The sequence below is a fragment of the Asticcacaulis sp. AC402 genome, assembly GCF_000495835.1.
In the GTDB taxonomy this organism is placed as follows: Bacteria; Pseudomonadota; Alphaproteobacteria; order Caulobacterales; family Caulobacteraceae; genus Asticcacaulis.
Genome location: NZ_AWGC01000015.1, coordinates 1 through 57671 on the forward strand (window position 1 = coordinate 1; position 57671 = coordinate 57671).

Annotated in this window: 49 protein-coding genes and 1 pseudogene (1 of these 50 running past the window's edge); 26 read left to right on the forward strand and 24 right to left on the reverse strand. The window is 60.3% G+C overall.

Annotated elements, in window-relative coordinates:
* From ABAC402_RS29655 to ABAC402_RS29665, 3 genes and pseudogenes are all read right to left on the reverse strand, one after another.
* Positions 1–790: pseudogene (locus ABAC402_RS29655) on the reverse strand (Ppx/GppA family phosphatase); the annotation flags it as partial.
* A gap of 84 nt (positions 791–874) precedes the next feature.
* Positions 875–3121: an RNA degradosome polyphosphate kinase gene (locus tag ABAC402_RS29660; protein ID WP_023449384.1), complete on the reverse strand. Its 2247-nt coding sequence runs from the start codon at positions 3119–3121 to the stop codon at positions 875–877.
* 58 nt (positions 3122–3179) lie between these two features.
* The gene (locus tag ABAC402_RS29665) at positions 3180–3851 is read right to left on the reverse strand and encodes a hypothetical protein (RefSeq protein ID WP_023449385.1); all 672 of its coding nucleotides are present in this window, start codon (positions 3849–3851) and stop codon (positions 3180–3182) included.
* 151 nt (positions 3852–4002) lie between these two features.
* On the opposite strand from ABAC402_RS29665, the gene aspS reads away from it, so the two are divergent.
* Both aspS and ABAC402_RS29675 read left to right on the forward strand, forming a co-directional pair.
* Positions 4003–5799 carry an aspartate--tRNA ligase gene (aspS, locus tag ABAC402_RS29670; RefSeq protein WP_031235532.1) on the forward strand — a complete coding sequence of 599 codons (1797 nt, stop codon included), beginning with the start codon at positions 4003–4005 and terminating at the stop codon, positions 5797–5799.
* A gap of 152 nt (positions 5800–5951) precedes the next feature.
* Positions 5952–6776, forward strand: coding sequence for a flagellin (locus ABAC402_RS29675; protein WP_023449387.1), 825 nt, complete (start codon positions 5952–5954; stop codon positions 6774–6776).
* Positions 6777–7045: 269 nt separating this feature from the next.
* Here ABAC402_RS29675 and ABAC402_RS29680 read toward each other — a convergent pair whose 3' ends face one another.
* Both ABAC402_RS29680 and ABAC402_RS29685 read right to left on the reverse strand, forming a co-directional pair.
* Positions 7046–7537: a pentapeptide repeat-containing protein gene (locus tag ABAC402_RS29680; protein ID WP_023449388.1), complete on the reverse strand. Its 492-nt coding sequence runs from the start codon at positions 7535–7537 to the stop codon at positions 7046–7048.
* A gap of 93 nt (positions 7538–7630) precedes the next feature.
* The gene (locus tag ABAC402_RS29685; protein WP_023449389.1) at positions 7631–10375 is read right to left on the reverse strand and encodes a hypothetical protein; all 2745 of its coding nucleotides are present in this window, start codon (positions 10373–10375) and stop codon (positions 7631–7633) included.
* A 312-nt stretch (positions 10376–10687) separates the two neighbouring features.
* On the opposite strand from ABAC402_RS29685, the gene ABAC402_RS29690 reads away from it, so the two are divergent.
* Both ABAC402_RS29690 and ABAC402_RS29695 read left to right on the forward strand, forming a co-directional pair.
* Positions 10688–11086 (forward strand): NADH:ubiquinone oxidoreductase subunit NDUFA12, encoded by a 399-nt coding sequence (locus ABAC402_RS29690; RefSeq protein WP_023449390.1) that lies wholly within the window; start codon positions 10688–10690, stop codon positions 11084–11086.
* 10 nt (positions 11087–11096) lie between these two features.
* Positions 11097–11867 carry a DUF2155 domain-containing protein gene (locus ABAC402_RS29695; protein ID WP_023449391.1) on the forward strand — a complete coding sequence of 257 codons (771 nt, stop codon included), beginning with the start codon at positions 11097–11099 and terminating at the stop codon, positions 11865–11867.
* Between the two features lie 98 nt (positions 11868–11965).
* Here ABAC402_RS29695 and aat read toward each other — a convergent pair whose 3' ends face one another.
* From aat to aroQ, 6 genes are all read right to left on the reverse strand, one after another.
* Positions 11966–12628 (reverse strand): leucyl/phenylalanyl-tRNA--protein transferase, encoded by a 663-nt coding sequence (gene aat, locus ABAC402_RS29700; RefSeq protein WP_023449392.1) that lies wholly within the window; start codon positions 12626–12628, stop codon positions 11966–11968.
* Between the two features lie 51 nt (positions 12629–12679).
* Entirely contained in the window at positions 12680–13039 is a 360-nt protein-coding gene (locus tag ABAC402_RS29705) for a hypothetical protein (RefSeq protein WP_023449393.1), read from the reverse strand.
* A 481-nt stretch (positions 13040–13520) separates the two neighbouring features.
* Positions 13521–13949, reverse strand: a complete 429-nt coding sequence (locus tag ABAC402_RS29710; protein ID WP_031235534.1) for a pyridoxamine 5'-phosphate oxidase family protein — start codon at positions 13947–13949, stop codon at positions 13521–13523.
* A 197-nt stretch (positions 13950–14146) separates the two neighbouring features.
* Positions 14147–15502 (reverse strand): acetyl-CoA carboxylase biotin carboxylase subunit, encoded by a 1356-nt coding sequence (accC, locus tag ABAC402_RS29715; RefSeq protein ID WP_023449395.1) that lies wholly within the window; start codon positions 15500–15502, stop codon positions 14147–14149.
* 7 nt (positions 15503–15509) lie between these two features.
* The gene (gene accB, locus ABAC402_RS29720; protein ID WP_023449396.1) at positions 15510–15995 is read right to left on the reverse strand and encodes an acetyl-CoA carboxylase biotin carboxyl carrier protein; all 486 of its coding nucleotides are present in this window, start codon (positions 15993–15995) and stop codon (positions 15510–15512) included.
* 35 nt (positions 15996–16030) lie between these two features.
* Positions 16031–16471, reverse strand: a complete 441-nt coding sequence (gene aroQ / locus ABAC402_RS29725; RefSeq protein WP_023449397.1) for a type II 3-dehydroquinate dehydratase — start codon at positions 16469–16471, stop codon at positions 16031–16033.
* A gap of 113 nt (positions 16472–16584) precedes the next feature.
* On the opposite strand from aroQ, the gene thiS reads away from it, so the two are divergent.
* The 4 genes from thiS to ABAC402_RS29745 all read left to right on the forward strand — a co-directional run bounded on the left by thiS (position 16585) and on the right by ABAC402_RS29745 (position 20729).
* Complete coding sequence (gene thiS / locus ABAC402_RS29730; protein ID WP_200862129.1) at positions 16585–16785, forward strand: sulfur carrier protein ThiS; 201 nt, start codon at positions 16585–16587, stop codon at positions 16783–16785.
* A complete protein-coding gene (locus ABAC402_RS29735; RefSeq protein WP_023449399.1) occupies positions 16785–17588 on the forward strand; it encodes a thiazole synthase in 804 nt (267 codons plus the stop codon). Before thiS ends, ABAC402_RS29735 begins: the two co-directional genes overlap by 1 nt.
* Positions 17589–17985: 397 nt before the next feature.
* On the forward strand, positions 17986–19179 hold the full coding sequence (locus ABAC402_RS29740) for an FAD-binding domain-containing protein (RefSeq protein ID WP_023449400.1): 1194 nt from the start codon (positions 17986–17988) through the stop codon (positions 19177–19179).
* Positions 19176–20729: an FAD-binding domain-containing protein gene (locus ABAC402_RS29745; RefSeq protein WP_023449401.1), complete on the forward strand. Its 1554-nt coding sequence runs from the start codon at positions 19176–19178 to the stop codon at positions 20727–20729. Before ABAC402_RS29740 ends, ABAC402_RS29745 begins: the two co-directional genes overlap by 4 nt.
* Before the next feature lie 51 nt (positions 20730–20780).
* Here the strand turns inward: ABAC402_RS29745 and ABAC402_RS29750 are convergent, their stop codons facing one another.
* Positions 20781–20993: a DUF2805 domain-containing protein gene (locus ABAC402_RS29750; protein WP_023449402.1), complete on the reverse strand. Its 213-nt coding sequence runs from the start codon at positions 20991–20993 to the stop codon at positions 20781–20783.
* A gap of 222 nt (positions 20994–21215) precedes the next feature.
* Positions 21216–22274 (reverse strand): pyridoxine 5'-phosphate synthase, encoded by a 1059-nt coding sequence (locus ABAC402_RS29755; RefSeq protein ID WP_023449403.1) that lies wholly within the window; start codon positions 22272–22274, stop codon positions 21216–21218.
* Between the two features lie 296 nt (positions 22275–22570).
* Between ABAC402_RS29755 and ABAC402_RS29765 the strand changes: the two genes are divergently transcribed.
* On the forward strand, positions 22571–23887 hold the full coding sequence (locus tag ABAC402_RS29765) for an AarF/ABC1/UbiB kinase family protein (RefSeq protein ID WP_023449405.1): 1317 nt from the start codon (positions 22571–22573) through the stop codon (positions 23885–23887).
* A gap of 141 nt (positions 23888–24028) precedes the next feature.
* Here ABAC402_RS29765 and ABAC402_RS39220 read toward each other — a convergent pair whose 3' ends face one another.
* From ABAC402_RS39220 to ABAC402_RS29800, 7 genes are all read right to left on the reverse strand, one after another.
* Positions 24029–24508: a DUF3429 domain-containing protein gene (locus tag ABAC402_RS39220; RefSeq protein ID WP_023449406.1), complete on the reverse strand. Its 480-nt coding sequence runs from the start codon at positions 24506–24508 to the stop codon at positions 24029–24031.
* A gap of 327 nt (positions 24509–24835) precedes the next feature.
* Entirely contained in the window at positions 24836–25675 is an 840-nt protein-coding gene (locus tag ABAC402_RS29775) for a hypothetical protein (RefSeq protein WP_155847363.1), read from the reverse strand.
* 72 nt (positions 25676–25747) lie between these two features.
* Positions 25748–26908 carry a hypothetical protein gene (locus tag ABAC402_RS29780; RefSeq protein WP_023449408.1) on the reverse strand — a complete coding sequence of 387 codons (1161 nt, stop codon included), beginning with the start codon at positions 26906–26908 and terminating at the stop codon, positions 25748–25750.
* 231 nt (positions 26909–27139) lie between these two features.
* Positions 27140–28744, reverse strand: coding sequence for a hypothetical protein (locus ABAC402_RS29785; RefSeq protein ID WP_155847364.1), 1605 nt, complete (start codon positions 28742–28744; stop codon positions 27140–27142).
* A 137-nt stretch (positions 28745–28881) separates the two neighbouring features.
* Positions 28882–30396, reverse strand: a complete 1515-nt coding sequence (locus ABAC402_RS29790) for a tetratricopeptide repeat protein (RefSeq protein ID WP_023449410.1) — start codon at positions 30394–30396, stop codon at positions 28882–28884.
* 123 nt (positions 30397–30519) lie between these two features.
* The gene (locus ABAC402_RS29795) at positions 30520–31077 is read right to left on the reverse strand and encodes a hypothetical protein (protein ID WP_031235540.1); all 558 of its coding nucleotides are present in this window, start codon (positions 31075–31077) and stop codon (positions 30520–30522) included.
* A 157-nt stretch (positions 31078–31234) separates the two neighbouring features.
* Positions 31235–32587, reverse strand: a complete 1353-nt coding sequence (locus ABAC402_RS29800; RefSeq protein WP_023449412.1) for a tetratricopeptide repeat protein — start codon at positions 32585–32587, stop codon at positions 31235–31237.
* Positions 32588–33136: 549 nt separating this feature from the next.
* Here ABAC402_RS29800 and ABAC402_RS29805 point away from each other — a divergent pair.
* Together ABAC402_RS29805 and ABAC402_RS29810 are read left to right on the forward strand one after the other, a co-directional pair.
* A complete protein-coding gene (locus ABAC402_RS29805) occupies positions 33137–34924 on the forward strand; it encodes a tetratricopeptide repeat protein (RefSeq protein ID WP_031235541.1) in 1788 nt (595 codons plus the stop codon).
* Positions 34921–35778 carry a 4-(cytidine 5'-diphospho)-2-C-methyl-D-erythritol kinase gene (locus tag ABAC402_RS29810; protein ID WP_023449414.1) on the forward strand — a complete coding sequence of 286 codons (858 nt, stop codon included), beginning with the start codon at positions 34921–34923 and terminating at the stop codon, positions 35776–35778. The genes ABAC402_RS29805 and ABAC402_RS29810 overlap by 4 nt, the downstream gene beginning before the upstream one ends.
* Here ABAC402_RS29810 and ABAC402_RS29815 read toward each other — a convergent pair.
* Positions 35716–36183: a DUF6157 family protein gene (locus tag ABAC402_RS29815; RefSeq protein ID WP_023449415.1), complete on the reverse strand. Its 468-nt coding sequence runs from the start codon at positions 36181–36183 to the stop codon at positions 35716–35718. The two genes, ABAC402_RS29810 and ABAC402_RS29815, sit on opposite strands and share 63 nt — an antisense overlap.
* Before the next feature lie 149 nt (positions 36184–36332).
* Positions 36333–37652, reverse strand: coding sequence for an MFS transporter (locus tag ABAC402_RS29820; protein ID WP_023449416.1), 1320 nt, complete (start codon positions 37650–37652; stop codon positions 36333–36335).
* Positions 37653–37760: 108 nt separating this feature from the next.
* Here ABAC402_RS29820 and ABAC402_RS29825 point away from each other — a divergent pair, with 108 nt between their 5' ends.
* The 5 genes from ABAC402_RS29825 (at position 37761) to ABAC402_RS29840 (ending at position 45224) form a co-directional block, all read left to right on the forward strand.
* Positions 37761–38678 (forward strand): glycine--tRNA ligase subunit alpha, encoded by a 918-nt coding sequence (locus tag ABAC402_RS29825; RefSeq protein WP_023449417.1) that lies wholly within the window; start codon positions 37761–37763, stop codon positions 38676–38678.
* Positions 38678–40726, forward strand: coding sequence for a glycine--tRNA ligase subunit beta (gene glyS / locus ABAC402_RS29830; RefSeq protein ID WP_023449418.1), 2049 nt, complete (start codon positions 38678–38680; stop codon positions 40724–40726). The genes ABAC402_RS29825 and glyS overlap by 1 nt, the downstream gene beginning before the upstream one ends.
* A 79-nt stretch (positions 40727–40805) precedes the next feature.
* A complete protein-coding gene (gene ppdK, locus ABAC402_RS29835; RefSeq protein ID WP_023449419.1) occupies positions 40806–43493 on the forward strand; it encodes a pyruvate, phosphate dikinase in 2688 nt (895 codons plus the stop codon).
* A 139-nt stretch (positions 43494–43632) separates the two neighbouring features.
* Complete coding sequence (locus tag ABAC402_RS39225) at positions 43633–44448, forward strand: OmpA family protein (protein ID WP_023449420.1); 816 nt, start codon at positions 43633–43635, stop codon at positions 44446–44448.
* 104 nt (positions 44449–44552) lie between these two features.
* Complete coding sequence (locus ABAC402_RS29840; protein ID WP_023449422.1) at positions 44553–45224, forward strand: hypothetical protein; 672 nt, start codon at positions 44553–44555, stop codon at positions 45222–45224.
* A 378-nt stretch (positions 45225–45602) separates the two neighbouring features.
* Here the strand turns inward: ABAC402_RS29840 and tyrS are convergent, their stop codons facing one another.
* A complete protein-coding gene (gene tyrS, locus ABAC402_RS29845) occupies positions 45603–46907 on the reverse strand; it encodes a tyrosine--tRNA ligase (protein ID WP_023449423.1) in 1305 nt (434 codons plus the stop codon).
* Positions 46908–46991: 84 nt separating this feature from the next.
* On the opposite strand from tyrS, the gene ABAC402_RS29850 reads away from it, so the two are divergent.
* Both ABAC402_RS29850 and ABAC402_RS29855 read left to right on the forward strand, forming a co-directional pair.
* A complete protein-coding gene (locus ABAC402_RS29850) occupies positions 46992–48125 on the forward strand; it encodes an anhydro-N-acetylmuramic acid kinase (protein ID WP_031235545.1) in 1134 nt (377 codons plus the stop codon).
* Positions 48126–48250: 125 nt separating this feature from the next.
* Positions 48251–49636: a serine hydrolase gene (locus ABAC402_RS29855; protein ID WP_023449425.1), complete on the forward strand. Its 1386-nt coding sequence runs from the start codon at positions 48251–48253 to the stop codon at positions 49634–49636.
* A 348-nt stretch (positions 49637–49984) separates the two neighbouring features.
* On the opposite strand, the gene ABAC402_RS29860 is transcribed toward ABAC402_RS29855, so the two are convergent.
* Entirely contained in the window at positions 49985–50635 is a 651-nt protein-coding gene (locus tag ABAC402_RS29860) for an alpha/beta hydrolase (RefSeq protein WP_023449426.1), read from the reverse strand.
* A gap of 171 nt (positions 50636–50806) precedes the next feature.
* Here ABAC402_RS29860 and ABAC402_RS29865 point away from each other — a divergent pair, with 171 nt between their 5' ends.
* The 8 genes from ABAC402_RS29865 to ABAC402_RS29900 all read left to right on the forward strand — a co-directional run.
* Positions 50807–51331, forward strand: coding sequence for an Rrf2 family transcriptional regulator (locus tag ABAC402_RS29865; protein WP_023449427.1), 525 nt, complete (start codon positions 50807–50809; stop codon positions 51329–51331).
* Entirely contained in the window at positions 51331–52431 is a 1101-nt protein-coding gene (locus ABAC402_RS29870) for a cysteine desulfurase family protein (RefSeq protein WP_023449428.1), read from the forward strand. The genes ABAC402_RS29865 and ABAC402_RS29870 overlap by 1 nt, the downstream gene beginning before the upstream one ends.
* The gene (gene sufB, locus ABAC402_RS29875) at positions 52431–53897 is read left to right on the forward strand and encodes a Fe-S cluster assembly protein SufB (protein ID WP_023449429.1); all 1467 of its coding nucleotides are present in this window, start codon (positions 52431–52433) and stop codon (positions 53895–53897) included. Before ABAC402_RS29870 ends, sufB begins: the two co-directional genes overlap by 1 nt.
* On the forward strand, positions 53894–54265 hold the full coding sequence (locus ABAC402_RS29880) for a hypothetical protein (RefSeq protein WP_023449430.1): 372 nt from the start codon (positions 53894–53896) through the stop codon (positions 54263–54265). The genes sufB and ABAC402_RS29880 overlap by 4 nt, the downstream gene beginning before the upstream one ends.
* Positions 54266–54330: 65 nt before the next feature.
* Positions 54331–55080, forward strand: coding sequence for a Fe-S cluster assembly ATPase SufC (sufC, locus tag ABAC402_RS29885; RefSeq protein ID WP_023449431.1), 750 nt, complete (start codon positions 54331–54333; stop codon positions 55078–55080).
* The gene (gene sufD, locus ABAC402_RS29890) at positions 55077–56147 is read left to right on the forward strand and encodes a Fe-S cluster assembly protein SufD (protein ID WP_023449432.1); all 1071 of its coding nucleotides are present in this window, start codon (positions 55077–55079) and stop codon (positions 56145–56147) included. The genes sufC and sufD overlap by 4 nt, the downstream gene beginning before the upstream one ends.
* Positions 56137–57351 carry an aminotransferase class V-fold PLP-dependent enzyme gene (locus tag ABAC402_RS29895; RefSeq protein ID WP_023449433.1) on the forward strand — a complete coding sequence of 405 codons (1215 nt, stop codon included), beginning with the start codon at positions 56137–56139 and terminating at the stop codon, positions 57349–57351. The genes sufD and ABAC402_RS29895 overlap by 11 nt, the downstream gene beginning before the upstream one ends.
* Positions 57352–57364: 13 nt before the next feature.
* Positions 57365–57671, forward strand: the 5' portion of a protein-coding gene (locus ABAC402_RS29900; protein WP_023449434.1) for an SUF system Fe-S cluster assembly protein. It continues 86 nt past the right edge of the window; only the first 307 of its 393 coding nucleotides appear in the window; its start codon is at positions 57365–57367; the stop codon falls past the right edge of the window.

Genomic DNA, 57671 nt, shown 5'->3' on the forward strand with positions numbered 1-57671 from the left:
GGGCGGCATAGGACAGGTTTTCCATCCGGCGCTTGGTGACCCCTTTGATCCTTTCCAGCGAACCCGTCGATTGCGACGCGATCAAACGGGCGATATTGAGCGCTTCACGCGCCGGCAGTTCAAACTGTTGAACAATCTGCAGCGGGTAGTTCGCCTTTTGCATCCAGATCACGGCGAGGTTTCGCCAGGCGCCGCCAACGGCGTGAAAGGTCTTTTGGTGGAAGCGTTCGCGATGTGGCTCCAGAACCTCGACGATCCTTTTGCGAGTATGTTCGATCAGGATCGGCGACGGCGCACCAAGAGCAAAGGGCCCCAGCGGCAAGGTGATGCCCCGGAAGGCGTCCCCTCCCTCAAGCTCGATCAGTTCCAGCGACGACCCGCCGAGGTCGCCTACCACACCCTTGGCATCGGCGTGGCCGCACAGGACGCCAAGGGCAGAATAGTGGGCTTCTTCAGCGCCGCTGAGAACACGAACATCGAAGCCGGTTTGTGTGCGGATGGTTTCGACGAAGGCAGCGCCGTCGCTGGCGTCGCGAATAGCGGCTGTGGCGACGGTATGGACGTCCTTGAGCTGGTAGGAGTCAATAATGGCACGGAAACGGCGTAGGGCAATCAGCGTGTCGCGACTGCCATCGGGATGGAGCGTTCCTGTGGCCCCAAGGCTTCGGCCAAGGCCGGCGAGGACTTTTTCGTTATACACCGGCCAGATGGAGCGGCCTTCGATCCGGTAGGTAACGAGGCGGACGGAATTGGACCCGATGTCGATGACGGCCGTATTGTAGTTCGCCAAGACGCGGTCTCCCGTGCAGCACTCGCGCAGGCGCTATGGCGGTTTATCCAACACGGCGCAATAGGGAAGTGTTGTGAATCTGCCCTACTTGCGAACACCAACGTGATCAAAGGCTTGGGGCAGGTCCTTGACCCTGCGGCCGCGGCCAGACAGGGACGGATGTGTCATGAAGTAGTCATGCATGGAAAAGGGCCGGTCAAGGTGGCTCGTAACGATTCGGTTATAGACCCCGTCCGCCCCCAACTGCCAGCTTTGGGCTTCGTCGTTCAAATTGGCGACCATGATCTGATCCAGCACCTGGCGGTGAACCGTCGGATTCTCGATCGGAATCAAGGTCTCGACCCGACGGTCGAGATTGCGACTCATCCAGTCGGCGGATGAGATGAATACGCGCGCCTGATCTGACGGCATCGGCTTGCCATTGGCGAAGCAGACAATGCGTGAATGTTCCAGGAACCGGCCGACGATCGATTTGACGCGGATATTGTCCGACACCCCGGGGACGCCCGGCCGCAGGCAGCAGATGCCGCGGATAATCAGGTCAATCTGCACGCCGGCCTGGCTGGCGATGTACAGCTTCTTGATGATGGTGGAGTCGACCAGCGCGTTTAACTTGGCCCAGATCTGTGCCGGCTTGCCGGCGCAGGCGTTGGCGATTTCCTGATCTATCAGGTGGAGCAGGCCGGGCTTTAAAGTAATGGGTGAGAAGTAGAGCTTCTCCATCATTTCGGGCCGGGCGTAGCCGGTGATAAAGTTAAACACCCGCATGGCGTCGCGGCCCAGGTCGGCATTATCGGTGAACAGCGACAGGTCGGTATATACCTTGGCGGTGATCGGGTGGTAGTTTCCGGTGCCGAAATGGCAGTAGGTACGCAGCATTTCACCTTCGCGCCGGACCACGACCGACAGCTTGGCGTGGGTCTTGTACTCGACGAAGCCGTAGACGACGTGAACGCCGGCGCGTTCCATGGCCCGGGCCCACTTCAGATTGGCTTCTTCGTCGAAGCGCGCCTTGATCTCAACCAGGGCGGTAACGTTTTTGCCTTGCTCGGCGCCCTCGATCAGCGCGGCGACGATGGGGCTGTCCTTCGAAGTCCGGTACAGGGTCTGCTTTATGGCGATGACGTTGGGGTCGTGCGCCGCCTGGCGCAGGAATTGGACCACGGCGTCGAAGCTTTCGAACGGGTGGTGTACCAGGAAGTCCTTTTCGCGGATCGTGGTGAACATGTCGCCGCCATTGTCGCGAATGCGCTCGGGAAAGCGCGGTTCGAACGGGGCGAATTTCAAATCGTTGCGATCGCGAGGGATCAACTGCGACAGTTCCGATTGGCCCAGAATGCCTTCGATCAGAACGACATGCTCCGGCCGGGCCCGAAGTTGCCCAATGATGAAGGTGCGCAGATCCTCGGGCATGGTAGCATCGATTTCGACACGGACCACGGAGCCGAGGCGGCGCTGTTTGATCAGGGCCTCAAACTCGCGGACCAGGTCTTCGGCTTCTTCTTCCAGTTCGATGTCGGAATCGCGCAGGATGCGGAACAGCCCGCGCGAGACAATATCGAATCCGGGAAAGATCTGGGGCAGGCAGAAAGAGACAAAATTCTCGAGACTTATAAACTTGCGTTTGCCGCCGCGTGTGGCGGTCTCGATCTCCCAGAAGCGCTTTACCCCGGTTGGGATCGGCACCAGGGCATACATGGTGCGGTTGTCTTTGCGCCGGAGCAGCTTCAGGACGATCGAAAAGCCCAGGTTGGGAATAAAGGGAAAGGGATGGGCCGGGTCAATGGCCAGGGGCGTCAGAACCGGGAAGAGCTGGCTTTCGAACTGCTTTTCCAGCCAGGCACTATCTGTCTTCGACAGGTCTTTGGGGGACAGCAGACACAGGCCGGTGGCGGTCAACTCGGCGCGCAGCTTCAGCCATACGGCCTGCTGCTTGATCATCAACTGGCCGGCGGCGCGGTTAACAGCTTCGAGTTGTTCGGCTGGCGTGTGGCCGTCGGGACTGACGACCCGGACGCCTTCGCGCACCTGACCCTGCAGGCCGGCGACACGCACCATGTAGAATTCGTCGAGATTGTTGGCCGAAATCGACAGGAAGCGCAGTCGTTCCAACAGGGGATGGCGGATGTTTTCGGCCTCTTCGATGACCCTCTGGTTGAAGGCCAGCCAGGAAAGCTCACGGTTGATGTAGTAGGCGCTGCCCAAGGGGGCATCCGTGTCCAGATTGATGACCGGTACTGTCTTGTTCGACGCAGGCATTGCGGCGGGCAAGGCCGCGGCAAGGGCAGCCGGTGCGTCGGTGGCGGAGTGGGCAGTCGAATCGTCGGACATGTCTGAGCTTTGCGATTTTTTGGAGATCCTAGCGCAATGCTGCGCAATGGCCAGTGATTTAGATGTCCCCATCGTCAAACAAGGTTTCGCTCTGTTCCAGGAAGTCCCGGATCAGCGCCTTGTTGAACGCGCGGCCATTGGCATAGTGTTCGAGGTCTGTGACAATTTTTTGTGCCGCCGGGACCGAACGCTCGGCGCGCGCCGACAGATATGCCAGTGTATCGTCGCTGGGGTGGATGAAACGCTCGGCGAACAGCTTCTTCAGCACGACCACTAAAAGGGCTTCATCGGGCTCCGGCAGCACGATCAGACGCATGGCACGCAGGCGCGAGCCCAGGTCGGGCAGGGTCGTCTGCCAGGTAATCGGTTGGACTTTTGTCGTCATGACGAGGTGATGGCCGGATTTTTCGACGTAGTTGCTGAGGTGGAAGAGGGCTTCCTCGCAAGCCTGGTCGGCATCGTCGACGACATAGTTGCCGCTCAGGCCGGCCAGATCCAGGTGCTGCGTGTCCTTCGGGTTCAGCAGGTGCGCGCCCGCTTGGGCGGCGTAGATGTGGCAGAGATGCGTCTTGCCACTGCCGGAGGCACCCTGCAGGATGAGGTGCGGGCTAATCCAGGCGTGCGGCGTCGTAAGGATATCGAGCACGCCCTGCAGGGCCGCATTGACGGCGAAGCTGTCGCGGCTGAAACGGTCGTAGCGTTCGAGGTCGAGTGGAAGTTGACGGGCCATGCCCGGAATCTAGGCCTTACTGTCGGCCATGACAATCGCTGCTGTGACGCGGCTTGTGGATGACTTCGTTTATAGCTTTCGACTTGACAATCGGAGCGCATCATGTGCCCTACGCGGCCTGATTTACAGGCTGATTTTGGGCTTTGCGACCATGCACATCTATCGATCCCACACCTGCGGCGCCCTGCGCCTGACCGACGCCGATTCCCAGGCGCGCCTGTCCGGGTGGATCCACCGCAAGCGCGACTTCGGTGGCCTGCTGTTCATCGACCTGCGCGACCATTACGGCATTACCCAACTGGTGTTCAATCCGTCGTCGCCGGGCTTTGCCAAGGTCGAACGTTTGCGCGCCGAGAGCGTGATCCGGGTCGACGGCAATGTCGTGGCGCGCGATCCCGAGACCTTCAACCCGAACCTGGATACGGGAGAGGTCGAGGTCCGTGTCACCGAAGTCGAGGTGCTGTCGGAAGCGGCTGAACTGCCCTTGCCGGTGTTCGGCGAGCCGGACTATCCGGAAGAGGTGCGTTTGAAGAACCGCTTCCTGGACCTGCGTCGTGAGACCCTGCACAAGAATATCGTCCTGCGCTCGAAGGTGATCCAGTCGATCCGCAACCGCATGGTTGGGCAGGGCTTTCTGGAATACCAGACCCCGATCCTGACAGCGTCTTCGCCGGAAGGCGCGCGCGACTTCCTTGTGCCGTCGCGGATGCACCCGGGCAAGTTCTATGCCCTGCCCCAGGCGCCGCAGCAGTTCAAGCAGTTGCTGATGGTGTCGGGCTTCGACCGCTACTTCCAGATCGCCCCCTGTTTCCGCGACGAAGACCTGCGGGCCGATCGTTCACTGGAATTCTACCAGCTCGACGTCGAGATGAGCTTTGTCACGCAAGAGGATGTTTTTGCTGCGATTGAGCCGGTAATGCATGGTCTGTTCACCGAGTTCGGCGACGGCAAGCGCGTCTCGTCCTATCCATTCCAGCGTATTCCGTACAGGGAGTCGATTGCCAAATACGGGTCCGACAAGCCGGACCTGCGCAACCCGATCGAGATGCAGGACGTGTCAGTGCATTTCGCCGGCTCTGGCTTCAAAGTGTTTGCCTCGATCCTGGAGCAGGACGGTACGGCCGTGTGGGCCATTCCGGCCAGGACCGGTGGTTCGCGTGCCTTCTGCGACAAGATGAATTCTTGGGCTCAGGGCGAGGGCCAAAAGGGCCTGGGCTACATCTTCTGGCGGACGCCAGAAGGCGTGGCTGAAGGTCTGGAAGCCGCCGGTCCGATCGCCAAGAACATCGGCGAAGAGCGTACCGAGGCCCTGCGTCAGCAGTTGGGCCTTGGTAATGGCGATGCCGCCTTCTTTGTTGCCGGCAAGGTCGACGAGTTCGTCAAATTCGCTGGCCTGGCGCGGACGAAGGTCGGGACCGATCTGGGTCTGGTGGATGAGGATCAGTTCCGTTTCTGCTGGATCGTCGACTTCCCGATGTTCGAGTGGAACGAGGAAGAGAAGAAGATCGACTTCTCGCACAATCCGTTCTCGATGCCGCAGGGCGAGATGGAGGCCTTGCTGACCAAGGACCCGCGCGAGATCCTGGCCTATCAGTACGACATCGTCTGCAATGGCTATGAGCTGTGTTCAGGTGCAATCCGGAACCACAAGCAGGAGATCATGCTGAAGGCCTTCGAGATCGCGGGCTACGGTCACGATGTGGTCGAGTCGCAGTTCGGCGGCATGCTGAATGCGTTCAAGTACGGCGCGCCGCCGCACGGCGGTCTGGCGCCGGGGATCGACCGGATCGTCATGCTCCTGGCTGGTCAGACGGCCATTCGTGAAGTCATTGCCTTTCCGTTGAACCAGCAGGGCCAGGACGTAATGATGAGCGCGCCGGCGGATGCGCTGGATAAGCAGTTGAAGGAATTGCACATCCGTACGGCACTGCCGATCAAGCTTGGTTAGATTATGGGGGCGCGGACCCCAAACCCCATTTGTTCACCGAGCTTAGTCAGCTGAAACGCTAATTCTTTAAAAAGTGTTAGCGTTTCCCTGTCATACTGCCCGTCACCTCCGACAGAATGTCCGGGAGGCCTCTGGTTTGACGGTTTCGGAAGATGAATTCCATCAACACCAATTTGGGCGCCATGGTGGCCCTCCAGAACCTGAATAAGATCACAGCGGACCTGCGCGTGACGCAGAACCGCATCTCGACAGGGCTCAAGGTTGCCAGCGCCAAGGATGACGGCGCCCTCTACGCCATAGCCCAGTCGCAACGCGCTCAGGTCAAGTCGCTCGACTCCGTCAAGATGTCTCTTTCGCGAACCTCATCGACCGTCGACGTTGCTATGATCGCCGGCGAGTCGATCCAGGACATGCTGAGCGATCTCAAGGAAAAGGCCCTGGCGGCATCGGACACCTCGCTGGACACGACCGCACGCGATGCGCTTAAGGCTGATTTCGTTTCGATCCGCAACCAGATCACCAAGAGCCTGGCCAATGCCACCTTCAACGGCATCAACCTGCTCAATGGCTCCAGGACCTCAATTGGCGCTCTGGCCAATGCCCAGGGTAACAGTCAGCTGACGGTGATGGCCCAGAACCTGTCGCTGGGCGGCGGTATCATTACCCTGGGGGCGACGGCGGATTTCGCGACCGCGACCTCGGCGCAAAACCTGCTGTCGACCCTGGACGACTCGATCAGCAATGTCTCGGGTGCCCTGGCCAGGTTAGGTACCTCGTCCAAGGCGCTGGACCGGCACGCTACCTTTATTGGCAAGCTCCAGGATTCGATGGAGGCCGGCGTCGGCAAGCTTGTTGATGCCGACATGCCCAGGGAAAGCACGCGCTTGCAGGCATTGCAGATCAAACAGCAGCTGGCCATTCAGGCGTTGTCGATCGCCAACCAGTCGCAGTCCTATATGCTAAGTCTCTTCCGCTAGAGCGAGATGAGTTTTGAAGGAATCAAAACCCCGCTCCAGGCTTTTTTTCTTTGGCGCGCAATATTTCCGAAAAGTGCTGAACACATTGTCGGATTGCGCTTTGGGTTTTTGTTTTGTCGCGCAACTTTTCCGAAAAGTGCTGAACACTTTATCGGATTGCGTTCTTTTTCGACGTCTCACGCCAAACCCGGTGACTCAGGTGCGAAGAAGCCCCGGTCTCACACCGGGGCTTTATTACTGTCTTAGCTGTGTTCGGTCTTCGACAGAAATTATTGATTGCACACCGGGACGCGGATTCCCGCCGGTGCCTGGGTGCTTTCGTCGCCGCAGGCGCTGTCAAACTGCGTCTGGGTCAAACCGGTGGCCGACGACATTTCGGCGCCTGAGAAGTTCACACCGCTCAGGTTGGCGCCGCGGAAATTGGCGTGCTCGAGATAAGCCCCGACGAAATTGGCATTGGTCATGTCCGCACCGGCAAAGCTGGCCCGGCCAAACAAGGCCGCCGAACCGTTGACGTCGCGCAGGTCGGCGCCGGAGAAGTTGCTGCCGTTGAAGATGCCGAGGCCGAGATCTGCCTGACGCAAACGCGCCCCGGCGAAATTCTTGTTCTTCAACGTGCGACCGACGAGATCGGCCTGGAACAGGTTGCACTTGGGGCAATTGGCGCCATTCTGGGCTGCGCCGATCTGGGACGCATTCTGAGCCAGAGCCGGGGAGGCCAGCAGACCGAGGGCCAGGACTGCCAGGGTAATGCGTTTCATTAGAGAACACCTTCGCTGATTGTGGCAATCACTCAGCAAACCCGGTGCCAGTTAACTAATCCTCCCCCGAAAGCGATGGAGGATAAACAGGATTCACTCGTCTTCGTTAACCGCTTCGCGTTTGCGGGCAAACGGTACCACCACCAGATTGTCTGTTGCTGTGCCTCTGGCAAAACCCTTGGAGATCAGTTGCGACGCCGGCATCGCGCCTTCGGGTTCACGCGGTGCATCGCCATGCCCCAGACCATCGGCATTCAAGGCTTCCGGGTCTGCATTGCTCAGGTCGTCGCGGTCGAGATAGGAAATCGCCAACTCCCGAAAGATATAGTCCAGGATCGAAGTCGCCGACCGCACCCGGTCATTTCCCGTCACTGGCCCAGCCGGCTCGAAGCGGGTAAACACAAAGGCATCGACAAACTCATCCAGCGGCACGCCATACTGTAAACCGATCGATATCGCGATGGCGAAATTGTTCATCAATGACCGGAAGGCAGCGCCTTCCTTGTGCATGTCGATAAAAATCTCACCGAGCGAGCCGTCCTCATACTCGCCGGTATGGATGTAGACCTTATGCCCGCCAACCCCCGCCTTTTGGATATAGCCCTTGCGCCGGTCGGGCAGCTTGGTCCGCGACCGCTCGCGCTCAATGATCTTCTCTATGATCCGGGACGACGCCGACGCCGATGTCGAAGCGGGCGCAGCCACCGCTTCATGCGCCCGTCTCGGTGCCTCGTCGTACAACGGGATGTCCAGTCTCAGATCGGCCGGCGGCTCGGCTCGGCTGATCGTGACCGCGCGCAGTTCCAGACCGGCCGCCAGGGCATAGAGCTTCATGACTTCGGTGGGTGTCTGATCCCACGCGACGACCAGGCCGGCGGTCGACGGCGAATCGACAAAGGCCTCGCAGGCCTGTCGCAGGGCCAACTGAGCCTTCAGCCCGGGAGGGGCGATCAACCGCCATGCCGTCTCGTTCAAAACCTTAAGCGAATCCAGTTCGCGGTGCCCAAAAATATAGCCTTCAGCAACGCTTTGTTCGGCGGTAGAAAAACCCATGATATCCAGCAGGTTCAGATCCGAATTTGCCAGATCGCTTTCGCTCAGGCCCCAGATGTCGCGAATAAAGTTGACGTCGAGATGGCGCGTCGAAAACACTTCGCCGAGGCTCGATGCCGTCATTAGCGATTCCTGAAGCTGACTGATCTCAAACTCGCTCAGCCCCTTTGACTTCAGGGCGGTGGCATTGATGTGGGGCGCGTCGTAAAGGCTGCGATGGCCGAGCAGATGGCCGCGGACCTCGTCCCAGTCGGCCGCCAGGGTCTGCAAGCCCTTGATCACAGGCGCTTTCAAAACCGTGACGAAGGTGCCGTCATCGCCTTCCATGGCCCCGCGGACGTCACGGATCGCCTGATCACCCAGGGTGACGCCCAGGCGCAAAGCCAGGTCTTCATCGCAGAACAGGGCTGTCGACTGGGCATTACGCAGACCGGTCAGCTTGGCCAGCTTCAGTGCCGACTGGATCAACTCCAGGCTGCGGCCTTTCAGGTCGCCATGGCCTTTCAGCGCGGTAATCTGGTAGAGCTTGCCGCTCAGCCGGTCAATGAAGGCAGCCTTGTCGGCCTTGAAACCGTCGTGCGGCGAGAGTTTTTGCGCCAGGACGGCCGACGTATGGACTGCCGCGGATTCCAGCAGGGCGAACAGGTGCGATGCGTAGTCGCCGGCGGCGGCATCGCTCAGGGAAATACCCAGTCCCATCAGGGCATCGGTCAAGCCCGCCAGGGTCAGGCCGACCGGACGTTCCGCATGAAGTTTAAGACAGTCGGCATAAGTTTCTGAAAATGCTACAGAAGCTTCGATATCCAATGCCCATGTCCACGCGGTGACCGCGTCCGCGAAGGCTTCCGTCTGGAAGACGCCGGCGTCATCGAAGAACCGGGCGACGTTGAGGGCGGCCTTTGGCGCCAGGTTCTGGCCTTCCAGAGCTTCGGCATCGCGCGGATCGAAAACCAGATGCAGGCCCGGTGTTTCCAGGGCGGTCTCTGCCAGCAGAACGGCCAAAGGATCGCCGGCGCTGATGGTATCGCGGGCAGCGACGACGGCGAGGTGGCGCGTTTTCGTGACGTCCGGCGAGGCCGGCAACCAGCCCGTGTTCCCGGTCTGGCTGAGCTGGATCTGGCGAGCGATCAGAGCGTCACCGGCACCCAGGCTGCGCGCACGCGCGGCGGCGCGGGCGAGAGCCGGATTGTGTTTCAAGGCGGCGGCGTGCTCACCCTCGCTGCGGGCGATGGCGCTGGAAATGTCATCCAGCGCCGCGGCCAACCGGTTCTGGGTGGCGTCGCGCAGCTTGTCGGCGCGGGCATCCACCAGTCGTCGCGTCAGGACTTGACGCCCGGCAGGGTCGTCGAGATAGAGCGGTGCCGCTTCTGTCGCCTGAGGCACGATATCGCCCGCTGTCGGGTGGATGCGGTGCCCGGAAGCAAGACCCATCGCCGGCGCGGCCAGACCGGCGAGAAGCGTGGCTTCCAGTGCTTCGGCGAACTCACTGGCTTCGGCGGGCGAGCCGAAGTGGCCCAAACGCAGGCCCCACTGCGACAGACGATGGGCGTAGTCGGCCATGGCGCCGCCGAAGGCGTCGCTGTCGGCATCTCCCGATCGTGTCCAGGTGCCCGATGGCAGGTCAGCCGCCAGCGAATCGGCCCAGTCCAGCCAGGCTTCTGCCTGGGCGGACGGCATGTTGCGCGGGCAGATGACCTCGGTAAAGGTGCCGGCGCGCTCGATAACGCGCGATTCCAGGTCACCAGGAGCAATCAGACGGCGTAGGGCAGGAGACAAAAAGGCCATGGCAGGGTCCGGAAAAACGCAGGGCTGTGGTTAACTGTATCGCGCAACAGGCGAGACATCAATAAATGTGGTAGGACTTTCAACAATCGTCCACAATATGTTGATGTTGTCGTATTGCCGCTTCGGGGAGAAATTTTGCCGATGTCGCTTTACCAGACCGCACCGGGTCACTATAGTTCGTTGTGATGTGTGACTAAGGACCCGTTGGAAATTAACTGAGTCGGTGCGCGACACGAAGGCACAATTGATTTGTGACCTTAACGCACGTGATGACCTGGTTCATTTCCAGCAGACGCTAAGGAAGTAAGTACCTTGCTGGATAAGATTTTTTTGTGGTGGAGCGGCGCGACCCTGGGCACGCTGTTTACCGTCGGCCGGCGCGGGCGCCAGGTTGGCACAGATGAGTTCGGCAACCGCTATTTCGAAGACCGGTCTGCGTCCAATTCGTATGATGTCGGGCGCAAGCGTCGTTACGTCCTCTACAAGGGCTATGCCGACGCGTCGAAGATCCCGCCCGACTGGCATGGCTGGATGCACTATCTTTACGATACCCCGCCTTCCGAGGAAGCTTTGCCGCGCAAGGCGTGGGAAAAGCCGCACCTGCCCAATATGAGCGGCACGCCCCTGGCGCAGTTCCCGAAGGGGTCCATGAACAACGAAACGCCCGAGCGCCAGAAGACCAGCGGCGACTACGAAGCCTGGAAACCGTAGGAGTTCGACCATGGTCCAGCGCGCGCAAATGAAGGTCTCCGGGAAAGTGCCCTGGGCTGTGGTCGGTGTGGTGGCCCTGTGCGCTGTCGTCTCGGCTTCTGCCCAGACCGCGCCGCCGACCCGCGGTGACGGTGGCCGCCAGGTGCCGCGTTATGTCGACGACGCTGACTACGATCCGCAGCCCTATTATGTCGATGGCGTCGAATATAAGCCCTACACGCCGGAAAAGAAAAAGGCCGCCAAGCCCGCTGCGACGACAGCGGCGCCCGCACCTCAACCGGCGACGCCCGCCGCCCCCGTACAGGAACTAAAACCCTATGTGCCGCCGGCCGGAGTCCAGGCACAGGCCGAACCGGAGGCCAAACCGAAGGCGGCTTCGTCGGCATCGTCGTCGTCGTCGTCCTCCAGCGGCGTGGCCTATGTGAATAAGAAGCGTCCGCGATATGGCACGGCGATCATTGAAGCACTGGACAAGATCAACGCCGAAAGCGTGCGCTTCGAAGCGCCAATCGGCCAGCCGGTGCGCTACAAGGGCCTGATCTATCTGGTCAAGGCGTGCGAAACGACGGCTGACGACGAAGCCCATTCCGACGTTATGGCCTATATGACGGTGCGCACCAATCCACTGCCGGCGACCAATACCTCAGCAGGCACCAAATCCAGGCAGGTCTTCCAGGGCTGGAGCTTTGCTTCGACCCCTAGCCTGAACCCGATGCAGCATCCGATCTATGACGCCTGGATCATCGGTTGCCGCAAGCCCTTGGGCGGCACGGCGAGCTAGAGTGCATTCCGATAAAGTGTGACGCACTTTTCGGACAGATTGCGCGACACAACAAAAATCTAGAGCGGGGTTTTGATTCCGTCAAAACTCATCCCGCTCTAAAGCAGATTCTGCTCCTGCTTCAGGAGGAAATCCATCACGTCTTTTCCGGTCGAGGTTGACGGCAGGTCGTAAAAATCCGCTTTCAGATCAACGGAGGCGGCCAAAATTTCCAGATAGTCCGTCTTTTCGACTTCAACGACGCCGAACTGGGTGAGGTGTTCGGTCTGGAATTGGCAGTCGAGCAGCTTAAACCCGCCGGCCTTCAAGCGTGCCACCAGATGGACCAGCGCGATCTTGGAGGCATCGGTTGCCCGCGACACCATGCTTTCGCCGAAAAAGGCGCCGCCAATCGCCACGCCGTACAGCCCGCCAATAAGATGACCGTCGCGCCAGACCTCGACGCTATGGGCCAGGCCGCGGGCGAACAGCGCCTGATAAAGGGCTTGGATCGAATGTGAAATCCACGTCGAGGTGCGATTGACGGCTTCCTCGGCGCAAAGCTCGATCACTTGTGGGAAGGCGGTGTCGATGCGGACGGCGTAGTCGTCCTTGCGCACGGTCCGCGCCAGCCGCGAGGGGATATGAAACTCGTCCAGCGGCAGTATGCCACGCATCGGCGGGTCGACCAGAAACAGGTAGTCGTCGTCGCGCGCATCCGACATCGGAAAGACGCCGCAGCGGTAACAGTCAATCAGGTCGTCAAGCGAGAAGTCGGCCATAGGCCTGGTTACTTAGGTGATTTGCCGCAAATTTTCCAAGAGGAAATGCGATCAAATCGGCTGGCAGACGAACTTGTCCAGGATTTTGTGATTCATGCTGAAAAACGGCCGCGGCTCTACCGTCGTGGCGAGCGCGCCAAGACGATATTCCAGATCACAGCCTTGTCCCACAGGTGGTAGCGCTTGGCCGGTGCCCAACCAGGTAACCCAAAGATCAAGACGCTTTCCGGGAAGATCCGTGACTGTAATGCGGCGCATAAAATGTATGTAGCCTGAACCCGGTGGCTCGGGTCCCCATTCCAAAATCACGATGTTAGTCAGGGCGTGAGTTGGCTGCTGATCAATGGCATGTTGCGCCGTCGCCGGAAGGGCGGCGAAAAATAATCCGGCACCCAGAACACAGGTCTTCATGCAGATCCCCTTTGCAACCTCCAGAATATGAGGGTAATACCGTCAAAACTATGACCGTGACTGACTTGTCACTAGCAAGTCTATCGACTTGCGAAATGCAAGAGGTTGGCGTGCTTGTTTTTCGAAAGCTTGACGATTGCGAGATGCAAGTTATGTTGCCCCTCGATGGCCTTGACCCTCTTACGGCTCCCAGTTGCATCCGGCCATTTCTGCGTTGCCGCGCACTATACCTCCCCGCGCTCTTCGCGTGGGGAGGGGGACCATAAGCAGAGCGAAACGCAGTGAAGCGGCGCGCAATGGTGGTGGGGCGACTTGCCGAGTTTCAGATAGAAGCGGACGGTAGAAAGTAAGTCGCCCCACCACCCTTCTTCGGCCTTCGCTACGCTATGGCCTCGAACGGTTCCCCGCCCCACACGAAGAGCGTGGGGAGGTATAAAGATGCTTGACGCTAGGTGTGTGTCACTCTTTATGTTGCCTGGTATTATAGCCTCAGTTCACCTTGATCCATGCCGTCCCAGTAATTGACCCGGTCGGCCTTAACGTGGATCATCACCAGGCCGGGCGTGTCGAGCCCGTCCTTGAACCAGGCCTCGCTATCCTTCACCCAGTGCTTTTCCATTTCGGCGCGGTCATTGACCAGTTCGGCATGGCCGGTGACCGACACGAAAAAGGGCTTGGACAGCAGTCCCGCTTCGCGCGAATAGGCGAGGTTAACTTTGGGATTGGCGGCGATTTCCTGTGCGGCCGATGATATGCCATCGGCGAAGAACCAGTTATCGCCGTTCCAGTCGACCTTGCGGTTATTGCTCATCGGGCGGGATGAGAGCTCGCCGGTGACGGTTTTGGACGTCAGCATGCACAGATCAATATCACGCATAGTCTTGGAAATGTCTTGCAGGGACAGGGTCATGATTACCTCCATAGGGCTGGAGGCATTGTTGCGTCGTCGTGATAAAGTTTCGAGACGGTTGGCCCTGCGCTCTGATGAGTAACGGGTGCAGGGTGCGTTGTCCAAGGTCAACGCTTGTGTTTCCTGGTTGCGCAGTTTAACCGAAAAGTAGGGGCCACTTTTCGGATTGCGCTTGGGCACCCTGCCCGCCGGGGCGCTTAGTGAGCTTCTTGCGCCTTGATCCACTTTTCCAGCCAGTGGATATTGTAATCCCCCGTTTGGATGTCCTTTTCGTTCAGCAGGTCGAGGAACAGCGGAATGGTCGTGTCGATGCCGCTGACGACGGTTTCCTGCAACGCGCGCTTGAGTCGCGCCAGGGCTTCGGGACGATCGCGGCCGTGGACGATCAGCTTACCGACGAGGCTGTCGTAATAGGGCGGGATGGCATAGCCGTTATAGATCGCCGAATCCATGCGCACGCCCAGACCACCGGGGGCGTGGAAATCCGTCACCGTACCGGGCGACGGCACGAAGGTGCGGGCGTTCTCGGCGTTGATACGGACTTCGATGGCGTGGGTGGTCAGGTCGATATCGCTTTGCTGGAACGACAAAGGATAGCCTTCGGCGATGCGGATCTGCTCACGCACCAGGTCGAGGTCGGTGACGTATTCGGTAACCGGGTGCTCGACCTGAAGGCGGGTGTTCATCTCGATGAAGAAGAACTCGCCATCCTCGTACAGGAACTCGATCGTCCCGACGCCGAGATAGCCGATCTTCCGAATCGCCTCGACGCAGACCATGCCGATCTTGTCGCGGGCGGCCTTGTCGATGACGGGTGAGGGCGCTTCTTCCAGCACCTTCTGGTGGCGGCGCTGCAGGGAACAGTCACGCTCGCCCAGGTGGCAGACATTGCCCTGGCTGTCGGCTATGATCTGGATCTCGATGTGGCGCGGTTTCTGAAGGTAGCGCTCCATATAGACCGTGCCGTCGCCAAACGCGGCTGCGGCTTCCGACTGGGCCGACATAACGGCCTCGGCCAGCGAATCGCGGTCCTTGGCGACCTTCATGCCGCGGCCACCGCCGCCGGAGGCGGCCTTGATCAGGACGGGGAAGCCGATGGTTTCGGCGGCTGCCATGGCTTCCTCGACGGTGGCAACGCCGCCGTCCGAGCCCGGGACGACGGGGATACCCGAATCCCTGGCAGCCTGTTTCGCTGTGATCTTGTCGCCCATCATGCGGATATGATCGGCCTTGGGGCCAATAAAGGTCATGCCGTGAGCGCTGACGATATCGGCGAACTTGGCGTTTTCCGACAGGAAGCCGTAGCCAGGGTGGATCGCCTGGGCGCCGGTGATTTCGGCAGCAGCGATGATCGACGGGATGTTGAGATACGACTTGAACGCCGCTGCTGGCCCGATACAGACCGATTCATCGGCCAGGTGGACGTGCATGGCGTTGCGGTCGGCCTCGGAATGGACGGCCACTGTGGCGATGCCCATCTCCTTGGCGGCGCGGATGACGCGCAACGCGATCTCGCCGCGGTTGGCGATCAGGATCTTGTCGAAGGTTTTCATGATCGGCTTACTCGAACACGACCAGCGGCGCGCCGTATTCAACCGGCTGCGCATCGTTGACCAGGATCTGGGCGACCACGCCTTCGCGCGGCGACGGGATTGGGTTCATCGTCTTCATGGCTTCGATGATCAGCAGGGTCTGGCCTTGCTTGACCTTGTCGCCGACCTTGATGAAGGCGGCGGCGCCGGGCTGAGCCGACAGATAGACCGTGCCGACCATGGGCGAGGTGATTGCGTCCTTGGGGGCCGCAGCTGTGGGCGCGGCGGGCGCGGCTTCGACGGCGGGTGCCGCGATCGGTGCAGGCGATGCGTAGGCCTGGGGCGCCATGGCATAATTAACCACCGGGGCGGCGGTTAGCTGCCGCGCCACGCGAATCTTGAGATCGCCCTGTTCGACCTCGATCTCCGTCAACTCGGTCTCCTTCAGGATGTCGGCGAGCTTGCGGACCAGCTTGGGATCGATCGGGTCAACGGAGGGTTTTGCGGTCGTCATGTAGGAACCTTGATTGGGGCCTGAGCGTTACGGAATCAGGCTTTGAGCATGGCGAGAACGGCCTGGACGGCCAGTTCATAACCAATGGGACCAAATCCTGCAATAATCCCTTTTGCAGCCAATGACACATAAGAGTGATGGCGGAAGGGTTCGCGGGTCTGGGGGTTTGAGAGATGGCACTCGATCACCGGGATCGCCAGCGCCTTGAGCGCGTCAAGCAGGGCAACGGAGGTGTGTCCGTAGCCGGCCGGATTGATAATGAGGGCGCAGCCGGACTCACGGGCTTCGTGGATCCAGTCGATCAGTTCGCCTTCGTGGTTGGACTGGCGAAAAACAAGATCGGTGCCCGTGCCCGAGAGACGGGCGCGGCAGCGCGATTCGATATCGGCCAGGGTATCGTAGCCATAAATTTCCGGCTCGCGGACCCCAAGGAGGTTGAGATTGGGGCCATTGAGGACATATATGGGTTTAGACATGAACCTGCTTGAGGGCAGTTGGCGAAAGCGCGTCTTGTAGCGCGGAGATTTCCGGCTCACAAGCGCAAGACACGCGGATGGTTACGCATTTGCACAAAAATGGCGCAAAAATGGTGAAAATTCTGTTGAATGGCGAAACGCGTGAGGTTACGGCGGGCAATCTGGCGGCGCTGATTGACGAGATCGGGCTGGACGGACGCAAGGTCGCTGTCGAGCGCAATCTCGAAATCGTTCCGCGTTCGACCTATCTGGCGACCGAGCTCGTAGACGGCGATCGGCTGGAAATCGTGCATTTTGTAGGTGGTGGTAACTGATGGCGGACAGGGCAGTGAGTCAAAGCGAAGCGGGGGCTGAGACCTGGACCGTTGCGGGGCGCACCTTCAACTCGCGCCTGATCGTCGGCACAGGCAAGTACAAGGACTATGCCCAGAATGCCGCGGCGGCCGAGGCCTCCGGCGCCGAGATCGTCACGGTGGCCGTTCGCCGGGTCAATATCTCCGACCCCAGCCAGCCGATGCTGATGGACTTTGTCCGGCCTGACCGCTTCACCTACCTGCCCAATACGGCCGGCTGCTATACCGGCGAGGATGCCGTGCGGACCCTGCGCCTGGCGCGCGAGGCCGGTGGCTGGGATCTGGTCAAGCTGGAGGTGCTGTCGGACCCGAAGACACTGTATCCGGACATGGAAGAGACCCTGCGGTCGCTGAAACTGCTGGTCAAGGAGGGGTTCCAGGTCATGGTCTATTGCTCAGACGACCCGGTATATGCCCGTAAGCTGGAAGAAGCGGGGGCGGTGGCCATCATGCCGCTGGCCGCGCCGATAGGCTCGGGGCTGGGGGTGCAGAACCCGGTGACGCTGCGAATCATCATCGAGAACGCCAAGGTGCCGGTCCTGGTCGATGCCGGCGTCGGTACAGCTTCGGATGCGGCCGTGGCCATGGAACTGGGCTGCGACGCGGTGCTGATGAATACGGCGATTGCCGAGGCCAAGGACCCTATTCGTATGGCGCGGGCCATGAAGCACGCCGTCATTGCCGGACGCGAGGCCTACCTGGCCGGCCGGATGCAGCGTAAGCTGTACGCCGATCCCTCGTCGCCGCTGGGCGGGTTGATATAGGGCAGGCGTGGAGAAGGTGCCGGGCTTGCAGAACGTCTGCACGTGGTAATTTTCTGACGTTTCACCGACAAGTCGCTGTCGTGAAGGGGCAGAAATGTCTCTGACCACTTTTTCTCAGGTTGCGCACTGCTCCCCCGGTTTTGCCGGAGGCCAGGTCAGTTTGTCCTAATCGGTTGGGGCAAACTCAATCCGTTTAAGCGAGTCCATCGTAGTCCTTACCTCGTTGATAATCGAAGAGATCACGGTCTTTGCGCTCAGGCGCTGTCATGGCACCATGTGAGGCCTGCCGGCGTTAGCCATCATCGATGAGGCAATTACTTTGGTGGAACGCGGTCAGCCTGGGTATCGTCTCCATCTGAACGCGTATGAGTTTTTTTCGAAGGGATGGGCGCTGAGGATGGACGTTGACTTTCCGGCATCGCGCGACGCCGGCATACGAAGGTTGGCCGATTTTGTCGCCAAGGCTGGGGAGCCCTATGCCCGGGATCGGAACATCGATGCCGGTCCCAGGCAGCCGACAGCGGTTTCTCGCCTGTCGGCCTATGTGCGGTATCGCCTGATCAGCGAGGATGAAATTGTTGCCGCAGTCCTGGCGCAGCACAGCCTGCGCGAGGCTGACAAGTTTGTGCAGGAGATTCTCTGGCGAACCTATTGGAAGGGGTGGCTGGAACTGCACCCGGACGCGTGGACGCGCTTTTTAGCAGAACGGGCGCACAGCCGGGAGAGCTTTCACGACATCAAGGCGATAGGGGACGCCGAGCAAGGTCGTACCGGCATCGCGGGGTTTGATGACTGGGCCTTGGAACTTCAGGAGACGGGGTATCTGCACAATCATGCGCGGATGTGGTTCGCCTCGATCTGGATTTTTACGCTGGGGCTGCCGTGGAGCCTCGGGGCAGACTTCTTCCTGCGCCACCTGATCGACGCGGATGCGGCCAGCAATACGTTGTCGTGGCGATGGGTCGCCGGGCTGCAAACGGCAGGGAAGACGTATCTGGCCACTCGGGACAATATCGCGCGGTACACCCGGGGTCGGTTCGCGCCGGTTGGGCTTGCGCGTGAGGCCAGGGCGCTGAATGAGACAACAACCGTGCCGGTGCGCCCCTTACCCGAAATGGGTGTATTTGATGCAAAGCAGGCGTCGACGCTGCTGATTACCCCTGAGGATTTTCTGGCCGAAACCTGCGTCCCGAAGGGCGCCGCGATCACATCTGTGGTTGTCGCCTCAAGCGCGGCGTTGCTTTGGGGTGACAAGGCCCGACAATTTGTGAAGGCGGCGGCGGCTGACGCGGCGCAAAGGGCCAGCGCGCATTTTCAGTGTCCCGTCGAGACAATCGATGCCATGGGGGTCAGCGAGGTTATCGCGGCGGCACAAAGGGACGGCACGCAACAGGTGATTACGCCCTATGCTCCCGTCGGACCCGTGGCGGACGCCCTAGCGCTTCTTGGGTCGGAGTTGGCTCACGAGGGTATCCGCTTAATCCCGCTCCGCCGTCAATGGGATACGCTGTTCTGGCCCCGGGCGACTAAGGGCTTTTTTGCTTTCAAGGCGGCGATCCCGGCGCTGCTTGAGGAGCTTGACCTCACGTGAGCGGCCTTCTGCACGTCGTCTGGTTCAAGCGGGATCTGCGCATCCATGATCATCGTGCGCTGGCGGCGGCGGCGGCGGCGGGCCCGGTTCTGCCGCTGTATATCGTAGAGCCGGCCTTTTGGGCGCAGGCGGATGCGTCGGCGCGACAATGGGCATTCGCGGCGGAAAGCCTGCGCGAACTTCAGGCAGCTTTGGGGGCGTTGGGTCAGTCCCTTTGCGTGTTGAGGGGCGATGCCGTCGAGATATTCCGGAAAATTCATGCACGGCAAGGTATTGCCGGGCTGTGGAGCCACGAAGAAACGGGCAATGGCTGGACCTATGCGCGAGATATCGCCGTTTCGTCCTGGGCGAAGAGTGAAGCGGTGCCGTGGCGTGAGTTCAGGCAGTTTGGTGTCCAGCGGCGCCTGAAATCGAGAGACGGCTGGGCGAAAGCGTGGGACCGCGACATGGCCGAGACAGTCACGTTGGCGCCGAAGTCTCTGCCTGGGTTGGCGCGCGCGTGGCCCGGTTATATTCCCACTGCGGCAGAACTTGGTCTGGAGCCTGATCCGTGTCCAGGTCGTCAGCCGGGTGGTCGACAGGCAGGGCGTGCGTCTCTCGAAAGTTTTCTAAACGAACGCGGACGCGATTATCGCTACCAGATGTCGAGTCCAGTGACGGCGTTCGAAGCCAGTTCGCGCGTTTCCCCGCACCTCACCTGGGGAACGCTTTCCCTTCGTGAGGTGACCCAGGCGACCCGGGGGCGGATGCGGGATTTAAATGCCGCGGATCGGGCTCAGGCGAAGGCATGGCGCGCGTCGATGATTTCCTTTGCCGGGCGTTTGCACTGGCATTGCCACTTTATGCAAAAGCTGGAAGACGAGCCGAGGCTCGAGTTTGAAAATCTGCATCCGGCCTATGATGGCCTGCGTCCTGAACTTGCCGACGATCGGGTTCTGGCGGCGTGGAAGCATGGGCAGACGGGGTATCCGTTCGTTGATGCCTGCATGCGCGCGCTTGACCATCACGGGTGGATTAATTTCCGGATGCGAGCGATGTTGATATCGTTCGCCAGTTATCATTTGTGGTTACCGTGGCGGGCCAGCGGTCTGCACCTGGCGCGTTTGTTCGTCGACTACGAGCCCGGGATCCACTGGCCACAGGTGCAGATGCAGTCGGGTACGACTGGGATTAACACTGTGCGCGTCTACAATCCGGTCAAACAGGGGTATGATCAGGATCCAACAGGCGACTTCGTGCGGCGCTATGTGCCGGAACTTGGTCCGGTGCCGGGCAGTTTCATCCATGAACCATGGCAGTGGGACGGGGCCAAAGGGCTCGCTTATCCCCGTCCGATTGTCGATCATGCGCTGGCAGCCAAGGCTGCGCGTGACACGCTGTACGGCCTGCGAGACAACAGCGCTCATAAGACGGTGTCGAACCAGATTGCGGCAAAGCACGGAAGTCGTAGGGCTGGCCTGCCGATGACCGCGCCGGCGCGCGGCGGGAGGTCGCAAGGAGCCAGGCTGAATGAGGTTACGGGCGCACAGCTGATGCTGGATCTGGATTGACGACCAAGGACCTTGACGACGTTACGAACATTTTAGCTGGCCATGAGACCGCTATTTGTAGCTTGCGCGATTGGCGGTCATTCTGCGTACGCGTTTGCGCAAAGCCCTGTAGCGACTTGTGCGAAGGTTTTCCCGCATCAATGCCTTAACCTGATCGGCTGACAGGCCGTGGTTATGTTTGATAGTTTCGAAGCCAATATGGTCGCTGAGCGCCATGTCGATAATTTCGTCGATGGTAGCTGCGTCAAGGTTTTTGTAGGTCATGTTTTGTGTCTCACACGGGGATGCCAGCCAGGAGCGCCAGTATCCGATTTGCCGAGCCGCGGGCTGGCTTGCTGTACCAACCCTCAATGACCTTGACTCATTTCGGGTTGGCAAACGCGCTAAAAAACGTTTCTGGCGCGGCTGGGCTGTTGCCAGGAGCCATCGGGGCCTCAAGTGCGGCGGCGCCTGAGCCGAAAAAATGCTAATCCCAAGCGTCTTCGTTTATTGGGCGTGGATTTCTATATGGGTCGGACATTGAATACCTCGGCGATAGTGGGCGCGGAGCTGTTTGATGATGGAGACGTTCAGGCCCCGGTCCGGTTTGAGATCGTTACGGATCAGGTCGTACAATCCGTGGTCTGGCAGGTCCAGGACACGTTCGGCTATCAGCAGGGCGGGGTCGTCAAGAGCTGCCTCTTCGCCTCTAAAAAAGCTCGACAGGATCATATCCATTTCCCTGAATCCACGATAGGTGGCGCGGTAAACAAGCCGGCGACGCCTCGCTTCGTAAGAATCTTGGTCGCGGCCGGCAGCCTGGACGGTTGTCATGGCTTGCGCCACAACGCAGGCCATGCCGTCGATCAGGGCATCAGCAACGGTGGCTCGGCCAAGATTGATTTGGCGCACAACCGAAAGGCGAGCTAGGATGGATAGGGAGTGTGCGTTCAGCCCGCCGCCAAGTTGGACCTCGACACCGTGGCGTGAAGCGTAACGGGCAAGAGATGTTATACGACCGAGCTCGACTTCGAGACGGTCGAGGTCGGTGCTGTCGATCGCCTCACAGAGAGACAGGGTATCGAGCTCGATGGCTTCGAAGCCAGCCCTTAGCGCCGCCTCAATAGTGTCGAGGTTTGGTTCGACGCAGATGACAGTTCGAATGCCAGCTCCGCCCAGGCTGGATATCACCCGATGGATGTGGTTAACGTTGAATTTGAGCGAGAGACCGGCGCCAACCATGGCTCGAACACGGGTTTCGGCGCCCAGGTATACGGCATTAGGACGGTGATCCAGAGCCAGGGCTACCGAGTCGGTTGCGGGGGTCATGCGAAGATTAAACGCGGCTTCGACGAGGTGGCAGGCCAGGGCACAGTCGCGCAGATCCGTTTCGGTGACCAACCCACGATCTTCCGTTATGTGAAGCATGACGCCGTTGGCGCCACCTTTGAGAGCAGCTGAGGCCAGACTACCGAGCGAGACGCGGCCCTGCGGGGCGATGCCCGGCAGTAAGGCTGCTGTCTCAAGGCTTACCGTGAGACGCTTCGGCGTGTGGACTCCGTTCATAATAAAGCTCTCTCATCTGAGCGGGATGCGTTTTGATGGAATCAAAATCCTGCTCTACGTTTTTGTTTTGTCGCGCAATTTTTCCGAAACGTGGCGCCCGCTTTCTCGAATTGCGCTCTTGGGTGACTCGCAGGGCGAGGTAATTTTTTTGCGTCCTTGTTTGCACAAGCTGACCGGATACGAAGTCACGCCGCGCGAAGATGAGTGACAAGATGACGCGGTGAAAAGGTTTGGATATTTGAACTGGTGTCGGCGCGGATGCGTATTGGTGAAGACACAACAAGACGGCTAGCAAAATGTTCAAGCGCACGACCGTGCCCACCAGCCCAGCTAAGCGACTGCTCGCTCTGGGAGGGCTGGCCGCTGCGGGTGTCGGCAGTGTTGTCGTCGAAGGTGCGAAGCAACTGGCACGCGGCCGCAAGCCTGACCTCGGCGCGCTGATTTTCAGTGGATCGACCGGGTTGCAGGTCGCTGAGCATCTTGCCAGGATGCGTGGCGCGGCGATGAAGGTTGGTCAAATCCTGTCGATGGACAATGGTGATTTGCTGCCGCCGGAGTTTAGCCAGGCATTGGCGCAGTTGCAGCAGGCGGCGCACACAATGCCGAACCATCAGGTCGACAGTGTGCTGCGGGCGGGGTGGGGTGCCGGGTGGCGCGACGCTTTTCACGCTTTCAGCCCTGCGCCCATTGCGGCCGCTTCAATTGGTCAGGTGCACAAGGCTGTTTTGAAGTCCGGGCAAGTCCTCGCGGTCAAAATACAGTTCCCGAACGTGAAGACGAGTATCGACGCGGATGTGGCAAATATATCGGGGCTGTTGAAGGCCGCCGGGTTGGCGAATAGCCTGAAGGGATTGGATAGCTTGATTGAAAAGGCGCGCGTGCAGTTACATCAGGAGACGGATTATCTGCGCGAGGCGGACTTCATGGAGAGTTACAGGGCTGAGCTTGCTGGTTCGCCGCAATACCTGGTCCCTGCCGCTTATGAGCCGCTGACCCGACCCAATATCCTGGCTATGGATTTCATGGAAGGGGAGGATCTGGAGACGGTTGTCAATGAAAGCCAGGCTATGCGTGACCAGACGGCGACGCGGTTGTTCGAGTTGTGCTTGAAAGAACTGTTCGCGCTGGGCGTCATGCAGACCGATCCGAATTTCGCCAATTACAAGTGGGTACGAAAGACCGGGCAGATTGTGTTATTGGATTTTGGCGCCACACGTCCTGTGCCTGACCAGACGGTCCTGGCGTATCGCAAGTTGATGCAGGCGGGTCTTAACGAGGATCGCGAGGCCGTGCGTGCGGCACTGGTGGACATCGGAATGATGACCGAGGGCGTAAACCTGAGATATGCCGGCGAGATAAAAACCATGATGGATGTGATGATACGACATTTCGGTCGTGCCACAGTCGATTTTGCCGATCGCACCTTCGTGCCGGTGATTAAAGCCCAGGGCAGCAAGATTGCCCTGGACCGGTCTACATGGCACGTGCCGCCGGCCGATACTCTGTTCGTGCAGCGCAAGCTAACGGGGACGGCGATGTTTGGCGTCAAGGCCAAAGCCCGTATAGGGTTGCGCGGGTTGGTGGTCGAGGCTTTGCGCGGGAACGGTTCGTGAGACGCGTGACTTGCCAATTGCCAGGCGCTGATGTGCGATGCGCAGGCTTTTCACGCGTCTGACAGGCGGGCACGCGGCTGCGGCTACGTGTCAATTCAGCCTTGGGAAAAGGAGTCCCGCTCTCATCGACAAGCACTCTGTCTACGACAGGTGCGCGGCTATAACAAAGTGCTGCGCCGATGCTGTCGCGAGTAGGCAAGGAACTACCAGGGCGGTGGTCAACTGGCGCAGTCTGTAGAAGTTTTCGGGGAGAAAACCCTGCCTGCATAAGTTGCCGTCCACCCAAAGAGCGATGCAGAGGCCAAGTGCCAGGACAATACAAGCGCCCGACGGGCTGGCGGTGAAGAGCAGAACCACACCCCATCCTTGCAGAGCCAGCAGATTGCTGATGATGATGATCCAGGCTTTAGGCGCTGGTTCGGTCAGAAAGAAGCTCCACTGAATGCCACCCAGGAATGACAGAATAACTGCAGCGTAAACCACGGCTGCATAGGCAGGATCGAAAGGAAGCTGCAACAGACGCCAGGCTGCTAAAGAGCAGCCGAGGAAGGGCAGGGCGCCGGCCAAGGTGAGCGGTGTGACGAAAGGGTGCAGGGTCTGTCCCGTGGATTTCTTAGTCATTGTGTTTCGCAAATCGCATCTGGTGTAGCCATGTACGCGATAAACGACCCCACCCGCAATGGCCTGGGCGGTTATGGTCACGGGTGTGACCTCATCGACCCCGCTGCGGGTCCGGTTCAGGACGAGCGCCGACTCGCCAGTAGCGTTGAAAAACAGATTTGACCCTCAGGGTGCGCGATCGTACTGATGGGGCTCAACTCAATCATAAAGACAAAATTCGGGGACAGGAGCACTGTTCCCCACAAGTTTGGAGCACGTGCCCGGTAGGCCAACGCTCGCCACGCGGCACGACGAAACTGCGAGGAGCAAGAAACGTGAGGAGATGGCTCAGAAGCCAGGCTTTTTGACAGGTTTGGTCGGTGCGATCGGCTTGGGCGTCGGTTTCGGCAGCAGGTTTGTCGACAACGGTTGAAGCACGACGGTCTGGCTGAGGCTGCGGCCCGCGCGAGTCGCGGTGATGGTCACCGGCGTCGGTTGCAGCACGCGCGTCCTGGGGGTTACGGCGAAGGTGCTGACAAACTCGGTAAACCGGCCGGGTGAAACTTCGGTGCGCTGTTCGCCCACCTTAATGGTCGACGGCAGGTTGATCAGGCCAGCCGGGCTGGCCGTCAGGTTGACGGTAACCTCGCCGTAAAATATGCCGCTGCCGTCTCCGATCTCTACCCGACCGGATATCGATCCATTGTGCGCCAGACGGTCGCTGCTGAGGCTGAAGGCGTTGAGACGGGCTGGCGTCAGCGTAATTGACGTGGTGTGGACGGTGCCATATCTGACATTGCCTGACATGGCGATGGTCTGGGCGGCTATGGTTACCGGCGTCGCCTGGTCGACACCGCTGCTGATTCGGGTCAGGACCTCAGAGGCCTCACCCGTGCCATTCGAGAAGAGATTTTCACCTCCCGCTGAGTCGATGGCGCTGAGGGGCGTGACTTCGACGCGATTTCTCACGGTGCATCCGCGTGGGACGGGCGCCGAAAACGTGGTCTTTACCTTGAACTGGTCCACGCCGCCGATCACGGTCGTGCGGTCGACGCTGACGCCTGTGATCGTGATGCTCTCGGGCGGGGGACAGTCCTGCGCCCCGACTGATACGGGCACCGTCAGGACCAGGCTTAGGACGGTCCACATGACAAGGTTGCGGCGAATTGACATTGATAATTCAGGCATTGAAAGACCCCCTTTCAAGGACTTGGGTCAGGGACCCGGGCGTTTGTAAAAACTTCAGGACTGCTGCTGCATCTACTCGAACGCCTGGCGCCAGTTACCGTGTTTGGGGCCTCTAAGCTGCAGCACCCTGATACTGCTGTGATAGGACTCACCCGTCGCCAAACCGTCACCGGGCAGGTTCCAGACGATGATCATGCCCAGGTCGCTGCTGCCAGAAATGGGCGCTGCCTTGGTGACCCGAACGAGCTTTGCGGGGATGTTTCCGGGGTCCTGGACGAAGGTCGCAGCGGTCCACGGTGCCGCCAGGTTTTTGCCCTCGAACAGGCGGAAGGTGCACTGGTCCGTCCCCTTGGCGAATCCAAGCAGATCATACAGGGGCTTGGCCCGAAGCGTCAGAGTCTGGCCATTGGTACCGTACTCGAAACCGCACTCCCAATTGCCTCGTGCCGAGGTCGCCGAAACGGTATAGCCCTCGATGCGGGCCTCGATGACGGCCTCCTGAAGCCTGACAAGCTGCAAATCTGACTCGACATAGTCGATCGCGCGCGACATCCGCTCGGAGATAAAATCCGTGCCGTTGGCGACCTGAACAAAGATGGTCTTTGGGCCCGAGGCTCCGGTCACGACGTGTTCGACCTTGCCGTTGCTGCCGAGCGGCCACCAAATAGCGCCGGCAAAGCCTGGGTCTTGCGATGTGCGGAACTGGTTGGCCGTGCCTTCGAACTCGACTTTCATGGCCACATTGCCATAGGTAAACCCACGGGTTTCCTGCAGCGTCAGGTTGGTCAGACGCGGGTTTGCGAAGGTTATGTCGCTGCTGACGATGTTGGAATGGACAAATGTCGCCGGGCTGGAGGGCGAGGGACCACGGACCTGAAGGTAGACCCGTTTAGTACCGTTGCCGATCGATAGATTGTAGCTGGGCTGAGCAATAAAGGTCTGCCAGCCAGCGCCGGCAAAATTGGGGTCCTCCGACACACGGTACTGGGTCACACCGGCCGGCGTACCACCGAGGACGATGTCCAGAATAACGCTGCGTTCGCGGGTGGCGGTGGCGCCGGCATTCATCCGGAAGCTGGAGATGACCGGGTTGAAACTAACCACGGGGGTGATCGGCTTCTTGAGGATGGGGGCGACCAGCTTGTTGCCGGTGGGCTTCACCTGGGCGAGGGCGGTACCAGCCAAGGACAGGCTCAGTAGGGAAGTGGTAAGAACAAGGGCAAGCTTACGCATAGTGGAATCCTTTTCTTGGAATGGAGTCTAAGGCAGCAAAAGGTCTTTCAGGATTTTGCCCTGATCGGGCGGCAGGTCAGGCCAGATCAGACGGGCAGCGTCACGGCGAGCGCGGGTAGAGTTTTTCGGTGACGCCTTTTGGAATCCTTTGTTGTTTTTGGCTCAGGCGGTAGTCGAGGGCCGCACCGGGACGGCGCCTTAGCGTCGCCCAGGTGCGGCTGGATCGACGATCTAGGGAATGGATCTGAGATTGGTCGAGTTGCTGCCGGGGCTTGTGATGCGCACCGTGTAGCCACGGTTTTCAACCACCGCATCGGACCCCAGACCCACATGGAAGCACAGCGGTCCCAGGCTTTCACGGGCGATCGCCACAGTCTGGGTCGGGCGCTGGAAGGTGTCGATCTGCGTGGCGCCCGCGGCCAGGGTGCCGGTAAAGCTCATCGTGTCAACCACGGTGCCCCCCAAACGCAACTCCGCCGTGACCGTCCCGGTAAAGGCGGCATTTCCGCTGTTGCGGATGCCCCAGTTGAGGTTGCCCAGGGTCGTCTGGCCCAGGGCGACGGTCCGCACACCATTAGGCCCAGGGGCCGGTTGGGGCAGGGCGGCACACCAGGCTTCGCTTTGCAATGTGCTCAGAATCTGCGAATTTTCTCCCGGCAGGTTACCGACGGTAGTGGTACCGCCGCTGGTGACATAGAGCCGGTTGCCGGGGTCAAAGGCGGTGATATTCGCTGCGGCCGGCGGCGGTGGTGGCGGAGTGGGTGTGGCAGTGGCCTGGTAGTTGAAACTGGCTGAAGCGATATTCGACCCCATGAAACGGCGGCGGAAATCGGTTTCGCTTGCCCACACCGTGTCATTAACTTCGCGCCGCGTCAGCGAGTTGCTGAACACAGTGGCGGTCCCCGTGCGGGGCTGACGGTACAGGCTCAGGCTGGGTTGAAGGCTGAAGAACCAGGTTCCGGCGGCGGTGATGTTCTCCCATCGCACGGTGCCGCTGAACCGGCCGGCCTCAATGGTCGGGCTTAGCATGCGGGCGGTGCCGGTCACCGCCGACAGGTTGCCGAAATTCAGCGCGATCTGTGTGAATTGGCCCAGATTGTTGCCCACCACTTCCGGCCGACGCTCGATGGTCGGAACACGTCCGGTGTTGTCGAGCGCCGTGCGCGACTGGATCTGGGGCAGGGGGCGGATCGCAAAACCATGTACTTCCGCCAGGGGGACAAAGTCCAGCGCACATTGCGGCGGGATGCCCGCTTCGAGATTGAAGTTTTCTGGAAGGCACGGATCGTTCGGTTTGATGATGCGTGGCGGGTTTCTCAGGAAGCTTTCGTTGAAGGCGTAAAGTTCCAGGCCCCCGAACAGCTTCTGGGTCGACGTGCTCACCGGACTGGTGAATCGGATGGTCATAACCTTGTCCGTCGCTTTTTCACCACAAGCCGTGTTGCCGTTGCGACGCGACACAACCGCAGCCGTCACATCCGGCGCCGAGTCGAAATTGACAACAACCCGCTGAACCAGATCCAGGTTGCTTCCGATCAGCACAAGTCCGGTATCGCCGGCAAAGATATCGAGATGCCGGCCGGCTCCGGAATCGGTACGGTAAATGACCGGATTGGTCAGGCCTGCCGGATCGTAGGTGCCGCATGTGGCGTCAGACGTATCGACGCCCATGATATAGGCCAGTTTCGCCTTGCGTACGGTGGTGACGATCGGGGGCTTGGGGATGGGCTTGAGCAGAACGGGTGGTTTGACGACGGTTTGCGCCGAGGCGCTCATCAGGGGCAGGGCACTGACGCCCAGCGTCAGCAGGGCAGACAGGATCATTGCGCGGGACATGGTGTCTCCTCGAGAAAAAGGTTAAAAAAAACGGAAAATTACTCGGGTGGCCCGACGGCGTTCTCTACCGGAGGGGCGTTCACTGGCAGATGTTTAGGGTGTTTTCCTCCTGATGATGGGTGTGATGGGGACGGTCGCTACGGCAGCAGCAGATCCTTCAGGATCTCCCCCTGATCGTTGGGCAAGTCGGGCCAGGTCAGGCGGGCGTCGTCCTTGCGGGCCCGGGTGAACAATCGCCCGCGTGCCAGCTTGCCGGTGATCTGACCCAGATCGCTGCCCGGCGCGATGACCGTGCTCCACTGGCCGATAAGCTGTTCGATCTGGGCCGGTCGGGCCCATTGTGGACCGGCAAAGGCCATCGATGGCGATGGCGTCACCAGCACTAGAACGGCGTCGCGCTTGTCTGTGGTTATGCGGCGGTTGAAGGCCGATCCGACCATAGGCACGTCGCCGAGTAGTGGCGTCTTGGTGGTCGAAGAGTCACGAACGCTTTCGGATAGGCCTGACAGGATCAGGGTCGTGCCGAAAGCGACCTCGACGGTCGTGCTGACGGTCTGGCGCCAGGTGTTGAGCGCCTCGTTGAAATTGCCAGCCGGCTCTCCCGACAGAAAGGAGCGCGTCACCTCGATACGCAACCGTGTGCCTACCGCAGTTATCTCCACCGGCGTCACCTTGATCTGGGTGCCAATGTCGATGGTTTCCAGTTGTGAGAAGTTGACACCGGTCACCGCAACCTTGGCCGAGCGGCCGACGAAAAAGTCGGCGGGCTCACCGCGATAGGCCGTCAGCATGGGCCGGGCCACAACCTGGTAGTACTGCCCGAAACGGTTAAACAGGTTCATATTATAGGTCAGTTGCGGGATAGAAATGGCCTCGGTTACCGTGCGCTGCATATTGCGGTTACCTTGCGCGTCGCCGGTCGTGGCACGTTGGCTTTGCAGGCCATACTGCGCCGTCAACCCGTCCAGCAGGTTGATGCCGATACTATCGCGCTGGGAGGTCTGCGACAGGATTATGGCAACATCGACCGAGATCTGATCGGGCGCCAGGGGAACCTGCGGGCCGTCGCTGATCGGCATCGCCGCGTCTTCGGTCCGCACCAGATCGCTGATGCGGACATGCATCGGGGCCGCCGCATCGGGGCGTAGCTCTGCATAGCGGGCATAGCTTTGCCACGCCTCCGCCTTGCGCCCCGTGGCGGCATAGGACAGTCCGGAAAGTCGCACTGCCTCAGCGTGGGTCCGGGCATCCGCCGGAAGTTGCGTTACCCGCTCTGCGGTCAGTGCCGCCAGTTTTGGATCGCCGGACATGTAGGCGCTCATCGACAGGGCCAGCAGGGCGTGCGTATTGTCAGGGCGCATCATCACGGCACGGGCAAAATAGGCCTGGGCCTCATCGTAACGTCCCCGGTCATAGACAGCCTTCCCGGCCAGGGCCGCTGCCCAGAAGGCGTCCTGGTCGCTGCGCAGAGCCAGGTCGTAGCCGGCCGCCGCCAGATCAAGCGTCTCGGGATCGCCCTTGGCCGCCGCATGATAGGTGAGCGCCAGAAGGGTCTGGGCGTTAGGATCATTCGGATTGCGCGCAGCCGCATCGCCGAAGCCCGCCAGCGCCGTCGAGGTATCGCCGGCCATCAGGGCGTCCCTGGCTTGCATCAGACGTGCACCTGTCGGTTGGCTGTGCGCCGCTAAGAGGGATGCGGGCGGTGGCGTTGTGGCGCAGGCGGACACGCTGCATAGCAAAAGGGCGGAAAGAGAGAGATGACGTAAGACCATGGTTCAGGACTCCAGTGACCACACGGCTTTGACCGTGGGTGATGAAAAGGCGAGGAAGGGACCCGACGGCGCGTGGGCAAAGCTCCAGTCGCGGAAGAAGGCGTCTTTGATCGGCAGAGCCTGACCCGAACCCATGGCGCGGCAGTTTGAACCGCAGGCGCGGGCCACCGGCATCGGCTTCAGGCTTTGATAGAGGGCATGAAAGGCGTCGTTGCGGACGCTGCCATTAACCGGCTGGTCGAGCCCCCCTGCCGCCGAGATCAGCCGGTTGAGATCGACCGGCGCCAAAGCGCGGACACTCCGGCTTACCGCAGGATCTTTAGGGTGGTAAAGGCCGGCGCGGCGGGCATGGACCTCGACGGTTGCACCGTTGACGATCAGCAACACAACCTGCGTGTTGCCGTAATCGGCGATATGACAGATGGCGCTTTGCCGCGCAGTCAGCACCGACTTGACGCCGGCCCGAAACGCGAAAACCGGCGTAGCCCGCACTGCACCCGCGGCGGCTGTGGCGGTCAGCAGTCCGGCGCTGAGAACGGTCCGGCGGGTCGGAAGGAGCATGGCATAAGGCCCAGTTGAGAAGGCCTCCAGCATGACGCCAGGACGCGAAAATGCGATGTTGCAAACTGTTGCACGACGCGGGTAATCGTCGCGCGGCCGTGTCGCAAACCGTTGTGGAGCAACGATTCTCTGGTGCGTAAGCTAAAGCGGAATGAAATTAGGCAACCGCGGGTGCGCGTAGCGCGCTGACACGGCGGGCGATCTCTTCGTCACCGCTCCACAGCCGCAGAATACGTCCCACGACGGCAGCCTCGCCCCAGCGCTCTTTTCGGCTCTCGGCGCGTGCCAGAAGATCAAGCACCTGGCCGCGATCCTGAGCGACCGAGGCGAGCAGAACCGGCCAGGCATGCGTCTTTCGCTTCCCGGCCGAAAGTTCGGACACGGCCTTTTGCATCAGGACCGACTGAACGGAATCAACGCCCTGGGTCAAGGCCGCACGAAGCCTTTGTGCATAGATCTGTTCGTCGGCACTACCGCGAAGACGGGCAAAGACCGAATAGGTCTGCACGAAGGAGACGTAATCGCCATCGGAGAGCTGGATGATGCTGAGGCAATCCTGCGCCACCACAAAATCGGGATGGTCGCGCAACAGATCGGTCAAGGCCTGGCGCGCCCGGGCCTCATCGCCCGCCGCCCACTGTGCCCAGGCGAGGTCGGTCCGAATGGCGACGGAACCCGGCTCGATCAGCCGCGCCGCGTTCAGCTCCCGCAAAGCAGCCACATGTTGCCCATTGTCCGACAGGACGTTGCCGTACCAGAAATGCGTCTGGGCATTGCGTGGCGCCAGGTCCAGCGCACGGCGAAAGGCCATTCCCGCTGACCTGGGATCGTTGTCCCACCAGTACGCGACGAAACCGATCGCCCGATGTGCCTCGGCCAGATCAGGATCCAGATTCAATGCGGTCCTGGCGGCGGTGCGCGCCGCCTCGAAGGCCGCCTTGTCGTTCACAGAATCGAACTCACGCGACAACAGATGCACATCGGCCAGGGCCGCCCAGGCCGGGGCGAAATCAGGCGCGCGTTGCGTCACCGTGGTGAAGGCTGCCATGGCCTGGCGCAGGGTATCCGGCTTGCGACTGGCCCAGAGGTCGCGGCCTTCAAGATAGAGGGTCGCAACCTCTGGATTTGAGGGAAGGGCTTGTCGCTGCTGCGCGGGACGAGGCCACAGTAAGACCAGCGCCACCACCATGGCCAGGATGGTGGCAAGCGCGGCGCCCGCCAGCCAAAGACGGCGACCGCGGGGGACGATAGACGCCGGAATGGGCCCGGCAACTGGCCCGGAAGCCAGACCGGAAACAGGCGCTTCGGAAATGTCGTGACCGAGATCATCCTGGCTGCTCGCCCACTGATCCAGGTCTTCCTTAAGGGCATAGACGGTTCCCGTCTTGCCGCCCGGCAGCCGGCGCACGGGTAGGCCGCGCTCACGCGCCCAGCGCATGACGGTTGTCCGATCGCGACCGAAATGGTTGCCGATCGACTTCCATCCATCCAGCCGGTTCGATGCGTTCACCACGGTCTCCGCTGCGCTATGATCCGACTATACGTGCGTCGTCTCAGATTTCAAAGCCCCGAGGCGCAGAAGGCTTCGAGATAAAACACTGACACAAGATTTTGCGTAGTATGGAACGCTGCGTTCTGTAGGCAGGATTCGGCTGGGCAAGGCCCAAGAGCGCAATCCGATAAAGTGTGACGCACTTTTCGGACAAATTGCGCGACAAAACAAAAACTTAGAGCGAGATGGCGATTCTACCAAAAGCCATCTCGCGATACAGCGCAATCCGATAAAGTGTGACGCACTTTTCGGACAAATTGCGCGACAAGACAAAAAACTTAGAGCGGGATTTTGATTCCGTCAAAACTCATCATGCTCTTGCAACGTGTTAAGTGCGACACAGGCACGCGTTTCGTCATGCCAACTGCAGATAGCCAGGCAAAACCGCCACGCTCTCAAGTTTGCATCACTGTCCTGCCGAATAGCTTTTCTATTAAGAATTTTGCCGGTATAAGTTCTCTGTAAGTTCTGAGGGCTGTTTATTCTCCAGTATCGGATGCCTGTTTCGTGAAATCGAGTTCTGTACGTTTGCCCTTTTATGCCGCCCTTATGGCCGCCCTGGCCCTGGGTTCGCTGGTCCCGGCCACCGCTGACGCCCGTCCCATCTTCGCCGACGCCCGCCGGCAACTGGGCGGCAACATCAGCCCCTATGCCCACTTTCTCATTGGCCGTTTCGCCATGACCCAGGGCGATATCGGAACTGCCGCCAATGCCATGGGGGCCGCAGCCTTCGGCGACCCGACCAATGGCGAGTTGCAGGAAAAAGCCTTCCTGGTCGGCATTCTCAACGGCAATCTCGACCAGGCCGTCCTTCTGGCCGCCGACCTGACGCCGACCACGCAGACCAGCCGCTTCATGGTGCCGATGATCGGCGCCGTCACCGCGGTCAAGGCTGGCAAGCCTGCCATTGCGCAAAAGAACATCGACGCCGCCCTGGCTGTTAACGGCCGCGGCCGTGCCGCCGTGCTGCTGAAACCCTATATCCAGGCGATGAACGGCGACTGGAAGGCCGCCGTCGACGAGTCCGGCGAAGCTGCCGTAGCGCCCGGCGACCGCGACAAGCTGCTTGACATGCTGGTCCGGTCCGAACGCGCCCGCCTGCACGAACTGAAGGGCCGCCACAAGGAGGCCGAGGCGATCTACACCGCGCTGTATCAGCCGGGCGCTGCCGCTTTTATCTTCGGACCGGATTATGCCGGATTTCTCGAACGCCGCGGCCGCAAAGCCGAGGCCCGCACGGTTTGGGCTGAGATCGTCACCCAGTCGGGCGACCCGACGGCGGTCCTGGCCATCAAGCGTATTGACGGTCCCAACGACGCCAGGCCCGCCCTGCCGGACCTGAAGCAGAGCATGGCCCAGGCCCTGTTCCTGGCCGCTACCCTCTCGTTCAGCGAACGCGACTCGGAGATGGCTTTGGCAACCCTGCGCCTTTCGCTGCATCTCGATCCGGGCTCCGAACGCGGCCGCATCTTTCTGGGCCAGATTCAGCAGGAATTGCGTGACCCGAGCGCCGCCGAAGCCGCCTGGGCCAGTGTGCCGACGAACTCCGTCTATGCTAACGAAGCCACACTGCGCCGCATCTGGAACCTGCGTAACCGCGGTGAGACCAACTCTGCCCTTAGCCTGGCCAACCAGGCCCTGGCGCGCGACCCGGACAATCTCAGCCTGGTCATGGAAAAGGCCAGTATTCTGCACGAAAGCCAAGACGACGCTGGCGCGCTTGACCTCCTTAATGGGCGGATCGCCCGGGCCGGCAGCGGCGACTTCACGTGGCAGACCTGGTTTCTCCAGGCCATGCTGTATGACGGCGTCAACCAGTGGGACAAGGCCGAGGAAGCGATCAACAAGGCGCGCGCCCTCAATGAAACGCGGCCGGAAGTCCTCAACTTCCTGGGCTATGGCTGGATCAATCAAGGCGTCAAGGTCGAAGAAGGCATGGAACTGGTCCGCCAGGCCCTGGCTGTCAATCCAAAGTCTGGCGCCATGCTCGATTCGCTCGGCTGGGGCTATTACAAGCTCGGTGATTACGATCAGGCCCTGACCTATATAGAACAGGCGGTACAGTTGGCACCTTCGGATGCCGAGATCAACGAGCATCTGGGCGACGTCTACAAGGCCGTCGGTCGCGACATCGAAGCCACTTACGAATGGCAGCGGGTTCTGACCTTGGGGGCCAGCGACAAGCAGGCGGCCGCCGTGCGACGGAAACTGGAAGCCCAGGCCGCCGCCGCCAAGGTGGAAACCCCGGTCAAGATAACTGCGCTGAACGAGACGGCGCAGCCTGTTCAACCGTGACGTCGCGGCTGGCGCCTGCCAAGGTCAATCTGTACCTGCACGTGGCAGCACCCGATGCCCGGCGCTATCATCCGCTGCAAAGTCTGGTGATGTTTGCCGATATCGGTGATGAGGTCGCGCTGTCAGCCGGCGAGAGCCGTCTTACCCTAGACGGCCCGTTTGCTGCAGGGTTGAGCAGCGGTGACGACAATCTGATCCTGAAAGCCGTGCGCCGCTTCGCGGCGGCGGCCGGTGTCAATGTTGACCGGGCGCTGCACTTGACCAAGAACCTGCCGGTGGCGTCCGGCCTTGGTGGCGGCAGCGCTGATGCCGGGGCGGTCCTGCACCTGTTGCGCCAGGCGGTTGCGCCGGATATGAGCGATGCCGACCTTGGGGCAATTGCCGCCGGAATCGGCGCCGATGGCGTCATGTGCCTGTGGAACAGGTCAGCCTTTGCCGAAGGTTATGGCGAAATCCTTACCCCGGTCGCCATGCCGGAGTTGCCCTGCGTGCTGATAAATCCACGGGTTGAATGCTCCACCGCCGCCGTCTATAGCGGCTTCGACCACCTGGGCCGGTTCGAGGGAATCGATGCCAAGGCCGAGTTTGACCGGCTTTCAACGATTGATGCCGTCATTGCGGCGCTAAAGTGCACGCGCAACGACCTGGAACCGGCAGCCATCCGGCAGCAGCCAGTCATTGCCGATGTCCTGGCCAGCTTAAACGGCCAACCGCAAACCCTGCTGGCGCGGATGTCGGGATCGGGGGCGACCTGTTTCGCGCTGTGTGCGAACCCAGACGCCGCCGAGACCCTAAGCCACCGTATGCAGGCCCTTTGGCCGGCTGCCTGGGTCCAGGCGTGCACCCTGGGCTGACTTTTCCGGTCGTTTCGCTCGCAGCGCCATTTCGATCGTGATGTCCGGATCATTGAGGAACTTGCGGTAGGCGACAGAGTCCATCGGATAGATGGCGATCTTTCCGCTCGTGTTATAGTGAGCGCCGAAACCGTAGGACTTGGTCAGCGGCGAAGCGCGCATGCACGGATGGCCCTTCGAGAAGAAGGCGGCGCGATGGCCTTCTCGGTGTTCAGGCGCGATGCGGTTGCGACGGCAATAGACTTCGAAATTGAAGCTGTCGAGATCGTATTCGTAAGGGTGTTCGCCCAGCAGGCTGTAGTGCAGCCAGGCCAAAGACGGTTCGCCGTTTTTTTCCGGCGGAACTATCCCCTGTGTCGCCTGGGTGTCATCCGCGACTGCGATGAAAGTATTGGTGATTTTCATAGCACTAATCCCTGATATTTTTGAGATTTCTACACCGGGCAATGGCGGTATCTTCCGGAAGGAAACACCCGCACAGCGCAAAAATACGATAGGAATTTGTATCTTTGACGCCTCATGCCAAAAAGTGGCGACCACTTTTTGGCATGAGGCTAGGTTGAGAATACGCCTTTTCGTCGCAGGACAAAGCACAAAATCACTGTCGGGATTGCGATGACCGCAGTGCTGATAAAGAAGGCCGAATAGGCATTGAACAAACCCAGATTGGGCGTCAACAGATCGACCAAGAGGCCGGTAAAGTTTTTCAGAGTCTTACCTAACAGAGCCGCCACGCTGTACATCAATGCATAGTGGGTAAGGGTGTGCTCGCGCCCGGTCATCCGGGTCATGAAGGCGACCCAGGCTGTTTCGGCGATACCGTTGGAAAAATTGTCGGCGACCAAGGTGAAGGCGAAGACGCCCAGATGGCCATGGGCGACAGCCATCCACGAAAAGCAGATATTGGACACAGGGCCGATGATGGCGCCCAGGATAAAGGCGCGCTGCAAACCGAACACGAGCAGGCAGGCCCCCCCGGCCGCGATCCCCAGCAGCGACGCCCATAACCCGACACCGGCGCGCATGGCGGCGATGGCGTCCGAATCGATGCCCGTGTCGGCATACATGGTCCCCGCCATATTGGTCAGGTAGTCAGGCAGGCGATACAGCGCCAGGGTCAGCAGGATCAGACCGGCCGTACCCCTGTGTTCATTGAAGAAGCTGATGAAGGGATCAATCACCAGTTCCTTAAGGTTGCGCACCTGAGATCTTACCTGAAGCTCGACTTCGGTACGATGGGCGAACAGGGTGGCGGTGATGCCGACAACCAGCAGACAGGCGATCGCGGTATAGGACACCGGCCAGCCGACCCGCTTCGACAAGACAAGAATCAAGGAATCGGTAATGAGGAGACCTGCCCGCCACCCATAGGCCCAGAAGGCCGGGTTTAACGCCTGGTCGGCGTCGTTCTGCGTCTGCTCAACCCGCCAGGCATCAACGGCAATCTCCTGAGATGCCGCCGCGAACGCGAGAAAGACCATGGCGGCGATGAACACCCACAGATGTTGCGGCCCGATTACCGCCATCAGGATCAGGCCGGCGGCAACGCCCAGTTGGCTGAGCAGCATGTAGCTGCGCCTCTGGCCCAGCCAATCATAGAGAAACGGTATGCGCGCCTTGTCCATCCACGGCGCCCACAGGAATTTGAGGCCGTAGATCATGCTTACGAAGCCGACAAAACCGATAACGGTCAGCGAGATGCCGTAGCTTCTTAACCAGAAGTTCAAGGTTCCGCCCATGAGCAGGACGGGCAGGGCACAGGAAAACCCGAGACCCAGCAGGGTCCAGGTCGTTGGTTTTTTCAGCGCCGAACCGACAGAGTTCATACGGGTGCGCAGCGAGGGTTTGACATCGGCGTCGGTCATGGTCGCCATGAAAGCCGGATTCTCCTTTTCCGGACAGCAAATTTACCGGGTTTTTGGCTTGCGGCACAGGATACGTCCCTCTATGTTCGCGCCACATTTTCAGGCGATTTCAACACCATGCCAGAGACCAAAGAACCCCTTTCTTTTCAGGACCTGATCCTGACGCTGCATCACTACTGGTCCGAACAGGGCTGCGTTATTCTCCAGCCGTACGACGTCGAGGTCGGCGCCGGTACGCTGCACCCGGCAACCGTACTGCGCGCCCTGGGTTCCAAGCCGTGGAAATGCGCCTATGTCCAGCCGTCGCGCCGTCCCGTCGACGGCCGTTACGGCGAAAACCCGAACCGCCTGCAACACTATTACCAATACCAGGTTATCCTGAAACCCAATCCGGATAACCTGCAGGACCTGTATCTTGGGTCGCTGATGGCGATCGGGCTGGATGTTAACCTGCACGACATCCGTTTTGTCGAGGACGACTGGGAAAACCCGACCGTCGGGGCCTGGGGTCTGGGCTGGGAGGTGTGGTGCGACGGCATGGAAGTCACCCAGTACACCTACTTCCAGGGTGTCGGCGGCATCGAAGTCGATGTCGTGTCGGGTGAACTGACCTACGGGCTGGAACGCCTGTGCATGTATCTGCAGAACGTTGACAATGTTTACGACCTGAAGTTCAACAAGGCCGGCGTCACCTACGGCGAAGTTTTCCGTGAGCAGGAGCGCCAGTTCTCGGCCTTCAATTTCGAGGCGTCGGACGTTGCCACCTTAAAGCGCCAGTTTGAAGACATGGAAAGCAATGTGACGCGTATTCTCAACACGCCGAACAGCCTGGGCTATCCCCTGGTCCTGCCGGCCTATGACCATGTGCTGAAGGCGTCGCACCTGTTCAACCTGATGGACGCCCGCGGCGCCATCGCCGTCGCCGAGCGGCAATCCTACATCGGCCGCATTCGGGATCTGTGTAAGGCCTGCGCGCAGGAATGGGCGCGCCAGGAAGAGGCCGGCGTTGCGCAACGCGTGAGGGGAGTCGCCTGATGCCCCAACTTCTCATCGAACTCTTTTCCGAAGAAATTCCGGCCCGGATGCAACCGGGCGCGGCGCGCGATTTCGAGCGCCTGTTCGGCGCCAGGCTGACCGCCTCGGGCCTGACGTCGGAGTCGATCAAGGCCTATGTCGGGCCGCGTCGTTTAGCCTTGGTGGTTGAGGGCCTGCCGGTCGAACAGGCCGCCGTCACCGAAGAAGTCAAGGGCCCCAAGGATGGGGCACCGGAACAGGCCATGGCGGGCTTCCTGCGCAAGGTCGGCCTGAGCCAGGATCAACTGGTCCTTGAAAACGGCGTGTGGATGGCGCGGATCGAAAAACCCGGCCGCCGCACCATCGACGCCTTGCCTGACATGCTGCGCGAGGTCATCCTGGCCTTCCCTTGGCCGAAGTCGATGCGGTCGGGTACCAGCAACTTCCGCTGGGTGCGGCCTTTGAAGCGCATCCTGTTCCTGTTCGACGGCCAGATCGTTCCGTTCGAACTGGAAGGCCTCACGGCGGCCAACCTGACCGAAGGCCACCGCTTTCTCGGTTCTGGTAAGGCGCTCACTGTCAGCGATTTTTCCAGCTATCAGAAGGCCCTGGCGGAGAATTCTGTCATCCTGGACCATGCCGAGCGTCAGGCCTTTATCCTGAAAGAAGCCAAGGCGATCTGCGAAGACGCCGGCTGCGAACTGATCGAGGACCAGGGCCTTCTGGAAGAAGTGGCGGGGCTAAACGAGTTCCCGATGCCGATCCTTGGCGACATGGACCCGCAATTTCTGGCCCTGCCGCCGGAGGTCATCCGGACCTCGATGCGAACGCACCAGAAGTATTTCGCTGTGCGCAACACGGCGACCGGCAAGATGGCACCGCACTTCGTCATCGTCGCCAATATCCGCGCCAGCGACGGCGGCGCGGAGATCAAACGCGGCAATGCCAAGGTGCTGTCGGCGCGTCTGTCAGACGGCGTCTTCTTCTGGAATGAAGACAACAAAACCGGCAATTTCGACCTCTGGTTGCAGCGGCTGAAAGGTACCACCTTCCACGTTAAGCTGGGCACCATGGCCCAGCGGGTTGAGCGCATTTCGGCTCTGGCCGCGCACATCGCCGGTCATATCGGCGCCGATATCGAGACCGCGCGTGAGGCCGCGCGCCTGGCCAAGGCCGACCTGGCCTCCAAGATGGTTGGGGAGTTCCCTGAACTTCAAGGGGTTATGGGCGGCTATTACGCGGACGCTTTAAAACTGAAGCCGGAAATCGCCGACGCCATCCGCGAGCACTACAAGCCGCAGGGGCCGTCGGATTCGGTTCCGACGGGCAAGGTCAGCGCGGCGGTTGCTCTCGCCGACAAGATCGATACCCTGGTCGGCTTTTTCGCCGTTGGTGAAAAGCCGACGGGTTCGAAAGACCCCTATGCCCTGCGCCGTTCGGCCCTCGGCATCCTGCGCATTATTCGTGAGCAGAGCATGTCTCTGCCGCTGGGTGAACTGGTCAATGCCTGGTACTCCAGCCGGGGGGAGTTGCCTGTCGAGGTACAGGCGGTCGAAACGGTCGGTACGGAAATTCTTGCCTTTTTTGCCGAACGCCTGAAGGTGCAACTGCGCGACGAAGGCCGCCGTTACGATGTCCTGGAAGCGACCTTCGGCAGCGATGACGTTGTCAACACCCTATCCCGTATCGAGGCGGTAGAAGCGGTTGCCGCCACACCGGAGGGCGAAGATCTTCTGACCCTGCATAAGCGTGCTGCCAATATCCTGGCCGCCAGCAAGACAGAACTGCCGCATGCGACGCCGCGGAGTTACGACGGCATAGATCCGCTGGAAAAGACCCTGCTGGAGGCGCTCGAAAAGGCACGTCCCATGGTCCAATCTCACATTTCGGAAGAAAATTACGCCGGAGCCTTGAAATCAATTGCTGCATTGCGGCAAAAGGTTGATATCTTCCTCGACGGAGTGCTGGTCAATGCGGATGACGAAGACGTCAAAGCCAACCGCCTGGCCATACTGCGCGGGGTATGCGAACTGTCGGCGCCGATCGCGGATCTGAGCAAAATCGCCTGACGCGGCGGAACGGCAAAAAGTAAGATGAACCAAGAGGTTCCCAAGAAACGTTATTGCGTGCCTGAAACAAAAAATAAACATGAAGAGGGAAAGTTTCATGTCTAAACACTGGGTCTATGCTTTTAAAGCGGGTCAAGCCGATGGCGATGCCTCGATGAAGGCGCTTCTGGGCGGCAAGGGGGCCAATCTGGCCGAGATGTCGTCTTTGAACCTGCCGGTTCCGGCCGGGTTCACCATCACTACCGAAGCCTGCGTCCACTATTACCAGAACAATTCCGAGCTGCCTGCCGGTCTGGTCGAGGAGGTCGAGGCCAATCTCGCCCATCTCGAGAAAAACACCGGCAAGGGCTTCGGCGATGTCGTCAACCCGCTGCTGGTTAGTGTGCGCTCAGGCGCACGCGCGTCGATGCCGGGCATGATGGATACGGTCCTGAACCTGGGCCTCAACGATGCCACCGTTGATGGCCTGACCTCTCTGACCGGCGACCGCCGCTTCGCGCTGGATTGTTACCGCCGCTTCATCACCATGTACTCCAACGTCGTCCTGGGTGTGAACCATCACAGCTTTGAGGACATTCTGGACGATCACAAGGATCGCCTGGGCATCACCATCGATACCGACATCACCGCCAAGGATTGGGAACGCATCATCGCCGACTACAAGGCCATGGTGAAGTCCGAACTGGGCCGCGACTTTCCGCAGGACCCAAAGGATCAACTGTGGGGTGCCATCAAGGCCGTCTTCGGGTCGTGGATGAACGAGCGCGCTAAGTTCTACCGCAAGATGCACGACATTCCCGAGGATTGGGGCACGGCCGTCAACATACAGTCGATGGTCTTCGGCAATATGGGCAATACCTCGGCCACCGGCGTCGCCTTTACACGCAACCCGTCAACCGGCGACAGCGACCTGTACGGCGAATTCCTGCTCAATGCCCAGGGTGAAGACGTCGTCGCCGGCATCCGCACGCCCCAGGCCCTGACCAAGAAGGCCCGCGAGGACATGGGCGAGCGCTCGCCGTCGATGGAAGAATCGCTGCCGGAAGTGTTCGCCCAGTTCAAAACCACTGTCGATACGCTGGAAAACCACTATCGCGATGTCCAGGACGTCGAGTTCACGGTCGAGCAGGGCAAGCTGTACATGCTGCAGACCCGCAACGCCAAGCGGACATCGAAGGCAGCGCTGAAAATTGCCGTCGACATGGCCAAAGAAGGCCTGATCACGCCGCAGGAAGCGCTGATGCGGATCGATCCGGGCACGCTGGATCAACTTTTGCACCCGATGCTGGACCCCAAGGCCGACAAGATTGTCATCGCCAAGGGCCTGCCGGCGTCGCCGGGCGCGGCGTCCGGCAAGATCGTCTTCACCGCCGAGGACGCCGTGCGCTTTGCCGCTGGCGGCGAGGACGTCATCCTGGTCCGCGACGAAACCAGCCCCGAAGACATCAAGGGCATGTACGCCGCCAAGGCCATTGTCACCGCGCGGGGCGGCATGACATCGCACGCCGCCGTCGTCGCTCGCGGTATGGGCCGGCCGTGCGTTTCCGGCGCCGGTGAAATGCAGATTTATGCCGAGCGTGGCGAATTCGCCTCGCGCGGCCAGACCTACCGCCATGGTGAGGTCATCACCCTGGACGGGTCGACAGGTGAAATCATGAAGGGCGCGATCCGCATGATCGAGCCGGAATTCTCCGAGGACTTCCACCAGATCATGGCGTGGGCGGATGACTACAAGGTGCTCGACGTCCGGGCCAATGCTGAAACGCCAGCGGATGCCCGCACGGCGCTGGGCTTTGGCGCCAAGGGCATCGGCCTGTGTCGCACCGAGCATATGTTCTTCGACGAAGACCGGATCGCGGCCGTGCGTGAAATGATCCTGGCCGACGACGAGGCTGGCCGCCGCAAGGCTCTGGCCAAGATCGAACCGATGCAGCAAAAGGACTTCACCGAACTGTTCCGGATCATGGACGGCCTGCCGGTGACCATCCGCCTGCTGGATCCGCCGCTGCACGAATTTCTGCCGCATACCGAGGAAGACGTTGCCCAGGTGGCGGAAATGTCGGGCGTCGGCGCCGACAAGCTGTACAAGCGCACGAAGGAACTATCCGAAACCAACCCGATGTTGGGCTGGCGCGGCTGCCGTCTCGGCATTACCTTCCCCGAAATCTACGAAAGCCAGCTGAAGGCGCTGTTCAATGCGGCGGTGGAGGTCCAGGAAGGCGGAGGCAATCCGCTGCCAGAGATCATGCACCCGCTGGTCGCCACCCAGGAAGAAATGGCCAAGCTGTCGGCCCTGACCCACGAGGTGGCACATGCCGTCTTCGAGGCACGCGGCAAGACTGTTGCCTACAAGGTCGGCACAATGATCGAACTGCCGCGCGCCGCCCTGATGGCCAACCGGTTGGCCGAAACAGCGGAGTTCTTCTCCTTCGGCACCAACGACCTGACCCAGACGACCTATGGTATTTCGCGCGATGACTCAGGCCGCTTCCTTAACCCCTATATCGAAAAGGGGATTTTTGCCAAGGATCCGTTCGTCAGCCTGGACCAGGAGGGCGTCGGCGCTCTGATCGAGATGGCGGTTGCCAGGGGCAAGGCGACGCGTCCCGACATTAAGCTGGGCCTGTGCGGTGAGCATGGCGGCGATCCGGCCTCCATAGCCTTTTGCCACAAGGTCGGACTTGCCTATGTGTCGTGCTCGCCCTATCGCGTTCCGGTGGCGCGTCTGGCGGCGGCGCAAGCGGCGATTGCCGCCGACAGTCAATGAATCAAGCGGCCGGGCGGGTAATTGCGCCACACCCGGCCGTCTCGATCAATTTTGTCCCTCACGGGTTGTTTTGGCTGGTTGCCGAGGCCGGTCAAACGCGATAACCTTTAGTTAACAAAACAAAGCGTGGGGTGTTTGCATGAAAGCCGGGGCCGTATGGTTCGTAGGTCTGACCGGACTGGTTGCGCTGGGCGCTGTCGGTCTGTACAAAACCTTGCCGGGCGTCGAAAGCGACGTCCGCGCCAGCGTTGTCAAGGCTTTGGCCGACAACGGTTTCAGCGATGTCCGCGCCGAGGTTTCGGGCCAGACGGTGACCTTAAGCGTCGGCGATACCGTAGCCGATCCGGCCGCACATCTGGCACACGCCAAGGCCATCGTCACCAAATTGGACGGAAAGGTCTCAGACGTGCGCTTCCTGTCGATGCCGCAGGCCGCTCCGGTTCAGATTGCCGCGCCAAATCCGTCGTCACTGGTCCAGACGCCGGCCGAGGTGATAAAGGGCGAGAAAGCCACGACCATCGTTGCCAGTAATAGCCTCCCGCCGGTCGCGGGCGATTCAGCACGCGACGCCGCCATTGAGGTCGCCCGCACCTGCGACGACCGAATTTCGTCCGCTATGGGGTCGCGCAAGCTGAACTATCGCTTCGGCACCTACGAACTGACCGCCGAAAGCGAGCCTCTGCTGGACGATATTGCCAAGGTCGTGGTCGACTGCCCGGCCGACGTCAAGCTGATCGTCGCCGGCTATACCGATACGACGGGTGATGCCAAGGCTAATCAGTTGATCTCGCAGGCGCGCGCTCAGGCCGCCGCCGATGGCCTGGTCAAACGCGGTGTTGCCGCCAATCGTATTTCGGTGCAGGGCCTGGGGGGCACCTCGCCTGTTGCCGACAATTCCACGCCCGAAGGGCGCGCCGCCAACCGCCGTATCGTCGTTCGCGCCACTGCCGGTTAAGGGGAGCAAAATGCTGCATCTGTTGTTCGAATTGCGTTTCCTGTTGCTGGGCGTCGCCTTCCTGGGCCTCGCCACCGGCTTTATCGCACGCAAGGTGGGTTGATATGCCGTCGCTTGTCCTTCAGTCCGTTCTGCTCCTTGTCGGCGTCTTCGCAGTTTTTTCTGTTGTCGGCTGGCTGATGGCCGGCAAGCGCAAGGCGAGGCAGATCCGCCCCTACGAAGTTGTTGACTGGTCAGTGCCTGAAGCCGTCGAACAGCCGGCGCCCTTCCGCCCACAGCCGGTGGCCTATCTCGACGCCGCCGCCGAGGCCTTTACCTCCGGCGTCGTCAAGGCACCAGAGCCCGATCGCTCGCCCTATATGCCGATCAATCCGTTGCCGCAGCCGTTGGCGCCGAATGCCGCGGTCCAGAATTTTGGCGCTCAGTATCTGGGTTCTCTACACCAGATTGACGATTTCGGTGCCGTGCGCCGGGTTTCCAGCCTGGCTGCCATGACGCCGGAAAGCGTCGAAGCCGCAGTTCAGCAGGCCGGTTCCGGTTTGGAGCCCGTGCGACTGGTGGTGCCGCAAGGACCTGTGGACGACCTGACGGTGATTTCCGGCATTACGGCGGATCAGCAACAGCAGCTTAATGCCCTGGGTATCTTCCATTTCTGGCAGATCGCCGGTTGGTCGCCGGAGCACGTCGCCTGGGTGGCCAGCCGACTGCCCACCTCGCGCCGGATTGCCCGTGAAAACTGGATGTCCCAGGCAGCCCGTCTGGCGCGGCTGCATTAAGCGCAAGCCGATAAAGTGTGCAGCACTTTTCGGAAAAATTGCGCGACAAAACTAAAACGGAAAGCGGGCTTTTGATTCCATAAAAAGCCCGTGTTTGTCGGTGTAATACCAAGCCACCTTGACTTTGACATTCTTTCCGCAAGGGGACCCCTCCGTCTCGACGCGCTACGATCTTCGATCTCCGCTTGCTCGCCACCTCCCCATCGAAGGGATGGGGAGGAGAAAAAGAATATGTTCAATGGTTTCTTCTCCTCCCCATTTCAAATGGGGAGGTGCCGAGCAAGCGAGCCCAAAGGGCGAAGCGCGTCGAGGCGGAGGGGTCTCCCTACTGTCGATGTGTCAATCTTTTCGTTGATAGGTATAAACTCCGGAGAACGACTATACCGGCTTGACCAGAAGTATCTTCTTTTTCCCTTGGGACACCTTGATGACGCCGTCGGCCGTCAGGTCGGCCGCCGTCACCAGTTGATTGCCGTCGCTGATCGCGACATCGTTTACCCGCAAGCCACCGCCCAGGGCAAGGCGGCGGGCTTCGCCGTTCGACGCTGTCAGGCCGATCTTGGTCGCCAGGGCCGCCAGCATGATTCCCTCATCCAATACCACCCGCTCTATCTCGACCGTCGGCATGTCAGCCGACATTACGCCCTGCTCGAACGCCTTCTGAGCCGTATCACGCGCTGTTGCCGCCGCTTCATCACCGTGCAGCAGCTTCGTGGCTTCGTCAGCCAGCACCTTCTTGGCGTCGTTGATCTCGGCGCCTTGCAGCGCTTCCAGACGAGCGATCTCGTCCAGAGGCAGTTCGGTAAACAGGCGCAGGAACCGGCCGACATCCTTGTCCTCGGCGTTGCGCCAGTACTGCCAGTAGTCGTAGGGTGACAGCAGGTCGGCATTCAGCCACACCGCGCCCGAGGCAGTCTTACCCATCTTGGCGCCCGATGCTGTGGTCAGCAACGGCGTGGTCAGCCCGAAGGCATGCGCGCCAGATTTTTCTGGGCTAACGACATCGCTGATTGAACGCGTATCTGCACCCATGCGGCGGGTCAGTTCGACACCGTTGATGATGTTGCCCCACTGGTCCGAGCCGCCCATCTGCAGGATGCAGCCGTGACGCTCGTTCAGTTCCCGGAAATCGACCGCCTGCATCAGCATGTAGTTGAATTCCAGGAAGGTCAGGGGCTGTTCGCGTTCCAGCCGCAGCTTGACCGAATCAAAGGTCATCATGCGGTTGATGGTAAAGTGCGTCCCGAACATCCGCAGGAATTCGATATAGCCGTAGCCCGACAACCAATCGTCGTTATTGACCATTATCGCCTGGTTGCCGTCTTCACCGAACTCAAGAAATTTCGTGAAGACCTGTTTGATGCCATTCAGGTTTTCCGAAATCTTGTCGTCGGTCAGCATCTGGCGCTGGGTGTCCTTGCCCGACGGGTCGCCAACCTTGGTCGTGCCTCCGCCCATCAGAACGATCGGCTTGTGACCGGTCTTTTGCAGCCAGCGCAGCATCATGATCTGGACCAGGCTGCCGGCGTGCAACGACGAAGCCGTGGCGTCGAAGCCGATATAGGCCGTAATCATGCCCTTGGCCGCCAGGCTGTCCAGCGCCTCGGCGTCGGTGCACTGGTGGATGAAACCGCGCGCCTGGAGGGTGCGCAGGAATTCGGATTTGAAACTTGGCTCGGTCATGATTTGCGTGCAGTATCGGTTTGAAAGAAAGAACGGTGTGTGACGAAAGCACCGTCCGGCGTCAAGTCAGGCGTGGAGAAAATCATGAAAGTGTTGGGGTTTATGACCGGGACGTCGCTCGACGGCATCGACCTGGCGATTCTGGAAACCGATGGTGAGGCGATCGAAACCTTTGGGCCTTGGGCTGAAAACGCCATGCCGCCGCGGGTGCGCGATGTGCTGGAAAACGCCGTGCGCGCCGCCCTGGCCTGGCCGCGCGGCGCTGCCGAACCGCCCGTGTTCGAGGAAGCTCGCCGGGTTCTGGTCGGATTTCATCTTGAGGCGGCAGATTATTTCCTGCGTCAAAACGGCCTGGGTTTCAAGGACTTCGACGTCTTGGGCGTCCACGGCCAGACGGTCCTCCACGAACGCCCCCAGCCAGGTCGCAAGGGCCGCACCGTGCAACTGTTCGATGGCCAGGCTTTTGCTGACGCCACCGGCGTTACTGTTGTCAGCGACTTTCGTCAGGCCGATGTCGCCGCCGGTGGGGAAGGTGCGCCTTTGGCCCCCGTCTATCACCGCGCCCTGGTCCGCAAGGCAGGGCTGGACCTGCCCGTTGTGTTAGTCAATCTGGGTGGCGTCGCCAATATCACCCTTGTCGACGAGGACCTGAACCTCACGGCGCTGGATACAGGTCCTGCCAACGGGCTGATGGACCAGTGGATGCGCCAGCACGGCCGTGGCGACTTTGACCATGAAGGCCAACTGGCGGCCTCGGGTTCGGTCAACGAGGCTATGGTCGCCGCCTATATGGGCCATCCTTTTTTTGCGGCGTCCCCGCCGAAGTCGCTTGATCGCTATGACTTTACGTTGGAACGGGTCCAGGGGATGACCATCGAGGACGGCATGGCGACCCTGTCAGCCTTCACCCTGCAAAGCCTGCTCGCCGGGATTGCTTCGGTCGGCGCCAGGCCGCAGACGGTCATCCTGGCCGGCGGTGGCCGTCACAATGCCCACTTGGTGCGATGCATAGCGGAGGCGCTTTCGCCGGCCCGCGTTGTCTTGGCCGAGGATTTGGGCTGGCGTGGCGGAGCGGTCGAGGCGGAAGCCTTTGCTTATATGGCGGCGCGGTCACTGCGTGGTCTGCCCATTTCCTTCCCGGGCACGACCTCGGCGCCGGAGCCGCTGACAGGGGGCGTGATCTCCTCGCCGAGGGGGCGGAACCAGTCGGTCGCTTGACGTATCGCTGGCAATGTGGGCGGTGTTCGCGCCAACTGCCCGTGACACATTTGTAATCCAACGCCGTCTTGGAGGCGCCCGGCCGCCGTGGTAGTCACGACGGATACAGGTCTGGGGAGGTTTCCATGGTCGGCAAGTCGTTTTTGGGTTTGGGTGCGGCCTTAGCGCTGCTGGTGGCTTCCGGATCCGCGCTGGCGGTCACGCCGGAGCAATCGGCCAGGATAGACCTGATCGTAAAGCAGGCAATGGACGCCAACCAGACGCCCTCGGCCCAGATTGCCGTTGTCGAAAAGGGCAAGATCGCCTTTTCCAAAGCCTATGGCCTGGCTCAGATCGGGCCGGATGTGCCGGCGACCACGGCGTCTCGCTATCAGATCGCCTCGGTGTCGAAGGCCTTCACCGCGGCAGCCGTAATGTTGCTGGTCGACGAGGGCAAGCTGTCGATGGAAGACAAGGTGGCGAAATGGTTCCCGGACTTGACCCAGTCCGGCGACATCACGATCCGCCAACTGCTCAGCCATACGTCTGGCTATTCGGATTACTGGCCACAGGACTATGTCATGCCGTCGGTCCAGGGCCAGACCACGCCGCGCGCCATCTTGGACCAGTTCGCCAAGGCACCGCTTGACTATCAGCCGGGCGAGGACTGGCAATATTCCAATACCGGCTACGTCGTTGCCGGCCAGATCGTCGAAGAGGTTTCCGGCAAGCCGCTGTACAAATTCATCGAGGAACACATCTTCAAACCGGCCGGGATCACCGACGGCCTTGATGCTTCGGCGGTCGACCTGAAGGCGCCTGACGCCCTGGGTTATCAGCGCCAGGGGCTGGGTCCGAACCGTTTGACACCGAAAGCCGGCCGTGGCTGGCCCTACGCCTCTTGGCCCCTGGCCCTGACGGCGGAGGACGTCGCCAGGTGGGACCTGACCCTGATCCGGCGGTCGCTGTTGTCACCGACGGGCCACGACATCCAGATTCAGACGGTCAAGCTGAACAATGGCAAGGACACCGGCTATGGCATGGGCTGGTTCGTCGCCAAGGCCAATGGCCGGACTCTGGTCAATCATGGCGGCGAGGGTGCCGGTTATCTGACCGAAAACCGTATCTATCTCGAAGACGGCGTGGCGATCGTGGTTCTGACCAACACCATGACGGGTTCGGCCCACACCGACATCGCTGACCGTATTGCCTATATCCTGCTGCCGCAGCAGGGCGTCGACGCCAAGGTCCTGGCGGCGTTCGAAGGGCTGCAAAAGGGCGAGGCAGACCGCGCCGTATTTACTGACAACTTCAACGATTTCCTGACCGACCGGGCCCTGGCCGACCATCGTCAGAATCTTGGGACCATGGGCGGGCCGCTGCAGTTCACCCTGGCGCGATCGTCGAACCGCGGCGGCATGGAGGCGCGCAGCTATCGTATTCGCATGGAAAATGGCAAGGATCTGCGCTTGAGCGTCTATGTCACCAAGGACGGCAAGTTTGAACAGTTTTTGGTCTACGGCGTGAATTGAATTGCGGTTATGCTCTTCAGCGCCGGCTATGTTGTGGTTTTTTGAGGGGATAGTTCATGAATCCGGGCGACTGCGTTCGCCGCGTCGCCCGCACCCGTTGCGGCACTGGCCGATGGTATCCCCGCAGCTTTCCAAGGAAAATGGAGCCACAGCCAGACTTTGATCACGGCTGGCCATAACAAGCTCGCGGGCTCATACAGCGATGTCGGCGACGCCGGTCAGATGACAGTGGACTTGACCCTGTCCCGGCAGAACAGCATTCTGACCTTATCTGGTGACCTGAACAGTCAGCTTGTTCGATGCCGCGAAAAGTGGAATCACGTCATCGATGAACGTCAGCGCCTAAGATCACTCGGCGTGGCCGGCCATGCGACGGTCGATATAGCTGCCGACATGACGCTCGACCTCACTTAACTGCTCTGTCCAGAAGTGGTTTGCGTCCGGCACGACCTCATGGTCGATGGTGATGCCCTTCTGGGTGCGCAGTTTGGCGACGACGCGATCGACCTCTGAGGTCGGCACAATGCTGTCATTGCCGCCATGCAGGAACATTCCCGAAGCCGGGCAGGGCGCCAGAAAACTGAAATCATAGGCATTGGTCGGCGGCGACACCGAGATGAAGCCGTCGGTTTCCGGCCGGCGCATCAGCAGTTGCATGCCAATATAGGCGCCGAAGTCGTAGCCGGCGACCCAGAACTGCGCCGCGGTCGGGTTCTTGGCCTGCAGCCAGTCGAGTGCGGTGGCGGCGTCGGCTAACTCGCCAATCCCTGCGTCGAACTCACCCTGGGACTTTTGCACGCCGCGGAAGTTAAAGCGCAGGACAGAGAAGCCGCGCGTCATGAACAGGTGGAACAATTGCACCGTGACCGGATTGTTCATGTGCCCGCCAGCCTTGGGGTGCGGATGCAGAATCAGGGCGATCGGCGCGTTCTCTGTCTTGCCGGCGCTGTATCGGGCTTCGATGCGTCCGGCGGCTCCCGCCAGGATGACTTCAGGCATGCAATCACCTTGTAAATTCAAAATATTTCGCAGCGCACACCATAATTCTTGACTAATTTAGTCGGAATTATTAAATTCACCCTAAGGCCTCATGGCGCGCCCTTGCCGCGCCTCTTAGCACAAAGATTTGTCTTTGCGCAGGTTTTTGCAAGAATTCCGCGAAGGTAGCCGATGCGCTTATCCACCAAGGGACGCTATGCAGTCATGGCCATGACCGACCTTGCGCTGAACGGTCAGGTGGGGCGGCCGATTTCGCTGTCGGAGATCTCCGAACGGCAACAGATTTCGCTGTCCTATCTCGAGCAACTGTTCGCCCGCCTGCGCAAGGCCGGGCTGGTCAAGAGCGCCCGCGGTCCGGGTGGCGGCTACTCGCTGTCGCGCGGCGCCGAGCGCTTGTTCGTTTCGGAAATCGTTCTGGCGGTCGACGAGCCGATCAAGGCGACGCGCTGCGAACTGACCTCCAACAAGCTGGGCGCCAACAAGCGCCTGGGAAAGGATCAGGCGGCGCTCGAAATCGGCTGTATGCCCGGCGGTCAACGCTGTTTGACGCACAATCTCTGGGAAGATCTCGGCGTCGCCATCCATGACTATTTGTCACAGGTATCGCTCGAAGACGTCGTGCGTAAACGTACCCGTAAGAAGGTACAAATCACCACGCCGGAACCGGTTCGGCCGCCGCAATTGCAGGAAGCCTGATGACCCTCTACCTCGATCACGCTGCAACGTCGCCGCTGCGCCCTCAGGCGCGCGAGGCGTTTTTGCGTGCGTCGGAACTGGGGGGCAATCCATCGTCCATCCATGCCGCCGGCCGCAAGGCCAAGGTTGTGCTGGAAGACGCTCGGTCGGATGTCCTGGGTGCTATCGGCGGTATCGGCGCTGGCCTGGTCTTTACCTCCGGCGGCACCGAAGCCAATGCCCTGGCTCTGGAGCAGGCCAGAGAATTCGACTATGTCGTGGTGTCGGCCGGTGAGCATGACAGCGTCTACGGCGCGGTGACGGGTGCGGTGGTCGCGCCTCTGACGGCGGACGGACAGGTCGACCTGGTTGCTCTGGAAAGCCTGTTGGCGCGCGACGGACGACCTTTCGTTTGCATCATGCTGGCCAATAACGAAATCGGCGTCATCAATGACATTGCCCGGGCAGCAGAGGTGGTTCATGCCCGCGACGGTTGGCTGCATGTCGATGCCGTCCAGGCCCTGGGAAAGATAGAGCTTGATTTTCAAAAGCTTGGCGCCGACTCCTTAGCGATTAGTTCACACAAGGTCGGCGGTGGCCAGGGCGTCGGCGCCCTGGTCTACGACCGTGATCGTACTGTGAAAGCCCGGACCTTCGGCGGAGGTCAGGAGTTGGGCTTGCGCGCCGGCACCGAGAATGTTCCCGGCATCGCTGCTTTCGCTGCGGCCGCAAAGGCTTGCCGGCCGGTCTGCGAGGACGTAAGCCGCGCCCAAGCCATGGTCGAAGCGGCTCTGCAGATTCTGGGTATCACCGTTCTGGGAGCCAACGCGCCTCGCGTCCCGGGCGTGCTGTGCCTGGCGCAGCCCTACTGGGCGTCGAACCTGCAACTGATCCACTTGGACATGGCCGGCGTCTACGTTTCATCGGGATCGGCCTGTTCGTCGGGCAAGGTCAAGTCGAGTCGCGTGGTATCTGCCATGGGCCGGCCGGATCTGGCCGACAAGGTGTTGCGGGTGTCGGCCGGTTGGACGACCCAGGCAGAGGACTGGCAGCGTTTTTATGACGTCTGGTCAAAAGGATACGAAGTGTATTTAAAGCGTCACGCAAAGGAAATGGCGTAATGGCCGCGGTCAAGGAAACCATCGAGACGGTCGCCAAGCTCGAAACCTATGAGCATGGCTTCGTCACCGATATCGAGATGGAGTTCGCCCCCAAGGGGTTGAACGCCGACATCGTGCGCTTCATTTCGGCTAAGAAGAACGAGCCCGAATGGATGCTGGAGATGCGTCTGGCGGCGTTCGAGCGTTGGCTGACCATGGAAGAACCCGACTGGGCGAAGGTCAACTACACCCGGGTCAATTACCAGGATCTGTACTACTACGCCGCGCCGAAAAAGAAGGTTGGGCCCAAGTCGCTGGACGAGATCGACCCGGAAATCCTCAAGACCTACGAAAAGCTCGGTATCCCGCTTCGGGAGCAGATGGTCCTTGCCGGGGTTGAAGGCGCGCCAAAATACGCTGTCGATGCTGTCTTCGATTCGGTGTCGGTTGTCACGACCTTCAAGGATGAACTGAAGAAATATGGCGTCATTTTCTGTTCTATTTCCGAGGCCTTGCGCGAACATCCTGAACTGGTACGTCAATATCTCGGCACCGTCGTGCCGGTGTCGGACAACTATTTCGCTGCCCTGAACGCAGCGGTTTTTTCCGACGGATCGTTTGTCTATGTCCCGCCGGGCGTGCGCTGTCCGATGGAGCTGTCGACCTATTTCCGCATCAATGCCGAAAACACCGGCCAGTTCGAACGCACCCTGATCATCGCCGACAAGGGCGCCTATGTCTCCTATCTGGAAGGCTGCACGGCGCCCCAACGCGACGAAAACCAGCTTCACGCCGCCGTGGTTGAACTGGTCGCTCTGGACGACGCCAATATCAAATATTCGACGGTGCAGAACTGGTACCCCGGCGACGCCGAGGGCAAGGGCGGGATCTACAACTTCGTCACCAAGCGTGCTGACTGCCGCGGCGCCCGTTCGAAGGTATCGTGGACCCAGGTCGAGACCGGGTCGGCCGTCACGTGGAAATACCCGTCCTGCATCCTGCGTGGCGACGACAGCGTCGGTGAGTTCTACTCGATAGCTGTCACCAATGGCGCGCAACAGGCCGATACCGGCACCAAGATGATCCACCTGGGCAAGAACACCCGCTCGCGTATCATCTCCAAGGGCGTGTCGGCGGGCCGTTCGTCCAACACCTATCGCGGCCTTGTCTCGGCCCACGCCAAGGCAACGGGTGCGCGCAACTTCACCCAATGCGATAGCCTGCTGATTGGCAAGACCTGCGCTGCCCACACCGTGCCCTATGTCGAATCGGATACGGCGAAGGCGCAGTTCGAGCATGAAGCGACGACGACGCGTCTGAGCGAGGACCAGTTGTTCTACGCCATGCAGCGCGGCCTGAGCCAGGAAGAGGCTGTAGCCCTGCTGGTCAACGGCTTTGTTCGCGAGGTATTGCAGGAACTGCCCATGGAATTCGCCGTCGAAGCCCAGAAACTGGTCGCCATCAGTTTGGAAGGAAGTGTGGGATGACCGAAGGTTCGCGTCCCAGCCTTGAAAGCATTGTCGGCGGTCCGCGCCCGCGCTGGCAGCATAGGACTGCCAGATCTATCTTTGAGTATGTTGTCGGCCTTCCTGTCTGCATAGGCTTGGGTCTCGCTTTCAACATTTGGCGCCCCGAGGCTGAGCTGAATGCCATAGCCGTTGCCGTTGCTGGTTTTCTGTTGACGGTGGGAGGCCTGTTTCTCAGCCGGTGGTGGTATGCACGGGAATGTGCCTGGCAACATTCCGAACTGCTCTCTCGCGCAGGCCGGCATGGTTATTCGGAGGCGGACGTCGTCGATTTCGAAGAACGGCTGGAGTCAGAGCAATATGCGCGCGAAGACGAACTTTGCAGATAAAACCGAAACCTGGCCCTTTCGGCGATAAAGCCGATAAAATGACCTAGCAACCAAGGCGAATTGCATTGCTTTCCATACAAAACCTCACTGTCTCTGTTGACACCAAGACCATCCTGAAGGGCCTTAGCCTGGCCGTGCCCAATGGCGAGGTCCATGCCATCATGGGTCCCAACGGCGCTGGCAAGTCGACCCTGGGCTACGCCCTGGCCGGCCGTCCGAACTACAACGTCATCAGCGGCACCGCCACCTTCAACGGCGAGGACCTGCTGGACAAGGATGTCCACGAACGCGCTGCCGCTGGCCTTTACCTGTCCTTCCAGTATCCTCTCGAAATTCCCGGCGTTCCGGCCTTAACTTTCCTCCGCACCGCATTGAATGCACAAAAGAAACTGCGTGGCGAAGACGAAGTGTCCGCGCCGGATTTCCTGCGCCGGATGCGCGAGATCGCCAAGTCGCTGAAGATCGACATGGACATGCTCAAGCGGCCGCTCAATGTTGGTTTTTCCGGCGGCGAGAAGAAGCGCATGGAGGTGCTGCAGATGGCCATGCTGGAACCAAAGTTCCTGATCCTTGACGAAACCGATTCCGGCCTCGATATCGATGCGCTGAAGGTCGTGTCGGATGGCGTCAATGCCCTGCGTTCGCCTGATCGCGGCATGTTGGTCATCACCCACTACCAGCGCCTGTTGGACCATATCAAACCTGACCAGGTCCACGTCCTGGTCGCTGGCCGCATCGTCAAGTCGGGCGGTCCGGAACTGGCGCTGGAACTGGAAGCGCGCGGCTATGACGAATATCTGGGAGTTGCGGCGTGAACGCTCTGACGCCCCTTGATATCTTTGATCCGTCGTCCTACCCAACGCGCCGCGACGAGGAGTGGAAATACTCAGATTTGTCGCGTTTGCTGCGCGAGGCGCCGGAACGGTTCGCGCCGGTAGAGTTGGATTGGGACGCTCTGCCGCCTCAGCAAGCCGATGGCAATGCGGTTATCGTCAACGGTGGTTTCAGCCAGACTCCAAAGATACTGGCGAATCTTGCTGACAGAGCTCATCTTACATACATCAGTTGGGGATATCCTAAAGCCATCCTAGGGCACCAGGGCGAAGGGCATGTCCGGATCGAAGCGGGCCGCAAGGTCTGCATTTTCGAGGTCTATGACTTTGGTATCGCGCCGGAAGTACATCGCGAATGTACTTATGTCGGGAACACAGCCTTGCATTTTTACTTGGAAGAAGGTGCTCATCTGATCCGGATCGTCATTCTGAACGAGCCGGCCGCCGCGATATCCATTCGGCGATCAACTGTTGAGACCTCGCCTAACAGCGTATTTAAACAATACGTTTTCTCAACTGGCGCGAAGTTCCAGCGCTTCGAAACCCACGTTCGCCATGCGGGCCATGGCGCTGAGGTGGTTCTCGACGGCGCCTATTTGCTGAAAGACAAGCGCCATTTCGACATGACCACACGTGTAACCCATGCCGAGATCAACGGTACCACCAGCCAGACTATCCGCGGCTTGGTCAAGGATCAGGCCACGGCTGTATTTCAAGGACGCATTCTGGTCGAACGTGGCGCCGATGGCACCGACGCCCGCATGCGCCACCAGGCACTGATACTGAACGATGGCGCGCACATCCGTGCAAAGCCGGAGTTGGAAATCTATGCCGACGACGTCCAATGCGCCCATGGAAATACGATCGGTGCACTGGACGAAGAATCGCTGTTCTTTTGCCAAGCCCGAGGCATGGATGAAGCGACGGCGCGCGGCCTACTGACCCATGCTTTCGTGCTACCGGTTGCCGATGGCATTGAAGACGAGGAAATCCGCGGAAAAGTATTGGAATTCCTCGAAGGGGCGGGGGAGAATTTTCATGCCGTTTGATGTCGAAAAGGCCCGCGGCGATTTTCCGATTCTGGGCCGTGTGATCAACAACAAGCCTCTGGTCTATCTCGACAGTGGCGCCTCGGCGCAAAAGCCGGAAACCGTGATCGAGGCGATGTCGCACGCCATGCGACATTCCTATGCCAATGTGCACCGTGGCCTGTACCGTATGGCCAACGAGGTCACCGACGCCTACGAGGCCGGCCGCGAGACCGTGGCGAGCTTCATCGGCGCGGAAACGAATGAGATTGTCTTCACCAAGTCGGCGACCGAAGCGGTCAACCTGGTGGCCAATAGCTGGGGCGATCGGCTGCAGGCCGGCGACGAGATCCTGACGACCGAGATGGAGCACCACGCCAACATCGTGCCGTGGTACATGTTGGCCAAGCGCCGTGGCGCGGTGCTGCGCTACGTGCCCATGCTGGATGACGGCAGCCTCGACATGGCGGCGTTTGACGCGGTTCTCACTCCCAAGGTCAAGATCGTTGCCGTCACCCACATGTCGAATGTGCTGGGGACCATCAATCCTGTCGCCGATATCGTCGCTAAATCCCATGCCATCGGCGCGAAAGTGATGATCGATGGCGCCCAGGGCGTCGTGCACCTCAAGGTCGACGTCAAGGCGATCGATGCCGACTTCTATGTCTTCTCGGCGCACAAGCTGTACGGCCCCACCGGGCTGGGCGTGCTGTACGCCAAGTCCGAACTGCTGCATGACATGCCGCCATGGCAGGGCGGCGGCGAGATGATCGGCCGTGTTACAAAAGAAGAGATCACCTGGAACGAACCGCCGCACCGCTTCGAAGCCGGTACGCCCGCTATCCTGGAGGTCATCGGCCTGAAAGCCGCCATCGACTGGCTGAACCAGTTCGACCGCGCCGAGGTCGAGGCCCATGAACACGCCCTGTATCAGCGTGCCTATGATCGCCTGACCCAGATCAATAGTCTGCGCGTCCATGGCACGGCGCCGGGCAAGGGCTCGATCCTGACCTTTTCGCTGGGCCAGGCCCATGCCCACGACGTGGCGCAGATCCTGGACCGTTATAATGTCGCTGTGCGCGCAGGCACCCACTGCGCCGAGCCGTTGATGACCCGTTTGGGCGTGACCTCTACCGTTCGCGCCTCCATCGCCCTATATAATACCCAAGCCGAGATCGACACGCTGGCCGAAGCTGTCGAGAAGGCCCAATCCTTCTTCGCCTGAAAGCGATTTTCGTATGAGTGACGACGCAACCCCGACCCAGGACCTGTTTAGCCTCGACGATATGGGGGCCAATCAACCGCAGGCTCTGGAACAGGCCGAGCTGGAACGGCTGACCGATGAACTGATTACTGCCTTCAAGTCGGTGTACGACCCGGAAATTCCGGTCGACATCTACGAACTGGGACTGATCTACCGCGTCGACGTCTCCGATGAACGCCATGTTGTCGTCGACATGACCCTCACCGCGCCGGGTTGCCCAGTGGCCGGGGAAATGCCGGGCTGGGTCGAACAGGCCGTAACCGGCGTCAAGGGCGTCGCCT

What these genes read in the sequence shown, in the direction of transcription:
- ABAC402_RS29870 (WP_023449428.1), top strand. Translation starts at nt 51,331, where the DNA reads ATGACCCTCTACCTCGATCACGCTGCAACGTCGCCGCTGCGCCCTCAG.
- ABAC402_RS29750 (WP_023449402.1), bottom strand. Translation starts at nt 20,993, where the DNA reads ATGACCTACAAAAACCTTGACGCAGCTACCATCGACGAAATTATCGAC.
- ABAC402_RS29785 (WP_155847364.1), bottom strand. Translation starts at nt 28,744, where the DNA reads ATGTCCCGCGCAATGATCCTGTCTGCCCTGCTGACGCTGGGCGTCAGT.
- ABAC402_RS29895 (WP_023449433.1), top strand. Translation starts at nt 56,137, where the DNA reads ATGCCGTTTGATGTCGAAAAGGCCCGCGGCGATTTTCCGATTCTGGGC.
- accC (WP_023449395.1), bottom strand. Translation starts at nt 15,502, where the DNA reads ATGAAAACCTTCGACAAGATCCTGATCGCCAACCGCGGCGAGATCGCG.
- ABAC402_RS29775 (WP_155847363.1), bottom strand. Translation starts at nt 25,675, where the DNA reads ATGCCTGAATTATCAATGTCAATTCGCCGCAACCTTGTCATGTGGACC.
- ABAC402_RS29780 (WP_023449408.1), bottom strand. Translation starts at nt 26,908, where the DNA reads ATGCGTAAGCTTGCCCTTGTTCTTACCACTTCCCTACTGAGCCTGTCC.
- ABAC402_RS29855 (WP_023449425.1), top strand. Translation starts at nt 48,251, where the DNA reads ATGGTCGGCAAGTCGTTTTTGGGTTTGGGTGCGGCCTTAGCGCTGCTG.
- ABAC402_RS29685 (WP_023449389.1), bottom strand. Translation starts at nt 10,375, where the DNA reads ATGGCCTTTTTGTCTCCTGCCCTACGCCGTCTGATTGCTCCTGGTGAC.
- ABAC402_RS29660 (WP_023449384.1), bottom strand. Translation starts at nt 3,121, where the DNA reads ATGTCCGACGATTCGACTGCCCACTCCGCCACCGACGCACCGGCTGCC.
- aat (WP_023449392.1), bottom strand. Translation starts at nt 12,628, where the DNA reads ATGGCCGACTTCTCGCTTGACGACCTGATTGACTGTTACCGCTGCGGC.
- ABAC402_RS29795 (WP_031235540.1), bottom strand. Translation starts at nt 31,077, where the DNA reads ATGCTCCTTCCGACCCGCCGGACCGTTCTCAGCGCCGGACTGCTGACC.
- ABAC402_RS39220 (WP_023449406.1), bottom strand. Translation starts at nt 24,508, where the DNA reads ATGACTAAGAAATCCACGGGACAGACCCTGCACCCTTTCGTCACACCG.
- ABAC402_RS29740 (WP_023449400.1), top strand. Translation starts at nt 17,986, where the DNA reads ATGGACGTTGACTTTCCGGCATCGCGCGACGCCGGCATACGAAGGTTG.
- glyS (WP_023449418.1), top strand. Translation starts at nt 38,678, where the DNA reads ATGCCCCAACTTCTCATCGAACTCTTTTCCGAAGAAATTCCGGCCCGG.
- ABAC402_RS29695 (WP_023449391.1), top strand. Translation starts at nt 11,097, where the DNA reads ATGGTCCAGCGCGCGCAAATGAAGGTCTCCGGGAAAGTGCCCTGGGCT.
- ABAC402_RS29820 (WP_023449416.1), bottom strand. Translation starts at nt 37,652, where the DNA reads ATGGCGACCATGACCGACGCCGATGTCAAACCCTCGCTGCGCACCCGT.
- ABAC402_RS29865 (WP_023449427.1), top strand. Translation starts at nt 50,807, where the DNA reads ATGCGCTTATCCACCAAGGGACGCTATGCAGTCATGGCCATGACCGAC.
- ABAC402_RS29755 (WP_023449403.1), bottom strand. Translation starts at nt 22,274, where the DNA reads ATGAACGGAGTCCACACGCCGAAGCGTCTCACGGTAAGCCTTGAGACA.
- ABAC402_RS29765 (WP_023449405.1), top strand. Translation starts at nt 22,571, where the DNA reads ATGTTCAAGCGCACGACCGTGCCCACCAGCCCAGCTAAGCGACTGCTC.
- ABAC402_RS29840 (WP_023449422.1), top strand. Translation starts at nt 44,553, where the DNA reads ATGCCGTCGCTTGTCCTTCAGTCCGTTCTGCTCCTTGTCGGCGTCTTC.
- sufB (WP_023449429.1), top strand. Translation starts at nt 52,431, where the DNA reads ATGGCCGCGGTCAAGGAAACCATCGAGACGGTCGCCAAGCTCGAAACC.
- tyrS (WP_023449423.1), bottom strand. Translation starts at nt 46,907, where the DNA reads ATGACCGAGCCAAGTTTCAAATCCGAATTCCTGCGCACCCTCCAGGCG.
- ABAC402_RS29675 (WP_023449387.1), top strand. Translation starts at nt 5,952, where the DNA reads ATGAATTCCATCAACACCAATTTGGGCGCCATGGTGGCCCTCCAGAAC.
- ABAC402_RS29705 (WP_023449393.1), bottom strand. Translation starts at nt 13,039, where the DNA reads ATGAAGACCTGTGTTCTGGGTGCCGGATTATTTTTCGCCGCCCTTCCG.
- ABAC402_RS29790 (WP_023449410.1), bottom strand. Translation starts at nt 30,396, where the DNA reads ATGCAAGCCAGGGACGCCCTGATGGCCGGCGATACCTCGACGGCGCTG.
- ABAC402_RS29880 (WP_023449430.1), top strand. Translation starts at nt 53,894, where the DNA reads ATGACCGAAGGTTCGCGTCCCAGCCTTGAAAGCATTGTCGGCGGTCCG.
- ppdK (WP_023449419.1), top strand. Translation starts at nt 40,806, where the DNA reads ATGAAGAGGGAAAGTTTCATGTCTAAACACTGGGTCTATGCTTTTAAA.
- ABAC402_RS29825 (WP_023449417.1), top strand. Translation starts at nt 37,761, where the DNA reads ATGCCAGAGACCAAAGAACCCCTTTCTTTTCAGGACCTGATCCTGACG.
- ABAC402_RS29710 (WP_031235534.1), bottom strand. Translation starts at nt 13,949, where the DNA reads ATGACCCTGTCCCTGCAAGACATTTCCAAGACTATGCGTGATATTGAT.
- aspS (WP_031235532.1), top strand. Translation starts at nt 4,003, where the DNA reads ATGCACATCTATCGATCCCACACCTGCGGCGCCCTGCGCCTGACCGAC.
- accB (WP_023449396.1), bottom strand. Translation starts at nt 15,995, where the DNA reads ATGACGACCGCAAAACCCTCCGTTGACCCGATCGATCCCAAGCTGGTC.
- aroQ (WP_023449397.1), bottom strand. Translation starts at nt 16,471, where the DNA reads ATGTCTAAACCCATATATGTCCTCAATGGCCCCAATCTCAACCTCCTT.
- ABAC402_RS29665 (WP_023449385.1), bottom strand. Translation starts at nt 3,851, where the DNA reads ATGGCCCGTCAACTTCCACTCGACCTCGAACGCTACGACCGTTTCAGC.
- ABAC402_RS29680 (WP_023449388.1), bottom strand. Translation starts at nt 7,537, where the DNA reads ATGAAACGCATTACCCTGGCAGTCCTGGCCCTCGGTCTGCTGGCCTCC.
- ABAC402_RS29850 (WP_031235545.1), top strand. Translation starts at nt 46,992, where the DNA reads ATGAAAGTGTTGGGGTTTATGACCGGGACGTCGCTCGACGGCATCGAC.
- ABAC402_RS29815 (WP_023449415.1), bottom strand. Translation starts at nt 36,183, where the DNA reads ATGAAAATCACCAATACTTTCATCGCAGTCGCGGATGACACCCAGGCG.
- ABAC402_RS29735 (WP_023449399.1), top strand. Translation starts at nt 16,785, where the DNA reads ATGGCGGACAGGGCAGTGAGTCAAAGCGAAGCGGGGGCTGAGACCTGG.
- ABAC402_RS29860 (WP_023449426.1), bottom strand. Translation starts at nt 50,635, where the DNA reads ATGCCTGAAGTCATCCTGGCGGGAGCCGCCGGACGCATCGAAGCCCGA.
- ABAC402_RS39225 (WP_023449420.1), top strand. Translation starts at nt 43,633, where the DNA reads ATGAAAGCCGGGGCCGTATGGTTCGTAGGTCTGACCGGACTGGTTGCG.